Raw genomic sequence first — 57,671 nt, 5'->3', positions numbered from 1 at the left:
AGGACGGACGCCCGCGAGCTGAACTTGTCGACGTCCACGTCGTGTTCCCTGAGCACCCTGAGCACGGCCCGGTGGACCGCCCGGAGTATCGGGGTGGCCGCGCGCAGCGCGTCGTCGGCCATGAAACGGTGCCGCCAGGGCTGATCGGCCCAGGAGTGCCTCAGACCGAAGGGCTCGGGCAGGCCGATCGAGCCGCCGAGCCACTTCAGCAGCGGCGGGTACCAGCCGATGGCGGCCCGCGCGGCGAGCCGCACCACCTCGTCGGCGGTGACCAGCGGAAGCTTGATCGTCCGGGTCTCCCAGAACTTGACGGTCTTCGCGACCTTCTTCACAGGGGCCTCGGGCTTGCCGCGGAACAGGCCGTTGACCGGGCCGAGGGCGTGTCCGGTGACCTCGATGCGCAGGGTCTCCTTCAGCACGGTCACGGTGATCATCATGGTGAGGATCAGGTCGCCGTTCCACAGATGCGGCCACTGCACGCCCAGGTAGTGCCGGTCGCCGCTGTCGAACTGCTGGTTGTTGCAGATGTCCTCGACGGCCTTCGGCTTGACCTGGTACGCCTCGACGTCCGTCCCCTCCGGCCTCGACACCTCCTTGGCGCCCTCGCCGACATGCGTGACGATCCAGTGCTTCACCTGCGGCTTGGGGAAGCCGCCGGTCTTCAGGTGCTGCCGGTCCAGCACGCTCAGCTCGTCGTGGATCGCCCGGACGACCGTCCAGCTGCGGAACTCGTGGATGCCCTTGACCGCGTCGAGGGGGACCAGCTCCTCCGCGAGGTGCCAGGAGCCCCAGCGGGTGCCCATCCCGAGGATGCCCTTCGGACCGGCGTAGAAGACCGAGTTGGACTGCTGCTCGGCGCTGAGCCGGGCCAGGGACTGCCGCAGCTGCTCGGCCGCGGCCTGGTCCGGGCTGGTCGGCACCGCCTCGGGGACCTTCGCGCCGACGCTGCCGCCGGAGAGCAGATCGCCCCAGCGCTCACGCAGGTCCTGCGCGGTGCTCTCGCAGATCCGCTTGGCCAGGAACCAGCCGGCGACGGGGACCACGGCGCAGCCGCGCGCGTACCAGTGCCAGAAGCCGGTGAACGGCGTCCGGATCAGGAAGATCACCGTGGCGACGCCGACGACGGCCACCAGGAGCGTGCCGAGGCCCGAGACCCGCTTGTCGTCGTTCTTCAGCATCAGGGACCGGAGCTGGAAGACGAGCAGCCAGACCAGCAGGCCGGGCAGGAAGAGCAGGCCGCACAGCACCATGAGGGCGGTCAGCTTCGTGTCCCGCTCCCGGCGGATGCGGTTGGCCGCGAGGCAGTGCTCGACGACCACCTGCGGCTCGCAGCCGAAGGACTGGATGAGCGGTTTCCTGTCGACGCCCAGCATGCGGTCGATGACCGCCTGGGCGTACGCCTCACCGAAGTTGGGCCGGAAGATCTTCGCCCACGAACGGTGCTCGGTGACCGTCGACTGGTGCCATTCGTTGTCGGCCTTCTTGATCTCCTCCATCGGCGTGTCCCGGTACGCCGCCGAGGCCAGGGCAAAGGTCGGGGCCTGCTCACCGCCGCCCGGCCTGGGCACCTGTGGCCCGAAGAAGTCCTCGAAGCTCATTCCCGCCCCCACTTGCCGCCGCCCCGCTCCTGCGGCCTTCCCGACTTCCGTACTCCGCACACCTGTTGATCAGGTCATCAGCGTATCCCCAGCCACCGGGATACGGGGGCGGACGGCCGAAGCCGTCCGCCCGATCGGGGTGCGTCCCGCCGTGAACTACACCGTTTCGTCCGCCTGTTCGCGGATCCGCTCGGCGATCTGCGGAGGCATCGGCTCGTGCCGGGCGTAGCTCCGGTCGAAGCGGGCCGTGCCGTGGGAGAGCGAGCGCAGGTCGACGGCGTACCGGCCGATCTCGAACTCGGGCACCTCGGCCCGGATCAGGGTCCGTCCGGCGCCGACCTGTTCCGTGCCGAGCACCCGGCCGCGCCGGCCCGACAGGTCGCTCATCACCGCGCCCACGTAGTCGTCGCCGACCAGCACCGACACCTCGGCCACCGGCTCCAGCAGATGGATCCTGGCGTCGGCCGCGGCCTCCCGCAGCGCGAGTGCGCCCGCCGTCTGGAAGGCGGCGTCGGAGGAGTCCACCGAGTGCGCCTTGCCGTCCAGCAGCGTGATCCGCACGTCCACCAGCGGATGCCCGGCGGCGACGCCCTTGGCGGCCTGCGCCCGTACGCCCTTCTCGACGGACGGGATGAACTGGCGCGGCACGGCGCCGCCGACCACCTTGTCCACGAACTCGATGCCCGAGCCGCCCGGCAGCGGCTCCACCTCGATCTCGCAGATCGCGTACTGCCCGTGCCCGCCGGACTGCTTCACATGCCGGCCGCGCCCGGACGCCTTGTGCGCGAACGTCTCCCGGAGGGAGACCCGGTGCGGGACGACGTCGACCTGGACGCCGTAACGGTTGCGCAGCCGCTCCAGAGCCACGTCCGCGTGGGCCTCGCCCAGGCACCACAGGACCACCTGGTGGGTGTCCTGGTTCTGCTCCAGACGCATCGTCGGATCCTCGGCGACCAGCCGGGAAAGGCCCTGGGAGAGCTTGTCCTCGTCGGGCTTGCTGTGTGCCTGGATGGCGAGCGGCAGCAGCGGGTCGGGCATCCGCCAGGGCTCCATCAGCAGCGGGTCGTCCTTCGCGGAGAGCGTGTCCCCGGTCTCGGCGCGGCCCAGCTTGGCCACGCACACCAGGTCACCGGCGACGGCGTGCGTCACCGGGCGCTGCTGCTTGCCGAAGGGCATGGACAGGGCGCCGACCTTCTCGTCGACGTCATGGTCCTCGTGGCCGCGGTCGGCGAGCCCGTGCCCGGAGACGTGCACCGTCTGGTCGGGGCGCAGGGTGCCGGAGAAGACGCGGACGAGGGAGACGCGGCCGACGTAGGGGTCGGAGGCGGTCTTGACGACCTCGGCGACCAGCGGGCCGTCGGTGTCGCACGGCTTCAGCTCGCGTCGTGTGCCGTCGATGCCGCTGACCTCGGGCAGCGCGTGCTCGAACGGAGTCGGACAGCCGCCGGTGATCAGCTCCAGCAGCTCGACCGTGCCGAGCCCCTGCCGGGCGCCCTCGGCGGCGGGGGCGGCCGCCAGGACGGGGAAGAACGAGCCGCGGGCGACGGCCCGCTCCAGGTCCTCGATCAGGGTCTTGACGTCGATCTGCTCGCCGCCGAGATAGCGGTCCATGAGGGTCTCGTCCTCGCTCTCGGCGATGATCCCCTCGATGAGCCGGTTGCGGGCCTCCTCGATGTCCGGCAGCTGGTCCGCGCCGGGCTCGGACTCCTTGCGCTCCCCGGTCGAGTAGTCGAACAGCTTCTGCGTCAGCAGCCCGACCAGCCCGGTCACCGGCGCGTGCCCGTCGGGTCCCTCCGGGCCGCGCAGCGGCGTGTACAGCGGGAGCACGGCGTCGGGGTCGTCCCCGCCGAAGGCCTCGGCGCAGGTCCGGGTCATGTCCTCGAAGTCCGCGCGCGCGGCCTCCAGGTGCGTGATCACGATCGCGCGGGGCATGCCGACGGCCGCGCACTCCTCCCAGACCATCCGGGTCGCGCCGTCCACCCCGTCCGAGGCCGAGACGACGAAGAGGGCCGCGTCCGCCGCCCGCAGACCGGCCCGCAGCTCCCCGACGAAGTCGGCGTACCCGGGGGTGTCGAGGAGGTTGATCTTGATGCCGTTCCATTCGACGGGCACCAGCGAGAGCTGTACGGAGCGTTGCTGCCGGTGCTCGATCTCGTCGTAGTCCGAGACGGTGCCGCCGTCCTCGACGCGGCCCGCCCGGTTCACCGCCCCCGCGGTCAGCGCGAGGGCCTCCACCAGGGTCGTCTTGCCCGAACCGGAGTGGCCGACCAGCACCACGTTCCGTACAGACGCGGGCTGGTCGGCCTCAAGAGCCCTGCCGGCGGCCCCGGGGTGGTGTGTCTGTGCCTTGTCGCCCATGATCCTGCCTCCCGTGCACGGTGAGGTCACTGTGGGCGCGGACACGCGGGATCCGCGTGTGGTGGCGGCTCCGGCGACGCCCGCGGTTATTCGAGCTTTCCACTCCCGTCACGTTGCGTCCATACGAAGGACAGCGGCGGGCGCCGAACGCGTCACGCACGCCCGGCGCGCGTCGGCGCACGCCGGTTCACGCCACGGGCTGCGGGTGCCCGCCCGCCACGCACGCGCGCGCGTGACTACGATGGGCCAGCCGGAGGCCACCAGGGCCGCGGCGACACCGACCGTCGGGAAGGCCATGCTGAACAAGTACGCGCGTGCATTCTTCACGCGTGTCCTCACACCGTTCGCCGCGTTTCTCATCCGGCGGGGGGTGAGCCCCGACACGGTCACGCTCATCGGCACGGCCGGCGTGGTGGCGGGCGCGCTGGTCTTCTACCCCCGGGGCGAGTTCTTCTGGGGCACGGTCGTCATCACCCTGTTCGTCTTCTCCGACCTGGTCGACGGAAACATGGCCCGCCAGCTGGGCCGCTCCAGCCGCTGGGGCGCGTTCCTGGACTCCACCCTCGACCGGGTCGCCGACGGCGCGATCTTCGGCGGCTTCGCGCTCTGGTACGCGGGCAACGGGAACGACAACGTCCTGTGCGCCGTCTCGATCTTCTGCCTGGCCAGCGGCCAGGTGGTGTCCTACACCAAGGCGCGCGGCGAGTCGATCGGGCTGCCGGTCGCCGTCAACGGGCTGGTGGAGCGCGCCGAGCGCCTGGTGATCTCGCTGGTCGCGGCCGGTCTCGCGGGCCTGCACACGTTCGGTGTGCCGGGCATCCAGTGGCTGCTGCCGATCGCCCTGTGGATCGTCGCCGCCGGCAGCCTGGTCACGCTGATCCAGCGGGTCGTCACCGTCCGCCGCGAGTCCGCCGAGGCGGACGAGGCCGCCCGGCAGAACGCGTCCCGGGGGAGCGAGGCGGCGAAGTGAGCACCGCCGACCGGCTCAGCGACGCGCTGTACGGCCTCGGCTGGAGCACCGTCAAGAAGCTCCCCGAACCGGCCGCGGTCCGGCTCGGCCGCACCATCGCCGACCTCACCTGGAAGCAGCGCGGCAAGGGCGTCCAGCGGCTGGAGAGCAACTACGCGCGCGTGGTGCCCGGCGCCACGCCCGAGCGCCTCGCCGAGCTGTCCCGCGCGGGCATGCGCTCGTACCTGCGCTACTGGATGGAGTCCTTCCGGCTGCCGGCCTGGAGCCGCGAGCGGGTGCGGACCGGGTTCGACCCCAAGGACATCCACCACCTCACCGACGGGCTCGCCTCCGGCCAGGGCGTGGTCCTCGCGCTGCCGCACATGGCCAACTACGACCTGGCCGGCGCCTGGGTCACCACGAAGCTGGAAACGCCGTTCACGACGGTCGCCGAGCGGCTGAAGCCCGAGACGCTCTACGACCGTTTCGTCGCCTACCGCGAGGGCCTCGGCATGGAGGTCCTGCCGCACAGCGGCGGCTCGGCCTTCGGCACCCTGGCCCGGCGGCTGCGCGACGGCGGTCTGGTCTGCCTGGTCGCCGACCGTGACCTGTCCGCCTCCGGCGTCGAGGTCGACTTCTTCGGCGAGCGCACCCGGATGCCCGCGGGCCCGGCCCTGCTCGCCCAGCAGACCGGCGCGCTGCTGCTGCCGGTCACCCTCTGGTACGACGACTCGCCGATCATGAAGGGGCAGGTGCATCCCCCGATAGAGGTACCCGGGTCAGGCACGCGCGCGGAGAAGACGTCCGTGATGACACAGGCGCTGGCCGACGCCTTCGCCACCGGGATCGCCGACCATCCGGAGGACTGGCACATGCTCCAACGCCTGTGGCTCGCCGACCTCGATCCGGCGAAGGGGCCGTCGTGAGAATCGGGATCGTCTGCCCGTACTCCTGGGACGTGCCCGGGGGCGTCCAGTTCCACATCCGCGACCTCGCCGAGTACTTCATCCGGCTCGGCCACGAGGTGTCCGTGCTCGCCCCGGCCGACGACGACACCCCGCTGCCGCCGTACGTCGTCTCGGCCGGCCGCGCGGTCCCGGTGCCGTACAACGGCTCCGTGGCCCGGCTGAACTTCGGCTTCCTGTCGGCCGCGCGCGTACGGCGCTGGCTGCACGAGGGCCACTTCGACGTGGTGCACATCCACGAACCGACCTCGCCCTCGCTCGGGCTGCTGACCTGCTGGGCGGCGCAGGGCCCGATCGTCGCGACCTTCCACACCTCCAACCCCCGCTCGCGCGCGATGATCGCCGCGTACTCCATTCTTCAGGCCGCGCTGGAGAAGATCAGCGCGCGGATCGCGGTCAGCGAGTACGCCCGGCGCACCCTGGTCGAGCACCTCGGCGGGGACGCGGTGGTCATCCCCAACGGCGTCGACGTGGACTTCTTCGCCAAGGCCGAGCCGAAGCCGCAGTGGCAGGGCGACACGATCGGCTTCATCGGCCGCATCGACGAGCCCCGCAAGGGCCTGCCGGTCCTCATGAAAGCCCTGCCGAAGATCCTCGCGGCCCGCCCGCAGACGCGCCTTCTGGTCGCCGGCCGGGGCGACGAGGAAGCGGCCGTGGAGGACCTCCCGGAGGAGGTACGCGCGCGCGTGGAGTTCCTCGGCATGGTCAGCGACGAGGACAAGGCGCGTCTCCTGCGCAGCGTCGACCTGTACGTCGCGCCGAACACCGGAGGCGAGAGCTTCGGCATCATCCTCGTCGAGGCGCTGTCGGCGGGCGCCCCCGTCCTCGCCTCCGACCTGGACGCCTTCGTCCAGGTCCTCGACCAGGGCGAGGCGGGCGAGGTCTTCGCCAACGAGAACGCCGACGCGCTCGCCGAGACGGCCGTACGGCTGCTGTCGGACCCGGCCCGCCTGGCGGAGCTGCGCGAGCGGGGCAGCGCCCACGTCCGGCGCTTCGACTGGTCGACGGTCGGCGCGGACATCCTGTCGGTGTACGAGACGGTGACGGCCGGCGCGGCAGCGGTCGCGGCGGACGAGCGCACGACGGGACTGCGGGCGCGGTTCGGGCTGGCGCGGGACTGACGGCCCCGGCCGGTCGGGGACCGACACCGAGGGCGTCGGTGCGCAGCCGATAGCCTTCCGGCGTGACCGCAACCCTCATCTGGATCCTTGTCGCCCTCGTCGTGATCGGCGTGTATCTCAGCTGGACGGCCGGGCGGCTGGACCGGCTGCACGTGCGGATGGACGCCGCGCGGGCCGCCCTGGACGCCCAGTTGCTGCGGCGGGCCTCCGTGACGCAGGAGCTGGCCACCTCCGGTGTGCTGGACCCGGCCGCCTCGATCGTGCTGTACGAGGCGGCGCACGCATCCCGGCAGGCCGAGGAGGAGCAGCGCGAGGTCGCGGAGAGCGAGCTGAGCCAGGCGCTGCGCGCGGTCTTCGCCGACCCGGCCCAGGTGGAGGCCGTACGCGAGGCCCCGGGCGGCGAGGCGGCGGCCCATGAGCTGGCCGAGGCCGTGCGCCGGGTCCCGATGGCCCGCCGCTTCCACAACGACGCCGTGGGCGCGGCCCGCAGGCTCCGCGAGCACCGCAAGGTCCGCTGGTTCCGGCTCGCCGGCCACGCCCCGTTCCCGCTGGCCTTCGAGATGGACGACGAGCCGCCCGCGGCGCTCGTGGAGCGCGACGCCTGAGCACGCCCGCTGAACCCCCGGTGAACCAAAAGGATCCACCGGCTTCCCATTGGCCCTTGCTGTGGCCTGGTCCATTCGCGTTTCCTCGGTGAGGCAGTAACCCTCTTCCCTTCAGTGAGGTCACCCGTGTCCACCACCGAGAACCAGGCTCCCGAGACCGGCACCGCGCGCGTGAAGCGCGGCATGGCCGAGCAGCTCAAGGGCGGCGTGATCATGGACGTCGTCACGCCGGAGCAGGCGAAGATCGCCGAGGACGCGGGCGCGGTCGCGGTCATGGCCCTGGAGCGGGTCCCGGCCGACATCCGCAAGGACGGCGGCGTGGCCCGCATGTCCGACCCGGACATGATCGAGGGCATCATCGACGCCGTCTCCATCCCGGTCATGGCCAAGTCCCGCATCGGCCACTTCGTCGAGGCCCAGGTCCTCCAGTCCCTCGGTGTCGACTACATCGACGAGTCCGAGGTCCTCACCCCGGCCGACGAGGTCAACCACTCCGACAAGTGGGCCTTCACCACCCCGTTCGTCTGTGGTGCCACCAACCTGGGCGAGGCCCTGCGCCGCATCGCCGAGGGCGCCGCGATGATCCGCTCCAAGGGCGAGGCCGGCACCGGCAACGTCGTCGAGGCCGTTCGCCACCTGCGCCAGATCAAGGGCGAGATCGCCAAGCTGCGCGGTTGCGACAACAACGAGATCTACGCCGCCGCCAAGGAGCTGCGCGCCCCGTTCGAGCTGGTCAAGGAGGTCGCCGAGCTCGGCAAGCTCCCGGTGGTCCTCTTCTCCGCCGGCGGCGTGGCCACCCCGGCCGACGCGGCCCTGATGCGCCAGCTCGGCGCCGAGGGCGTCTTCGTCGGCTCCGGCATCTTCAAGTCCGGCGACCCGGCCAAGCGTGCCGCCGCCATCGTGAAGGCCACGACCTTCTACGACGACCCGAAGATCATCGCGGACGCCTCCCGCAACCTCGGCGAGGCCATGGTCGGCATCAACTGCGACACCCTCCCCGAGGCCGAGCGCTACGCGAACCGCGGCTGGTAAGGCACCGACACACATGAACACCCCCGTCATAGGCGTCCTGGCCCTCCAGGGCGACGTACGGGAGCACCTCATCGCCCTGGCCGCGGCGGACGCCGTGGCCAGGCCGGTGCGGCGCCCCGAGGAACTCGCCGAGGTCGACGCCCTCGTGCTGCCCGGCGGCGAGTCCACCACCATCTCCAAGCTGGCCGTCCTCTTCGGAGTGATGGAGCCCCTTCGCGCGCGCGTGCGGGACGGCATGCCCGTCTACGGCACCTGCGCGGGCATGATCATGCTGGCCGACAAGATCCTCGACCCGCGCTCGGGCCAGGAGACCATCGGCGGCATCGACATGATCGTGCGCCGCAACGCCTTCGGCCGCCAGAACGAGTCCTTCGAGGCCGCGGTCGACGTGCGGGGCGTCGCGGGCGATCCTGTGGAGGGTGTCTTCATCCGCGCCCCCTGGGTGGAGTCGGTGGGCGCCGGTGCCGAGGTGCTCGCCGAGCACGACGGCCACATCGTCGCCGTCCGCCAGGGCAACGTGCTCGCCACGTCGTTCCACCCGGAACTGACCGGCGACCACCGCGTGCACTCCCTGTTCGTGGACATGGTGCGCGCGAACCGCACGGCCGAGTCCTTGTAGGATCTCTGGCGTTCGTTATGTAGAGGGTTACGCGAAGGAGACAGGCAGATGTCCGGCCACTCTAAATGGGCTACGACGAAGCACAAGAAGGCCGTGATCGACGCCAAGCGCGGCAAGCTCTTCGCGAAGCTGATCAAGAACATCGAGGTCGCCGCGCGCATGGGCGGGGTCGACCTCGACGGCAACCCGACGCTCTACGACGCCGTCCAGAAGGCGAAAAAGCAGTCGGTCCCGAACAAGAACATCGACTCCGCGATCAAGCGCGGTGGCGGTCTTGAGGCCGGCGGTGCCGACTACGAGACGATCATGTACGAGGGCTACGGGCCGAACGGCGTCGCGGTGCTCATCGAGTGCCTCACCGACAACCGCAACCGCGCCGCCTCCGACGTCCGCGTCGCCATGACCCGCAACGGCGGCAACATGGCCGACCCGGGCTCGGTGTCGTACCTGTTCAACCGCAAGGGCGTCGTGATCGTCCCCAAGGGCGAGCTGTCCGAGGACGACGTGCTCGGCGCCGTCCTGGACGCGGGCGCCGAGGAGGTCAACGACCTCGGCGAGTCCTTCGAGGTGCTCAGCGAGGCCACCGACCTGGTCGCGGTCCGCACCGCCCTCCAGGACGCCGGGATCGACTACGACTCCGCCGAGGCCAACTTCGTCCCGACCATGCAGGTCGAGCTGGACGAGGACGGCGCCAAGAAGATCTTCAAGCTGATCGACGCGCTGGAGGACAGCGACGACGTGCAGAACGTCTTCGCCAACTTCGACGTCAGCGACGAGGTCATGGAGAAGGTCGACGCGTAAGCGCCGCCGCGGGCCGCACGGGCTTCGCAGGTTTCACGGGCCGACGGGACAACCCGTCGGCCCGTCGCCGTACCGGGCGCTGGTGCGGGGCGTTGTCAGTGGCAACCGATAGCCTGCACAAACAGGCGATCGACGGGAGGGGGCGCGGTGCGGGTACTGGGGGTGGACCCCGGACTGACGCGGTGCGGTGTCGGCGTCGTCGAGGGGGTCGCGGGCCGGCCGCTCACCATGCTCGGCGTCGGCGTCGTGCGGACCGCCGCGGACGCCGAGCTCAGTCACCGGCTGCTCGCCGTCGAAGAGGGCATAGAGCAGTGGCTGGACGAGTACCGGCCCGAGTTCGTCGCCGTCGAGCGCGTCTTCAGCCAGCACAACGTCCGCACCGTGATGGGCACCGCCCAGGCCAGCGCCGTCGCCATGCTGTGCGCCGCCCGCCGCGGCATCCCCGTCGCCCTGCACACCCCGAGCGAGGTCAAGGCGGCCGTCACCGGCAGCGGTCGGGCCGACAAGGCGCAGGTCGGAGCCATGGTCACCCGGCTGCTCCGGCTCGCCGCGCCGCCCAAGCCCGCCGACGCCGCCGACGCCCTCGCGCTCGCCATCTGCCACATCTGGCGCGCCCCCGCCCAGAACCGGCTCCAACAGGCCGTCGCCCGCCACTCCCTCCACGCAACAAGAGCTCAGGCAACAAACGCTCCGGCAACAAACACTCCGGCAGCGAAAGCCCAGGCAACGAAAGGCCGAACGGCATGATCGCCTTCGTCAGCGGCACGGTCGCCGCGCTCGCCCCCGACGCCGCGGTCGTCGAGGTCGGCGGCGTCGGCATGGCCGTCCAGTGCACGCCGAACACCCTGTCCACGCTCCGCACGGGCCAGCCCGCCAAGCTGCACACCTCCCTGGTGGTCCGCGAGGACTCGCTGACCCTGTACGGCTTCGCCGCCGACGACGAGCGCCAGGTCTTCGAGCTGCTCCAGACCGCGAGCGGCGTCGGCCCGCGCCTGGCCCAGGCGATGCTCGCCGTGCACACCCCGGACGCGCTGCGCCGTGCCGTGGCCACCGGTGACGAGAAGGCCCTGACCGCCGTCCCCGGCATCGGCAAGAAGGGCGCGCAGAAGCTGCTGCTGGAGCTGAAGGACCGGCTCGGCGAGCCGGTCGGCGCCCCCGTGGTCGGCGCGCCGGTCACCCAGGGCTGGCGCGACCAGCTGCACGCGGCCCTGATCGGCCTCGGCTACGCCACCCGCGAGGCCGACGAGGCCGTCGCCGCCGTGGCCCCGCAGGCCGAGGCCGCGGGCGGGCCCCCGCAGGTCGGTCTGCTGCTGAAGTCCGCCCTCCAGACCCTGAACCGCGCCCGCTGACCCGCGACGCTGACCCACGACGATCGAGGCACACGGATATGAACTGGGACGACACCACCGACACCCCCGCCGCCGAGCGGCTCGTCGGTGCGTCCGCCGACGGGGAGGACCAGGCCGTCGAGGCCGCCCTGCGCCCGAAGGACCTCGGCGAGTTCATCGGCCAGGAGAAGGTCCGCGAACAGCTCGACCTCGTGCTGCGCGCCGCACGCGCGCGCGGAGCCACCGCCGACCACGTGCTGCTCTCCGGCGCGCCCGGCCTCGGCAAGACCACGCTGTCGATGATCATCGCGGCCGAGATGGGCGCCCCCATCCGCATCACCTCGGGTCCCGCCATCCAGCACGCCGGCGACCTCGCGGCGATCCTCTCCTCCCTCCAGGAGGGAGAGGTCCTCTTCCTCGACGAGATCCACCGCATGTCCCGGCCCGCCGAGGAGATGCTGTACATGGCGATGGAGGACTTCCGCGTCGACGTCATCGTCGGCAAGGGCCCCGGCGCCACCGCCATCCCGCTCGAACTGCCCCCGTTCACCCTGGTCGGCGCCACCACGCGCGCGGGCCTGCTGCCGCCCCCGCTGCGCGACCGCTTCGGTTTCACCGCGCACATGGAGTTCTACGAGCCGCACGAGCTGGAGCGCGTCGTGCACCGCTCGGCCGGCCTGCTCGACGTGGAGATCGAGCCGGACGGCGCCGCCGAGGTCGCCGGGCGCTCCCGCGGCACGCCCCGTATCGCCAACCGCCTGCTGCGCCGCGTCCGCGACTACGCCCAGGTCAAGGCGGACGGCCTGATCACCCGCGAGATCGCCGGGGCCGCCCTCGCCGTGTACGAGGTCGACGCGCGCGGCCTCGACCGGCTGGACCGCGCCGTGCTCGAAGCCCTGCTGAAGCTGTTCGGCGGCGGCCCGGTCGGTCTGTCCACGCTCGCGGTCGCGGTGGGGGAGGAGCGGGAGACCGTCGAAGAGGTCGCCGAACCGTTCCTCGTCCGGGAGGGCCTGCTCGCCCGCACCCCGCGGGGCCGGGTCGCCACGCCCGCCGCCTGGGCGCACCTCGGCCTGACCCCGCCGCGCGGGTCGGCCGGGGGAAGCGGACAACGGGACCTGTTCGGGTCCTGACGGCCCGGTGACGGCGCCGCCGGGGCGCCGGGGGAGCTGTGACCACGCAGTGACGGCGAGCGCATTGTGGCCGGAGCAGGAACCCAGGTGCCATGCTGAGCGTTGTTCCATGCACGCGGACTCGCTTAGACTCCGCCGATGCCGCCCTTGTGGGCGGCGCCGACCACACCCCCGTCAACAGGCCGCTGTCCGTCGCGGTCGCGCGAAGGAAATTCCGTCCCGTGAATGCCTTTACCCTTCTCCCCTTCATCGTGCTCATCGCGGCCATGTTCCTGATGACACGTTCGGCCAAGAAGAAGCAGCAGCAGGCCGCCAGCATGCGGAACGAGATGCAGCCCGGCTCCGGTGTCCGCACGATCGGGGGGATGTACGCGACGGTCAAGGAGGTCCAGGAGGACGCGGTCCTCCTCGACGCCGGTCCCGGTGTCGAGCTCCTCTTCGCCAAGAACGCGATCGGCGCCGTCCTCACCGACGACGAGTACAACCGCATCGTCCACGGCATCGAGCACGACCTGAAGTCCGACGCCGACATCGTCCCGGACGACGCGTCCTCCCTCACCGAGACCGACGAGGCCGACTCGCCCGCTGCCGCCGCCTCCGACGACAAGGCCGTCGACCTCGGTAAGAAGGACGTTGCCGAGGACGGCACCGACGCGGCGGAGGCCGCCGAGGCCAAGGCCGACGACGAGCCGAAGAAGACCGACGGCGACTCCGACGCGAAGTAGTCACGCCCCGGTGGTGCGCCACGCGGCATAATCACGCCGCGCACCACCGGGCGCGTCTGTTTCACGGGAGCCCGACACCATGTCATGGCCGACCGCGCCGACCGGGCGCGGGGCGGCCCGAGAGGGAGTACGAGAAGGTGGCAGCACCTAAGAGGGGCCGGAGCGCGAGCGCCCAGAGCAAGCCAGGGCGCTCGCTGGCCCTCATCCTGATCGCCATCGTGGCGCTCACCGGAGGCATGTTCCTCTCCGGGCACACCACTCCGCGTCTCGGCATCGACCTCGCCGGTGGTACGAGCATCACGCTCAAGGCGAAGGCCGACCAGGGGTCCGCGATCAACAAGGCCAACATGGACACCGCGGTCGACATCATGAACCGCCGCGTCAACGGCCTCGGCGTCTCCGAAGCGGAGGTGCAGACCCAGGGGAACGACAACATCATCGTCAACATCCCCAAGGGCACCAACTCCAAGGAGGCCCAGCAGCAGGTCGGCACCACGGCCAAGCTGTACTTCCGGCCGGTCCTGGCCAGCGAGCCCAGCGCCGCCACCGCGAGCCCCTCGCCGAGCGCCTCCTCCAGCGGCGGCTCCTCGCCGAAGCCGGGCGCGAGCACCCACCCCTCCGCGGGCTCCTCGTCCAAGCAGAAGGCCTCCTCCGGCTCCTCCGCGTCCCCGACGTCCTCCGCGACCTCCCAGGGCCGCGCCGTCACCGACGCGCTGAAGGCCGGCTCCACTCCCTCGCCGAGCACGTCCGCCTCCGGCAGCCCCAAGGCGTCGGCCACTCCCTCGGCCTCAGCGAGCGGTGCCGCCGCGGACGCCGCCAAGCTCCAGGCCCAGTACGCGGCGCTGAACTGCACCAAGCCCGCGGACCGCGCCAACGCCGGCAAGAACGTCAAGCCCGGTGACTCCACCGTGGCCTGCGGCCAGATCCGCGGCACCTGGTACAAGTACGTGCTCGGCCCGGTCGCCGTGGACGGCACCGAGGTGTCGAAGGCGCAGGCCGTGTTCGACACCCAGGGCGCCTCCGGCTGGCAGGTCCAGATGACCTTCACCTCCGGCGGTGCCAAGAAGTTCGCCGACGTCACCGGCACGCTGGCGAAGAACCAGTCCCCGCAGAACGAGTTCGCCATCGTGCTCGACGGCGACGTCGTCTCCAGCCCGTTCGTGCAGAACGCCATCACCGGCGGCCAGGCGGAGATCTCCGGCAGCTTCACCCAGCAGGAGGCCCAGAGCCTCTCCAACATGCTGTCGTACGGCGCCCTGCCGCTGTCGTTCCAGGAGCAGTCGGTCACGACCGTCACCGCCGCCCTCGGCGGTGAGCAGCTGCACGCCGGTCTGCTCGCCGGCGCGATCGGTCTCGCGCTGGTCGTGATCTATCTGGTGGTCTACTACCGCGGTCTGTCGCTCGTCGCGATGGCCTCGCTGCTGGTCTCCGGCATCCTGACCTACGTGATCATGTCGTTGCTGGGCCCGGCCATCGGCTTCGCGCTGAACCTGCCGGCCGTCTGCGGTGCCATCGTCGCCATCGGTATCACCGCCGACTCGTTCATCGTCTACTTCGAACGCATCCGGGACGAGATCCGCGAGGGCCGCTCGCTGCGCCCCGCCGTCGAGCGGGCCTGGCCGCGCGCCCGGCGCACCGTCCTCGTCTCCGACTTCGTGTCGTTCCTCGCCGCCGCCGTCCTGTTCATCGTCACCGTCGGCAAGGTGCAGGGCTTCGCGTTCACACTCGGCCTGACCACCGTGCTCGACGTCGTCGTCGTCTTCCTTTTCACCAAGCCGCTGATGACGCTCCTCGCCCGCCGCCCGTTCTTCTCGAACGGCCACAAGTGGTCCGGTCTCGACCCGAAGAGCCTGGGTGCCAAGGCGCCGCTGCGCCGCACCCGCCGTCCCGCCGGTCCCGCCGCCGGCCCTGTCGACCCGAAGGAGGCCTGAGCGATGTCGAAACTCGGCAACCTCGGCGCTCGACTGCACCGCGGCGAGATCTCGTACGACTTCGTCGGCAAGCGCAAGCTCTGGTACGGCGTCTCCATCCTGATCACCATCACGGCCATCCTCGGCCTGGCGGTGCGCGGGCTGAACATGGGCATCGAGTTCAAGGGCGGTGCGGTCTTCACCACGCCGACCGGGATGAGTGCCTCGGTCACCCAGGCGGAGACGTACGCCAAGGACGCCTCCGGTCATGAGGCGATCGTGCAGAAGCTCGGCAACGGCAGCCTGCGCATCCAGATCGCCGGCATCGACACCGGCCAGTCCGACAAGATCAAGCAGGACCTGGCCAAGGACCTGAACCTCAACCCGGAGAAGCTCGCCGCCGACCTGGTCGGTCCGAGCTGGGGCCAGCAGATCGCGGACAAGGCCTGGGAGGGCCTGGCGATCTTCATGGTGCTCGTCGTGATCTACCTGGCCATCGCCTTCGAGTGGCGCATGGCCGTCGCGGCCCTCGTCGCGCTGATCCACGACATCACCATCACGACCGGGATCTACGCCCTGGTCGGCTTCGAGGTCACGCCCGGTACGGTCATCGGTCTGCTCACCATCCTCGGTTACTCGCTCTACGACACGGTCGTCGTCTTCGACAGCCTCAAGGAGCAGACGAAGGACATCACCAAGCAGACGCGCTTCACCTACAGCGACATCGCCAACCAGTCGATCAACGGCACCCTGGTCCGCTCCATCAACACCACGGTCGTCGCCCTGCTGCCGGTCGCCGGCCTGCTGTTCATCGGCGGCGGCTTCCTCGGCGCGGGCACGCTGAACGACATCTCGCTGTCGCTGTTCGTCGGCCTCGCGGCCGGTGCCTACTCCTCGATCTTCATCGCCACGCCGCTCGTCGCCGACCTCAAGGAGCGCGAGCCCGCGATGAAGGCCCTCAGGAAGCGGGTCCTGGCCAAGCGCGCCCAGGCCGCCACCGAGGAGGACCTCGCGGCCGACCGGGCCACCGCGGTGGACGACGACGATGACACCGCCCCCGCCGTCGTGGGCCCCCGCAACCAGCCCGCGTCCCGCACCCGCGGCCGCGGCCGACCCTCCGGGAAGCGACGATGACCGACATTCAGGAGCTGCTGCTCAGCCGTATCCGCGACGTCGCCGACTACCCCGAGCCCGGCGTGATGTTCAAGGACATCACCCCGCTCCTCGCGGACCCGGCCGCCTTCACGGCGCTCACGGACGCGCTCGCCGAGATCGCGGCCAACACCGGCGCGACCAAGATCGTCGGCCTGGAGGCCCGGGGCTTCATCCTCGGTGCCCCGGTCGCCGTCCGCGCGGGCCTAGGCTTCGTCCCGGTCCGCAAGGCGGGCAAGCTGCCCGGCGCGACCCTGCGCCAGGCCTACGACCTGGAGTACGGCTCGGCCGAGATCGAGGTGCACGCCGAGGACCTGACCTCCGGCGACCGCGTCCTGATCGTGGACGACGTCCTCGCGACCGGTGGTACGGCCGAGGCCGCGATCCACCTCATCCAGCGCGCCGGCGCCCAGGTCTCGGGCCTGGCGGTCCTCATGGAGCTGGGCTTCCTCGACGCCCGCGCCCGCCTGGCACCGGCCCTCGCGGAGGCCCCGCTGGAGGCACTGCTCCAGGTCTGACAGCCCCTGCCCGTTCGTCGTACGGCCGTCCCGGCACCGCTCCGGGGCGGCCGTACGCATGCGGCGGACGCCCGCGACGACCGCTTCCCGGCCACCTTCCGCACGCCCCCGGCACACCCGCGATCCACCTCCCGGAATCCGGCGGCGGCCGCCGGTGTTTGCCTGGTAGACGGTCCTCTCGGCGGCCTGAAGGCGATGACCAGCCGCAGGATCGCTACCATGGGGTCTCCGGAGCCTGACCGGGGGACCCGGATCGCGCACGAGGAGCCCTCTTGCCAGACGAGGCCCAGCCACTGACCGCCGCCAAGCCCGAGCCCGCCTCGGCGCCCGCGGCCAAGCCCGCGCCGAACGCGTCCGACGCGAAGAACGACACCCGCGGGCCGATCGAGCACGCCCAGTCCGCGCCCGTCGAGAAGGCTGCCGAGGCCACCCGTCCCAAGCCGGCCCCGCCCGAGCGCCCGGTGCAGCCGCCCGTGGTGCGCCAGCCCGCCGTCCAGAGCGCGCGCACCGGCTCCTCCAACCGCGTCCGCGCCCGCCTGGCCCGCCTCGGCGTGCAGCGCGCCAACCCGTACAACCCGGTCCTGGAGCCGCTGCTGCGGATAGTGCGCAGCAACGACCCCAAGATCGAGAACGCCACGCTCCGCCAGATCGAGCGCGCCTACCAGGTCGCCGAGCGCTGGCACCGCGGCCAGAAGCGCAAGAGCGGCGACCCGTACATCACGCATCCCCTCGCCGTGACCACGATCCTCGCCGAGCTGGGCATGGACCCGGCCACGCTGATGGCCGGCCTGCTGCACGACACCGTCGAGGACACCGAGTACGGCCTGGAGGACCTGCGCCGCGACTTCGGCGACGTGGTCACGCTGCTCGTCGACGGCGTCACCAAGCTGGACAAGGTCAAGTTCGGCGAGGCCGCGCAGGCCGAGACCGTGCGCAAGATGGTCGTGGCGATGGCCAAGGACCCGCGCGTCCTGGTCATCAAGCTCGCCGACCGCCTGCACAACATGCGCACCATGCGCTACCTCAAGCGCGAGAAGCAGGAGAAGAAGGCGCGCGAGACGCTGGAGATCTACGCTCCGCTCGCCCACCGCCTCGGCATGAACACCATCAAGTGGGAGCTGGAGGACCTCGCGTTCGCGATCCTCTACCCCAAGATGTACGACGAGATCGTGCGTCTGGTGGCCGAGCGGGCGCCGAAGCGCGACGAATACCTCGCGATAGTGACCGACGAGGTCCAGGCCGACCTGCGCGCCGCCCGCATCAAGGCGACCGTCACCGGCCGCCCGAAGCACTACTACAGCGTCTACCAGAAGATGATCGTCCGCGGCCGTGACTTCGCGGAGATCTACGACCTGGTGGGCATCCGTGTCCTGGTCGACACGGTCCGCGACTGCTACGCGGCCCTCGGCACCGTGCACGCGCGATGGAACCCGGTCCCCGGCCGGTTCAAGGACTACATCGCGATGCCCAAGTTCAACATGTACCAGTCGCTGCACACGACGGTCATCGGACCCAACGGCAAGCCGGTCGAGCTGCAGATCCGCACCTTCGACATGCACCGCCGCGCCGAGTACGGCATCGCCGCGCACTGGAAGTACAAGCAGGAGGCCGTGGCCGGCGCCTCCAAGGTGCGCACCGACGTGCCCAAGGCCTCCGGCAAGGACAAGGACGCCATCAACGACATGGCGTGGCTGCGGCAGTTGCTCGACTGGCAGAAGGAGACCGAGGACCCGGGCGAGTTCCTGGAGTCCCTGCGCTTCGACCTGTCGCGCAACGAGGTCTTCGTCTTCACCCCCAAGGGCGACGTCATAGCGCTCCCGGCCGGGGCCACCCCGGTCGACTTCGCGTACGCCGTCCACACCGAGGTCGGCCACCGCACCATAGGAGCGCGGGTCAACGGCAGGCTCGTACCGCTCGAATCCACCCTGGACAACGGCGACTTGGTGGAGGTCTTCACCTCCAAGGCGCCCGGCGCCGGGCCGTCCCGGGACTGGCTGGGCTTCGTCAAGTCGCCCCGCGCCCGCAACAAGATCCGCGCCTGGTTCTCCAAGGAGCGCCGGGACGAGGCGATCGAGCAGGGCAAGGACGCGATCGTCCGGGCGATGCGCAAGCAGAACCTGCCGATCCAGCGCATCCTCACCGGCGACTCCCTCGTCACGCTCGCGCACGAGATGCGCTACTCCGACATCTCCGCGCTGTACGCGGCGATCGGCGAGGGACACGTCTCCGCGCAGAACATCGTGCAGAAGCTCGTCCAGGCCCTCGGCGGCGAGGAGGCGGCCACCGAGGAGATCGACGAGGCGGTCCCGCCGTCCCGCAGCCGGGGCCGCAAGCGCCGCTCCAGCGCCGACCCGGGTGTCGTCGTCAAGGGCGTCGACGACGTGTGGGTCAAGCTGGCCCGCTGCTGCACGCCCGTGCCCGGCGACCCGATCATCGGCTTCGTCACGCGCGGCAGCGGCGTATCGGTTCACCGCAGCGACTGCGTCAACGTCGAGTCGCTCTCGCGCGAACCGGAGCGCATCCTCGACGTCGAGTGGGCGCCCACCCAGTCCTCGGTCTTCCTGGTCGCCATACAGGTCGAGGCGCTGGACCGCTCCCGGCTGCTGTCGGACGTCACACGCGTCCTGTCCGACCAGCACGTCAACATCCTCTCCGCGGCCGTCCAGACCTCCCGCGACCGGGTGGCCACCTCCCGGTTCACCTTCGAGATGGGCGACCCGAAGCACCTCGGCCATGTCCTGAAGGCCGTACGGGGCGTGGAGGGCGTGTACGACGTGTACCGCGTGACGTCGGGACGCAGCCGGTCGTAGCCGACAGGCCGTAGTCACACTCACGGACTCACGGACTCATGGACAGCTGAAAGGGCCCCGTACGCGCGTACGGGGCCCTTTCACGTAAGCAGCGGGGGGATTCAGCCGCCGAACTCCTGGAGGCCCTTCAGGGCCTGGTCCAGGAGCGCCTGGCGGCCCTCCAGCTCACGCTCCAGCTTGTCGGCCTTGGAGCCGTTGCCCTGGGCGCGGGCCTGCTCGATCTGCGCCTTCAGCTTGTCCACGGCGGCCTGGAGCTGACCGGTCAGACCCTCGGCACGCGCGCGTGCCTCCGGGTTGGTCCGGCGCCACTCGGTCTCCTCGGCGTCCTGGATCGCCCGCTCGACGGCGTGCATCCGGCCCTCGACCTTCGGCCGCGCGTCCCGCGGGACATGGCCGATGGCCTCCCAGCGCTCGTTGATCGAGCGGAACGCGGCCCGCACGGACTTCAGGTCGCCGATCGGCAGGAGCTTCTCGGCCTCCCCGGCCAGCTCCTCCTTCAGCTTCAGGTTCTCGGACTGCTCCGCGTCCCGCTCGGCGAACACCGAGCTGCGCGCGGCGAAGAAGACGTCCTGGGCGCCGCGGAAGCGGTTCCACAGGTCGTCCTCGTGCTCGCGCTGGGCGCGGCCCGCGGCCTTCCACTCCGCCATCAGCTCGCGGTAGCGGGCCGCCGTCGGACCCCAGTCCGTCGACCCCGACAGCGACTCGGCCTCGGCGACCAGCCGCTCCTTGATCTGGCGGGCCTCCTCGCGCTGCGCGTCCAGCTGCGCGAAGTGCGCCTTGCGCCGCTTGGAGAACGCCGACCGCGCGTGCGAGAAGCGGTGCCACAGTTCGTCGTCGGACTTGCGGTCCAGGCGCGGCAGACCCTTCCAGGTGTCCACCAGGGACCGCAGCCGCTCACCGGCGGCCCGCCACTGGTCGGACTGCGCCAGCTGCTCCGCCTCGACGACCAGGTCCTCCTTGGCCTTGCGGGCCTCGTCGGACTGCTTGGCCCGCTGCTGCTTGCGCTCCTCGCGGCGCGACTCGACGGTCTTCACGAGCTTGTCCAGCCGCTCGCGCAGGGCGGCCAGGTCGCCGACCGCGTGGTGCGCGTCCACCTGCTCGCGCAGGTGGTCGATCGCGGTCTGGGCGTCCTTCGCCGACAGGTCGGTGGTCTGCACTCGCTTCTCGAGGAGGCCGATCTCGACAACCAGGCCCTCGTACTTGCGCTCGAAGTAGGCAAGCGCCTCCTCAGGGGAGCCTGCCGCCCAGGAACCGACGACCTGCTCACCGTCGGCCGTACGCACGTACACGGTCCCCGTCTCGTCGACGCGGCCCCACGGGTCGCTGCTCACAGCGCCTCCTCCACATGATGCCTGGCGGGGGGTTTCGGGCCCCGGGCATCGTCCACAGTTTCGTCACGGCCAACATAGGCGACCGGCGGGCGGCCTGTCCGCATCCAGCGCGACCGAAATTCCGCAGCTGGCCGTCTTGGTCTTCAGGAATGTGTCAGGACTTCGACACCGTCGCCTTGTTGATCACAACGGTCGCGTTCGGCGCGGTGTTGCCCGAGGTCGGGTCGGCCGCCTGCGCGCCGGCCGCGGCGATCTTCTGCAGCACCTTCATGCCCGCGTCCGAGACGGTGCCGAAGGGCGTGTAGCTGGGCGGCAGCGGGCTGTCCTTGTAGACCAGGAAGAACTGGCTGCCGCCGGTGTGCTTCTGGCCGGTGTTGGCCATCGCCACCGTGCCCGCCGGGTACTTGTTGCCCTTCAGGCTGTTGTCCTTCAGGTTCTCGTCCGGGAGCGTGTAGCCCGGCCCGCCCATGCCGGTGCCCTGCGGGTCGCCGCACTGGAGCACGAAGATGCCGTCCGTCGTCAGACGGTGGCACTTGGTGTGGTCGAAGTAGCCCTGGCCCGCCAGGAAGTCGAACGAGTTCACCGTGTGCGGGGCCGCCGCCGTCTTCAGCGCGATGTCGATGTCACCGCACGTCGTCGCGAGCTTCATGCTGTAGTTCGCCGACGTGTCGATCGTCATCGCCGGCTCCTTCTTCCAGCTCAGCTTCTTCGCCGAGCCGGCCGCGGGCTTCGCGCACGGGTCCGGGGCCTTGCTGGTCGGCGTGGCGCTGGGCGTGACGCCGGCGGCGGTGTCCTTCTTGTCGTCGCCCTTCATCACGCCCGTCGTGTAGAGCGCGACGCTGCCGATCACGATCACGCCCAGTACCGACGCGATCACGGAGTTGCGCGTACGAGCCTTGCGGCGCGCCTGGGTGCGCCGCTGCTGCTGCCGCAAGAACTTCTCCCGGGCGAGCTGACGCCGCCGCTGCTCCTGGCTGACCACCGGGTTCTCTCCTCATGCGTGTCGTGTGTCGACCGGTACGCGTGCGGCTGTGTGCTTCTCGTGGGCCGACCGCCGCGTGTAGCCCCGTACGGTATATGGGTTCGCTGAGGAAACGGCAGCGCCGGTAGGCTCTGACTGCGGCTGACGCCGCCGGCAAGCCTTCCGCGAGCCGTCCGCAAGCCGTACCCCATCGACACAACGAAGGACGATCGTGCTCATTGCCGGGTTCCCCGCCGGGGCCTGGGGGACGAACTGTTACCTCGTCGCCCCCGCCCCCGGTGAGGAGTGCGTGATCATCGACCCGGGCCACCAGGCCGCCGAAGGCGTCGAGGAAGCACTGAAGAAGCATCGGCTCAAGCCCGTCGCCGTCGTCCTCACCCACGGCCACATCGATCACGTGGCCTCGGTCGTCCCGGTCTGCGGGGCCCACGACGTACCCGCCTGGATCCACCCCGAGGACCGGTTCATGATGAGCGACCCCGAGAAGGCGCTCGGCCGGTCGATCGGCATGCCGCTGATGGGCGAGCTGACCGTGGGGGAGCCGGACGACGTCCGCGAGCTGACCGACGGCACCAGCCTCGACCTGGCGGGAATGGAGTTCTCCGTCGCGCACGCGCCGGGCCATACCAAGGGGTCGGTGACCTTCCGGATGCCCGAGACCGCCGACATCCCGTCGGTGTTCTTCTCCGGGGATCTGCTGTTCGCCGGCTCCGTCGGACGCACCGACCTGCCGGGCGGATCCATGGCGGACATGGTCGAGTCGCTGGCCCGTGTGTGCCTGCCGCTCGACGACTCCACCGTGGTGCTGTCCGGCCACGGCCCCCAGACGACCATCGGCCAGGAGCGCGCCACCAACCCCTATCTGCGGCAGGTGGCGGTCGGCCAGGGAGCGGACGTGAACACCGCTCCCCGACGAGGAATGTGACGAGAGAGCCTTCCGTGAGTACCTTCCAGGCCCCCAAGGGCACCTACGACCTGATTCCGCCGGACTCCGCCACGTACCTCGCGGTGCGCGAGGCGATCGCCGCTCCGCTGCGCAACTCGGGTTACGGCTACATCGAGACACCCGGCTTCGAGAACGTCGAGCTCTTCGCGCGCGGTGTCGGCGAGTCCACCGACATCGTCACCAAGGAGATGTACGCCTTCGAGACCAAGGGCGGAGACAAGCTCGCCCTGCGCCCGGAGGGCACGGCCTCCGTGCTGCGCGCGGCCCTCGAAGCCAACCTGCACAAGTCGGGCAACCTCCCGGTCAAGCTCTGGTACTCCGGCTCGTACTACCGCTACGAGCGTCCGCAGAAGGGCCGTTACCGGCACTTCTCCCAGGTCGGCGCCGAGGCGCTCGGCGTGGAGGACCCGGCGGTCGACGCCGAGCTGATCATCCTGGCCGACCAGGCGTACCGCTCGCTGGGCCTGAGCAACTTCCGCATCCTGCTGAACAGCCTGGGCGACCAGGAGTGCCGGCCGGTGTACCGGACCGCGCTCCAGGACTTCCTGCGCGGCCTGGACCTCGACGAGGACACCCTGCGCCGCGCGGAGATCAACCCGCTGCGCGTCCTCGACGACAAGCGCGAGTCGGTCCAGAAGCAGCTCACGGGCGCCCCGCTGCTGCGCGACTACCTGTGCGACGCCTGCAAGGCGTACCACGAGGAGGTCCGCGAACTGCTGACCGACGCGGGCGTGGCCTTCGAGGACGACCCGAAGCTGGTGCGCGGTCTGGACTACTACACCCGCACCACGTTCGAGTTCGTGCACGACGGTCTGGGCTCCCAGTCCGCGGTGGGCGGCGGCGGCCGCTACGACGGTCTCTCCGAGATGATCGGCGGCCCCGCGCTGCCCTCGGTCGGCTGGGCCCTGGGTGTCGACCGCACGGTCCTCGCCCTGCAGGCGGAGGGCGTGCAGCTGGCCCTGCCGTCCACCACGTCGGTCTACGCCGTCCCGCTCGGCGAGGAGGCCCGCCGGCTGCTGTTCGCGAAGGTCACCGAGCTGCGCAAGGCCGGGGTCGCGGCGGACTTCTCGTACGGCGGCAAGGGCCTGAAGGGCGCCATGAAGAACGCCAACCGCAGTGGCGCCCGCTACGCCCTCGTGGCCGGCGAGCGCGACCTCGCCGAGGGCGTCGTCCAGCTCAAGGACATGGAGTCCGGCGAGCAGACGGCGATCGCGGTGGACGGGATCCTGGCCGAACTGCAGTCCCGGCTGGGCTAGTCGAACGGTGAGAGGGGCGCCGGAGGTCTCTCCGGCGCCCCTCTCGCTTTCACCGCTCCAGCAGGCCGTGACGCATCGCGCCGGTCACCCCCGACTTGCCGAAGATCTGACGGCGAGGCGGTCGGCGAGGAGGCGGATCAGGTCCCAGAACCGGCGGCGGGCGGCCGGGTCGAAGCCGGTGGTCGGCACGTCCGGGCGGCGCCGCTGACCGCCGGAGAGCGCCTTGACCCGGCTGCCGGGCTTGTCTTCCAGGCCGACCGGGCCGACGACCTGCTCCGGGTCGCGCGGGCGCGGGGAGGAGCGGGTGACGTGCCGCACCGTCTCGCGGACCGTCAACTCCACGGGCGCCGATTCGTCCTGCCGGACGATTCCCACCCGGGATCTCCACGCGCGCGTGCCCGTCGCCGGGACCGTGCCGAGAACGGACACCTCGCCGGCGTCCCGGGACCGGTTGCCCTGGAGGATCTCCACCGCGGTGGCCCGAGCAGACCGACCACCTCACCGCGCAGGATTCCCAGGTCGAGCCCGTCGACGGCGGTCCTGCCCCCGTACCGCTTGCACAGCCCCCCGGACGTCCACCGCTCGTTCGTTCGCGTGTGCTGTCATGCCCCCGGGCCTCGGCCGGAACCGAACGGTCCGTGACCACCGCGCGTACCTCCTTATGTCCTTCGAACGGTGGGCACACATGCGCGTGCGGCACAATGACCCGTGCCCGAAGTTGGTCCAAGTCTCAAGCGACGGAATCGGCGGATGAGCAAGACGACAGTCAAAGACGTCTCCACAGATCCCGGGTCCGAGCGTCCCGCCGACGCCCCCCGCACGGTGGGCGGCAGCCGCGCCTTCGCCCTGCTGCTGGTGATCACCGGCGCGGCCGGTCTGCTGGCGGCCTGGGTCATCACGCTCGACAAGAACAAGCTCCTCGAAGCGAAGATCGCGGGGAAGACGTTCACGCCGGGCTGCAGTGTCAACCCGATCGTGTCCTGCGGCAGCGTCATGGAGAGCAAGCAGGCGGCCGCCTTCGGCTTCCCGAACCCCTGGCTGGGCCTGGTCTGCTACGGCATCGTCGTCTGCGTCGGCATGAGCCTGCTGGGCCGTGCCCGCTTCCCGCGCTGGTACTGGCTGACCTTCAACGTCGGCACGCTCTTCGGTGTCTGCTTCGTCACCTGGCTCCAGTTCCAGTCCCTGTACCGGATCAACGCCCTGTGCCTGTGGTGCTCGCTGGCCTGGGTCGCCACGATCACCATGTTCTGGTACGTGACCTCGTTCAACGTCCGCAACGGCTTCCTGCCGGCGCCGGGCCGGCTGAAGCGGTTCCTCGGCGAGTTCACCTGGGTGATCCCGGTGACCCACTGCGGCATCATCGCCATGCTGATCCTGACCCGCTGGGGCAGCCAGCTCTGGGCCTGACCCGGACCGACCCGCGGCCGGAGCCGGGTTGTCAGTGCGGTGATTTAGGGTTTTGGACGTGGAACCCGACCTCTTCACCGCAGCGGCGGAAGAACGCCAGGAGAAGGACCCGGCAGGCAGCCCCCTGGCGGTGCGGATGCGCCCGCGCACCCTCGACGAGGTGGTGGGCCAGCAGCATCTGCTGAAACCCGGCTCCCCGCTGCGCCGGCTGGTCGGCGAGGGGTCCGGCGGCCCCGCCGGGCCCTCCTCGGTGATCCTCTGGGGCCCGCCGGGCACGGGCAAGACGACGCTGGCGTACGTCGTCTCCAAGGCGACGAACAAACGCTTCGTGGAACTCTCCGCGATCACCGCGGGGGTCAAGGAGGTCCGCGCGGTCATCGACGGGGCCCGCCGCGCCACCGGCGGCTTCGGCAAGGAGACCGTCCTCTTCCTGGACGAGATCCACCGCTTCAGCAAGGCCCAGCAGGACTCCCTGCTCCCGGCCGTCGAGAACCGCTGGGTGACGCTGATCGCGGCCACGACGGAGAATCCCTACTTCTCGGTGATCTCCCCGCTGCTCTCCCGCTCCCTCCTGCTCACGCTCGAACCGCTCACCGACGACGACATCCGGGGGCTGCTGGGGCGCGCCCTGAGCGACGAGCGCGGTCTGAAGGACGCCGTCGCCCTGCCCGACGACACCGCGGAGCACCTGCTGCGCATCGCCGGCGGCGACGCCCGCCGGGCCCTGACCGCCCTGGAGGCCGCCGCCGGCGCCGCTCTCGACCAGGGCGAGGGCGAGATCAGCCTGGAGACGCTGGAGCAGACCGTCGACCGGGCCGCGGTCAAGTACGACCGCGACGGCGACCAGCACTACGACGTCGCCAGCGCCCTCATCAAGTCCATCCGCGGCTCCGACGTCGACGCGGCCCTGCACTACCTGGCCCGCATGATCGAGGCCGGCGAGGACCCCCGCTTCATCGCCCGCCGCCTGATGATCTCCGCGAGCGAGGACATCGGCCTGGCCGACCCGAACGCCCTGCCCCTCGCGGTCGCCGCCGCCCAGGCCGTCGCCATGATCGGCTTCCCCGAGGCCGCCCTCACCCTCAGCCACACCACCATCGCGCTCGCCCTCGCCCCGAAGTCCAACGCGGCGACCACCGCGATCGGCGCCGCGATGGAGGACGTCCGGGCGGGCCTGGCCGGCCCGGTCCCGCCCCACCTGCGCGACGGGCACTACAAGGGAGCGGCCAAGCTCGGCCACGCGCAGGGATACGTGTACCCGCACGACCTGCCCGAGGGCATCGCCGAGCAGCAGTACGCCCCGGACGCCCTGAAGGACCGCACGTACTACACCCCGACCCGGCACGGGACCGAGGCCAGATACGCCGACGCGGTCGAGTGGACCAGGAAACACCTCGGTCGCAAGCGCTCCTGAGCACCCTGTAGACTGCCCCGAAGTGCTGAGTCCCGCGCTGTCAGAGCGGGACAGTCAGCCGGAGATCCGGTCCCTCGCGGACTGACTCCAGGAGCGTCGCGCACCGTCGATCGGTGTCGCGGGCAGCCCACCACCACTCGGAGTCCCGGGACGGTCGGTGGGCCACTCGCGTGCTGCACGTATGTGCCCAGACCAGGGAAGCGGCTGCCCGGCAGGTCCCTCGGGACCCGGCGGGTTTTCCCGGCTGCGGATGCGACCTCCCTAACCCTGACGAGCCGAACACTACGAAAGAGATTGAGACAGTGGCGAACCAGTCCCGCCCCAAGGTCAAGAAGTCGCGTGCCCTCGGCATCGCGCTGACCCCGAAGGCCGTCAAGTACTTCGAGGCCCGCCCCTACCCGCCGGGTGAGCACGGCCGTGGCCGCAAGCAGAACTCGGACTACAAGGTCCGTCTGCTGGAGAAGCAGCGTCTGCGCGCGCAGTACGACATCTCCGAGCGCCAGCTGGTCCGCGCCTACGAGCGTGCGTCCAAGGTCCAGGGCAAGACCGGTGAGGCCCTGATCGTGGAGCTCGAGCGCCGTCTCGACGCCCTGGTCCTGCGTTCGGGCATCGCCCGCACCATCTACCAGGCCCGTCAGATGGTCGTCCACGGCCACATCCAGGTCAACGGCCAGAAGGTCGACAAGCCGTCCTTCCGTGTCCGTCCGGACGACGTCGTGCAGGTCCGCGACCGCTCCAAGGAGAAGACGCTCTTCACGATCGCCCGTGAGGGTGGCTTCGCCCCCGAGGGCGAGACCCCGCGCTACCTCCAGGTGAACCTCAAGGCCCTGGCGTTCCGCCTGGACCGTGAGCCGAACCGCAAGGAGATCCCGGTGATCTGCGACGAGCAGCTCGTCGTCGAGTACTACGCCCGCTGATCCCAGCCCCGGCGTACGTTCTCAGCCCGCCGTCTCCCTGCCCGGTCCTGCCGGGCGGGCGAGGCGGCGGGTCTGCGTTTCCCGTCGTCCGAACGGTTCCGGCCGGTGGGGGCCGACCGCGCGGTTCCGCGCGTCCCCCGCGGGGCGCTCGTGCCCCAGCGCACGCGCCACCGCCGAGGCGCGGTCGAGCCGGGCCCCTTCCCGCACGCACTCCTCGTACCGCGCGTCCCCCAGCGCCTGCCGGGCCAGCGCCGCACAGCGCTCGTGCGGGGCGTCGAAGTACGCCGAGCCGAACAGCGGCAGCCCCACCGACGGCCACAGCCGGGCCGCCGCTCCCTGGAGCACGGCCGCCTCGGCCGCGTCGCCCTCGGTCACCGTCACCAGCGCCAGCAGCTCCAGCGTCAGCACCTCGGCGAGCAGATCACGGAACGCGTGGGCATGGCCCAGGCAGTCCGCCAGCAGCACCCGCGCGCGGGCCGGCTCGCCGTCCAGCCAGGCGGCGTACGCCAGCACGTACAGCGCGTACGAGCGCGCCCAGCGCTCCCCGTGGTCCTCGCACACCTGCCGTACGTCCTCGCACAACCGCACCGCGTCCGGCAGATCGCCCTGGAAGGCCCGGGTCATCGCCAGCTCGACCTGGGCCATCAGGACGTTGCTGTTCAGCTCGCCGATCTCCTGATAGCGCTCCAGCGCCGACCGCAGCAGCGTTTCTGCGCGCGCCATGTCGTCGCTGACCAGGGCCAGACATCCGGCGCGGTGCTCGGCGTACGCCACCGCCGTCGCATCCGCGGCCCGCTCCGCCTGCTCCCGGCACTCCCGCAGCGCCGCCAGCGCCGGCACGGTGTCGCCCTGGAGGATCGCCACGTAGCCGAGCACCCACAGCGCCTTCAGCCGGGACTGCTCGTACTCCGACTCCAGCTCCACGCCGCGCTCCAGCCAGCGGCGCCCCTCCGCGAGCCGCCCGCACCCGACCCAGCAGAACCACAGCGACCCCGCCAGGCACTGGCCGAGGTGCGCCTCGTCCGGCTCGGTCAGACAGAACTCCAGCGCCGCCCGCAGATTCGGCAGCTCCGCCTCGACCCGCTCGGCGATCTCGTGCTGCCGGGGCGAGAACCAGTCCAGCTCGCACCAGGTCGCGAGGCCCAGGTACCAGTCCCGGTGCAGCCTGCGCAGCCTGCCCGCGTCCCCGGCCGCCTCCAGCCAGTCGGCGCCGTAGGCCCGGACGGTGTCCAGCATCCGGTAGCGGGGGCCGGCCGGGGTGTCCTCGCGGGTCACCACGGACTGGACCAGCAGCGCCGACAGCACGTCGAGCACGTCCTCGGCGGGCAGCCCGTCCCCGCTGCACACGTACTCGGCCGCGTCCAGGTCGAAGGTCTGCGCGAACACCGACAGCCGCGCCCACAGCAGCCGTTCGGCCGGGGTGCACAGCTCGTGGCTCCAGCCGATCGCCGTGCGCAGCGTCTGATGCCGGGCGGGCGGCCCGCCGGGCACCGGGTGGGCGCCATCGCCGCGGGCGTCCGCGACCAGCAGCCGGAACCGGTCGTCCAGCCGCTGCACCAACTGCGCGGGGGACAGGGCTCGCACCCGCCCGGCCGCCAGCTCCAGCGCGAGCGGGATCCCCTCCAGCCGGCGGCACAGCTCGCGCACCTCGGGACCGTCGGACACCGTCAGCCCCTGCTCCCGGGCCCGGTCCGTGAACAGCTGCACCGCCTCGTCCGCGCCGAGCGGCGCCAGCGGGAACAGCCGCTCGCCCGCCAGCCCCAGCGGACGCCGGCCCGCGGCCAGCACCCTCAGCCGCGGCAGCTTGCGCAGCAGTTCCGCGGTCAGTTCGGCACAGGCTGCCGCCAGATGCTCGTACCCGTCCAGCACCAGCAGCACCGGGCGGCCGGCGAGGTGCTCCAGCAGCGTCTGGCGGGGCAGCCGGGCGGTGTGGTCGGTCAGCCCGAGCGCCTCCACCACCGCGTACTCCACGAACTGCGGATCCCGTACCGCCGCCAGCTCGACGCGCCCGGCCACGGCACCCGATGCGGCGCCCCATCCGGCGGCGGCCCGCGCGGCCAGCCGGGACTTGCCGACCCCGCCGGCCCCGGTCACGGTCACCAGCCGCGCCTCGCCGAGCGCCGCCGCCAGCCCGGCGAGTTCGGCCGTGCGCCCGACGAAAGTGGTCAGTTCCAGGGGCGGATCACCGTCGGGGAAGGGGTCTGGGCGCTGAGGACCTCGCATGGGACACGGAGCGTACTGAAGTGTGTTCATTCCGTACAATCGCTTCCCGCAACTCCGTCCGCACCACCCGGTAATCCGGTACGGAGCCCCGGCCCCGGCGCGATAGGCTCGGGACGCTGGTTTTCGATGTTTTCGATGTTGAGGCACGTTTCAGGGAGCGGGTGCGCACAGTGTCCGGTGGAGAGGTGGCCGGGATCCTGGTGGCCGTCTTCTGGGCGATCCTGGTCTCCTTCCTCGCGGTGGCACTCGCGAGGCTGGCCCAGACGCTCAAGGCGACCACCAAGCTCGTGGCGGACGTGACCGAACAGGCCGTCCCGCTGCTCGCCGACGCCTCCCAGGCGGTGCGCTCCGCGCAGACCCAGATCGACCGCGTCGACGCGATCGCCACGGACGTCCAGGAGGTCACGTCGAACGCCTCCGCGCTGTCGACCACCGTCGCCTCCACCTTCGGCGGCCCGCTGGTCAAGGTCGCGGCCTTCGGCTACGGCGTGCGCCGGGCGCTGGGCGGCCGCAAGGAGGACGTGCCCGCCAAGGCGCCCCGGCGTACCGTGATCGTGGGCCGCACGGTCCCCGCCGCGCGACGCAAGCGGAAGTAAGGACTGAGACCGAGCGATGTTCCGTCGTACGTTCTGGTTCACCACCGGCGTCGCCGCCGGTGTGTGGGCCACCACCAAGGTCAACCGCAAGCTGAAGCAGCTGACCCCGGAGAGCCTCGCCGCCACCGCGGCCAACAAGGCCCTGGAGACCGGTCATCGGCTGAAGGACCGCGCGGTGGGCTTCGCGCTCGACGTCCGCGACAACATGGCCGTGCGGGAGGCCGAGCTGGAGGAGGCCCTCGGGATCCACGAGGACCCCGAACTCCCGGCCCCCCGGCGCCTCACCGCCATCGAGGCGAGCCCGGGCATCAACCGCACCCCACCGAAGTACATCGAAGCCCCTATGTACTCGTACAACCGGAATGAGGACCACTGATGGAGTCGGCTGAGATCCGCCGCCGCTGGCTGAGCTTCTTCGAGGAGCGCGGGCACACCGTCGTGCCTTCGGCGTCGCTCATCGCGGACGACCCGACTCTGCTCCTCGTCCCCGCCGGCATGGTGCCCTTCAAGCCCTACTTCCTGGGCGAGGTCAAGCCGCCGTTCGACCGCGCCACCAGCGTGCAGAAGTGCGTGCGCACGCCGGACATCGAAGAGGTCGGCAAGACCACGCGCCACGGCACGTTCTTCCAGATGTGCGGCAACTTCTCCTTCGGCGACTACTTCAAGGAAGGCGCCATCACCTACGCCTGGGAGCTGCTCACCAGCCCCCAGGACAAGGGTGGTTACGGCCTGGAGCCGGAGAAGCTCTGGATCACCGTGTACAAGGACGACGACGAGGCCGAGCGCATCTGGCACGAGGTCGTCGGTGTGCCGAAGGAGCGCATCCAGCGCCTCGGCATGAAGGACAACTACTGGTCCATGGGCGTCCCCGGCCCCTGCGGCCCCTGCTCCGAGATCAACTACGACCGCGGCCCCGAGTTCGGCGCCGAGGGCGGTCCCGCCGTCAACGACGAGCGGTACGTGGAGATCTGGAACCTCGTCTTCATGCAGTTCGAGCGCGGCGAGGGCATCGGCAAGGACAACTTCGAGATCCTCGGCGAACTGCCGAGCAAGAACATCGACACGGGCCTCGGCCTGGAGCGCCTCGCCATGATTCTGCAGGGCGTGCAGAACATGTACGAGATCGACACCTCCATGGCCGTCATCGACAAGGCCACCGAGCTGACCGGCGTCCGCTACGGCGACGCCCACGCCTCGGACGTCTCCCTGCGCGTGGTCACCGACCACATGCGCACGTCGGTGATGCTCATCGGCGACGGCGTCACCCCCGGCAACGAGGGCCGCGGCTACGTCCTGCGCCGCATCATGCGCCGTGCCATCCGCAACATGCGCCTGCTCGGTGCCACCGGTCCGGTCGTCCAGGACCTGATCGACACCGTGATCCACATGATGGGCCAGCAGTACCCCGAGCTGATCACCGACCGCGAGCGCATCGAGAAGGTCGCCCTCGCCGAGGAGAACGCCTTCCTCAAGACGCTGAAGGCCGGCACCAACATCCTCGACACCGCCGTCACCGAGACCAAGCAGTCCGGTGGCACGGTCCTCTCCGGCGACAAGGCCTTCCTGCTCCACGACACCTGGGGCTTCCCGATCGACCTCACCCTCGAAATGGCCGCCGAGCAGGGGCTGTCCGTGGACGAGGACGGCTTCCGCCGCCTGATGAAGGAGCAGCGGGAGCGCGCCAAGGCCGACGCCCAGGCCAAGAAGACCGGGCACGCCGGCGCCGGTGCCTACCGGGAGATCGCCGACAAGGTCGGCGAGACCGACTTCATCGGCTACTCCGACACCGAGGGCGAGTCCACGATCGTCGGCATCCTGGTCGACGGCGCCTCCTCGCCGGCCGCCACCGAGGGCGACGAGGTCGAGATCGTCCTCGACCGCACCCCGTTCTACGCCGAGGGCGGCGGCCAGATCGGCGACACGGGCCGGATCAAGGTCGACTCCGGTGCCGTCATCGAGGTCCGCGACTGCCAGAAGCCGGTCCCGGGGGTGTACGTCCACAAGGGCGTCGTCCAGGTCGGCGAGGTCACCGTGGGCGCCAAGGCCCACGCCTCGATCGACAACCGCCGCCGCAAGGCCATCGCCCGCGCCCACTCCGCCACCCACCTGACCCACCAGGCGCTGCGCGACGCCCTCGGCCCCACGGCCGCCCAGGCCGGTTCCGAGAACCAGCCCGGCCGCTTCCGCTTCGACTTCGGCTCCCCGTCCGCCGTTCCCACGGCCGTGATGACCGACGTCGAGCAGAAGATCAACGAGGTGCTGGCCCGCGATCTCGACGTGCACGCCGAGATCATGGGCATCGACGAGGCCAAGAAGCAGGGCGCCATCGCCGAGTTCGGCGAGAAGTACGGCGAGCGCGTCCGCGTCGTGACCATCGGCGACTTCTCCAAGGAGCTGTGCGGCGGCACGCACGTGCACAACACCGCCCAGCTGGGCCTGGTGAAGCTGCTCGGCGAGTCGTCCATCGGTTCCGGTGTCCGCCGTATCGAGGCCCTCGTCGGTGTGGACGCCTACAACTTCCTCGCCCGGGAGCACACGGTCGTCGCCCAGCTCCAGGAGCTGATCAAGGGCCGTCCGGAGGAGCTTCCGGAGAAGGTCTCCGCCATGCTCGGCAAGTTGAAGGACGCCGAGAAGGAGATCGAGAAGTTCCGCGCCGAGAAGGTGCTCCAGGCCGCCGCCGGTCTCGCCGAGTCGGCCAAGGACGTGCGCGGTGTGGCCGTCGTCACCGGTCAGGTCCCGGACGGCACCACGCCGGACGACCTGCGCAAGCTGGTCCTCGACGTGCGCGGCCGCATCCAGGGCGGCCGGGCCGCGGTTGTGGCCCTTTTCACGGTCACGGGCGGCAAGCCGCTGACCGTCATCGCCACCAACGAGGCCGCCCGCGAGCGTGGTCTCAAGGCCGGTGACCTGGTCCGCACCGCCGCCAAGACCCTCGGCGGCGGCGGTGGCGGCAAGCCGGACGTCGCCCAGGGCGGCGGCCAGAACCCGGCCGCCGTGGGCGAGGCCGTCGACGCCGTCGAGCGCCTCGTCGCCGATACCGCCAAGTAACGGGCACGCAAGGAAACGGTCAGAAATGCGCAGAGGACGTCGACTCTCGATCGACGTCGGGGATGCCCGGATCGGGGTCGCCTCGTGCGACCCCGATGGGATCCTCGCCACACCGGTGGAGACGGTCCCCGGCCGCGACGTCCCCGCCGCCCACCGTCGGCTGCGGCAGCTGGTGGAGGAGTACGAACCGATCGAGGTCGTCGTCGGCCTTCCTCGCTCCCTCAAGGGAAGCGAGGGCCCGGCCGCGGTCAAGGTCCGGGCCTTCGCCCAGGAGTTGGCCAAGGGCATCAAGCCGGTGCCGGTCCGCCTGGTGGACGAGCGGATGACGACCGTGACGGCCAGTCAGGGACTGCGTGCTTCGGGGGTGAAATCGAAGAAGGGCCGCTCGGTCATCGACCAGGCCGCCGCTGTGATCATCCTCCAGCAAGCCCTCGAATCCGAACGGGTGTCAGGTAAAGCACCGGGCGAGGGCGTCGAAGTGGTCATCTGATCGCGATACGGTAACGTTCCGCGCGATGTGCCGGTGTTCGAACAGCCGGGACACAAGAAGAGGCGGAACGGAAGCCGGCCCACCGGCCACGTGACCGCTCGGCCTCGCGGCTCTAGGGGATCGATGACTGAGTATGGCCGGGGCCAAGGCTCCGAACCGTGGCATCCGCAGGACCCGTTGTACGGGGACGGCGGATGGGGAGGGCAGCAGCCGCACGACGGCTCGCAGCCCTACGGCGGCCAGCCGCAGCACTACCCCCAGCAGCCGCAGCAGCACGGCGGCTGGAGCCAGGGGCAGCAGCCCGGATACGGCCATGAGCAGTACCCGTACTACGACGAGCAGGGTCAGCAGCAGTACGCCGGTCACGCCCAGCAGCAGTACCAGCAACAGGGCGGCTGGGACGCGACCGGCACCCACGGTCAGGTCCCGTACGCACCCGACCCCGGCGACCCCTACGGCCGGCAGCCCGGTGGCTACGGCGGGCAACAGCCCGATTTCTACGGCACCGACGACGCCTACCCGCCGCCGGAGCCGCCCGGCCGCAGGCGCCCCGAGCCGGATCCGGAGCTCGATCCCGACGCCGTGCCCGAGGAGGAGACCCACCCCTTCTTCACGGGCGCCGACGATGACGACGACGATGACGATGCGCACGAACTCGCCGACCGGTCGGAGCGGCGCGGCAAGGGCAAGGGCAAGGGCAAGAAGCCTGCCAAGAAGAAGAAACGGCGCACCGGCTGCGCCTGCATGGTGGTCGTCCTGGTCTTCGGCGGCGGCCTCGGCGGAGTCGGATATTTCGGCTACAAGTTCTACCAGAACCGTTTCGGCACGGCCCCGGACTACGCGGGCAGCGGCAACGGCGAACAGATCACGGTCGTCATCCCCAAGGGCGCCGGCGGCTGGACGATCGGTGACAAGCTGAAGGAGGCGGGTGTCGTCGAGAGCGCGGCCGCGTTCGTCTCCGCGATGCAGGCGAACCCGGACGGCAAGACGCTCCAGGACGGCGTCTACACGCTGCAGAAGCACATGTCCGCCGCGAGCGCGGTGCAACTGATGCTCAGCCCGAAGAGCCGCAGCAACCTCATCATCGCCGAGGGCCTGCGCAACACGGCGGTGTACGACCTCATCGACACGCGCCTCGGCGTGGCGGCGGGCACCACGGCGGGCATCGCCAAGAAGGACTACAAGCAGCTGGGTCTGCCCGCCTGGGCACTGAACCACCCGAACCTCAAGGACCCGCTGGAGGGCTTCCTCTATCCCTCCAGCTACGCGGTGACCAAGGGCCAGAAACCCGAGGACGTCCTCAAGAGCATGGTGTCCCAGGCCAGCTCCAAGTACCAGGAACTGGGCCTGGCGGACAAGGCCAAGTCGCTGGGCCTCGACAGCCCCTGGCAGTTGCTCACCGTGGCGAGCCTGGCGCAGGCCGAGGGCACGAGCCACGACGACTTCCGCAAGATGGCCGAAGTCGTCTACAACCGCCTCCAGCCCGACAACCCGCAGACCTACGGGCGGCTGGAGTTCGACTCCACGTACAACTACGTGAAGAACCAGAGCAAGATCGACCTGAGCGTCACCGAGCTGCGCAAGTACGACAACCCGTACAACACGTACTTCACGAAGGGCCTGCCGCCGGGCCCCATCGACAACCCCGGCGAGGAGGCCATCCAGGGGGCGCTCAACCCGACGCACGACGGTTGGTACTACTTCATCTCGATGGACGGCAAGACCAGCCAGTTCACCAAGACGCTCGCCGAGCACGAGAAGTTGGTCAACGAGTGGAACGCGTCCAGGAACAAGGGCTGAGAACAATCCATGGCAGTGAAGACGACTGACGCCCGCCGGGCGGCCGTTCTCGGCAAGCCCATCGGTCACTCCCTCTCCCCGGTGCTGCACCGGGCGGCGTACGACGAGCTCGGGCTCACCGAGTGGTCGTACGAGCGCTTCGAGGTCGACGAGGCCGCACTGCCCGGCTTCTTCGACACGCTCGGGCCGGAGTGGGCGGGCCTGTCCCTGACCATGCCGCTCAAGCGGGCGGTCATCCCGCTGCTGGACGAGATCAGCGAGACGGCCGCCTCGGTCGACGCGGTCAACACCGTTGTCTTCACCGAGGACGGCCGCCGCCGCGGCGACAACACCGATGTCCCGGGCATCGTGGCCGCCCTGCGCGAGCACGGCATCGCACAGGTCGACTCCGCCGCGATCCTCGGCGCCGGCGCCACAGCCTCCTCCGCCCTCGCCGCCCTCGCCCGGATCTGCACCGGCGAGATCACCGTCTACGTCCGCAGCGAGGACCGCGCCGCCGAGATGCGGCAGTGGGGCCAGCGGCTCGACGTGGACGTCCGTACGGCGGACTGGGCCGACGCCGGGCAGGCGCTGCACGCCCCGCTGGTCGTCGCCACCACGCCCGCCGGCACCACCGACGCTCTGGCCGCCGCCGTCCCCGAGCGCCCCGCGACCCTCTTCGACGTGCTCTACGACCCCTGGCCCACCGAGCTGGCGGCCCGCTGGTCCATGTTCGGCGGCGCCGTGGTCAGCGGCCTCGACCTGCTGGTCCACCAGGCCGTCCTCCAGGTCGAGCAGATGACCGGCCGCTCCCCGGCGCCGCTGGAGGCCATGCGGCACGCCGGTGAGAAGGCGCTCGCCGCGCACTGAGCGCCCGCCCGCGCGTCCGCTTGCTGGACCGGCGGCCGGACAACCGCGCCGGACGTGGGAGGATCAGAGGTGGCGTACCGGGGTCGCGCACCCGGTGACGCCGTCGCCGTACGCGAGGACGCGCGTACGCAGGGCAGTACCGGGCGCGAGCACTGAGGAGCAGACCGTTGAGCAGGCTGCGTTGGCTGACCGCGGGGGAGTCCCACGGTCCCGCACTTGTCGCGACGCTGGAGGGTCTTCCCGCCGGCGTGCCGATCACCACGGAGATGGTGGCGGACCACCTCGCGCGGCGGCGGCTCGGTTATGGCCGCGGTGCGCGCATGAAGTTCGAGCGGGACGAGGTCACCTTCCTGGGCGGCGTCCGGCACGGTCTGACCCTCGGCTCCCCGGTCGCGATCATGGTGGGCAACACCGAGTGGCCCAAGTGGGAGCAGGTCATGGCGGCCGACCCGGTCGACCCCGAGATCCTCGCCGGGCTCGCCCGCAACGCGCCGCTGACCCGGCCCCGCCCCGGCCACGCCGACCTGGCGGGCATGCAGAAGTACGGCTTCGACGAGGCCCGTCCGATCCTGGAGCGCGCCTCCGCCCGCGAGACGGCCGCCCGGGTGGCGCTCGGCGCGGTCGCCCGGTCGTACCTGAAGGAGACGACGGGCATCGAGATCGTCTCGCACGTGGTCGAGCTGGCCTCCGCCAAGGCCCCGCAGGGCGTCTACCCGACCCCGGCCGACGTCGAGAAGCTGGACGCCGACCCGGTGCGCTGCCTGGACGCGGACGCCTCCAAGGCGATGGTCGCGGAGATCGACCAGGCCCACAAGGACGGCGACACGCTCGGCGGCGTGGTCGAGATCCTGGCCTACGGCGTGCCGGTGGGCCTCGGCTCGCACGTGCACTGGGACCGCAAGCTGGACGCCCGGCTGGCCGGCGCCCTCATGGGCATCCAGGCGATCAAGGGCGTCGAGATCGGCGACGGCTTCGAGCTGGCGCGGGTGCCGGGCTCGCGGGCGCACGACGAGATCGTCAGGACCGACGAGGGCATCCGGCGGGTCTCCGGCCGCTCCGGCGGTACCGAGGGCGGCCTGAGCACCGGCGAGCTGCTGCGCGTGCGCGCCGCGATGAAGCCGATCGCGACCGTGCCGCGCGCCCTGAAGACGGTCGACGTGACCACCGGCGAGGCCACCCAGGCGCACCACCAGCGCTCCGACGTCTCCGCCGTGCCGGCCGCCGGCATCGTCGCCGAGGCCATGGTCGCGCTGGTGCTGGCCGACGCGGTCGCGGAGAAGTTCGGCGGCGACAGCGTGGCCGAGACCAGCCGCAACGTCCGGTCGTACCTCGACAACCTCCACATCCGGTGAGCACCGTGCCTGCGATCGTGCTGGTCGGCCCGATGGGCGTCGGCAAGTCCACCGTCGGGCAGCTGCTCGCCGAGCGCCTCGGCCTCGGCTACCGGGACACCGACGACGACATCGTCGCCGCCGAGGGCCGCGCCATCGCCGAGATCTTCGTCGACGAGGGCGAGCCCGCCTTCCGGGCGATCGAGAAGCGGGCGGTCGCCACCGCGCTGGCCGAGCACGAGGGCGTCCTCGCGCTCGGCGGCGGCGCCGTCCTCGACGCGGACACGCGCGCGCTGCTCACCGGGCAGCGCGTGGTCTACCTGTCGATGGACGTGGAAGAGGCGGTCAAGCGCACCGGCCTGAACGCCGCCCGCCCGCTGCTCGCGGTCAACCCGCGCAAGCAGTGGCGCGAGCTGATGGAGGCCCGGCGGCACCTGTACGCGGAGGTCGCCTCCGCCGTCGTCGCCACGGACGGCCGCACCCCCGAAGAGGTCACGCAAGCAGCCCTGGACGCACTGGAGTTGAAGAAGGCATGAGCGAGGCAGTCACCCGGATCCAGGTCGCCGGCACGGCGGGCACCGAGCCGTACGAGGTACTGGTCGGCCGCCAACTGCTCGGCGAGCTGGGCGGGTTGGTCGGCCCGAACGCCAAGCGGGTCGCGGTGATCCATCCGGAGGCGCTGGCCGAGACCGGTGACGCGCTCCGCGCCGACCTGGCCGAGCAGGGCTACGAGGCCATCGCCGTCCAGGTGCCGAACGCGGAGGAGGCGAAGACCGCCGAGGTCGCCGCCTACTGCTGGAAGGCGCTCGGCCAGTCCCATTTCACCCGCACCGACGTGATCGTCGGCGTGGGCGGCGGCGCGACGACGGACCTCGCCGGATTCGTCGCCGCCACCTGGCTGCGCGGGGTGCGCTGGATCGCGATCCCCACCACCGTGCTCGCGATGGTGGACGCCGCGGTCGGGGGCAAGACCGGCATCAACACCGCCGAGGGCAAGAACCTCGTCGGCGCCTTCCACCCGCCGGCCGGCGTCCTGTGCGACCTCGCCGCGCTGGACTCCCTCACGGTCAACGACTACGTCTCCGGGCTCGCGGAGGTCATCAAGGCCGGTTTCATCGCCGACCCGGTGATCCTGGACCTGATCGAGTCCGACCCCGAGGGCGCCCGCAGCCCGGCGGGCCCGCACACCCCCGAGCTGATCGAGCGCGCGATCCGGGTGAAGGCCGAGGTCGTCTCCTCCGACCTGAAGGAGTCGGGCCTCAGGGAGATCCTCAACTACGGCCACACGCTCGGCCACGCCATCGAGAAGAACGAGCGCTACACGTGGCGGCACGGCGCCGCGGTCGCCGTCGGCATGCACTTCGCCGCCGAACTGGGCCGTCTGGCGGGCCGGTTGGACGACGCGACGGCGGACCGCCACCGTACGATCCTCGAAGCCGTCGGCCTCCCGCTGCACTACCGCTACGACCAGTGGCCCAAGCTGCTGGAGACGATGAAGGTCGACAAGAAGTCCCGCGGCGACCGCTTGCGCTTCATCGTCCTCGACGGCCTGGCCAAGCCGACGGTGATGGAGGGCCCCGACCCGGCCGTCCTGCTCGCCGCCTACGGCGAGGTCGGACAGTAAGTACCCGACTGTTCCGTCCGTCCGTTTCCTGACCTCGACTTCCTTTGCGGAATGGGCACTTCGGGCCGCCCCCGGCCGTTTCACCAAACGACGGCCGGGGACGGTACCGTTCGGTGAAACAGCGGGGCCCACCCCCGCGACCAGCACCGATGGTCCGTCGCTCGCCCGTCGCGAGGGAGCGGCGATCGAGCCGAGGACGACGAGACGGAGTGGCAACGGATGCAGCACGCAGTGGGATCTCCGCTGCCGCCCCACCAGCCGGGGCAGGTGCCGCACGCCGGCTGGGCGTCGGCCGCACACCCCCACCCGGGCCCGCACCCGGGAGCCGTCCCCGTGCCAGCGCCGCCGGGCTTCCCGGCCCCCACCGGCGCCGTCCCGCCCACGCCCCCGCAGCCTCCCGCGCCCGTGCCCCCGGTCGTGCACCCCCCGGCCCCGCAGCACACCTCCGCGCCGCCCGCCCCCGAGACCACCGGCCATGTGCCGCTGCCGCCCGGCGGACCGGTCGGCGTGCCCGCGGCACCCCCGGCACAGGCCCCGGTGCCCGACCCGACGACCACCACCCTGGCCGTCCTGCTGATCGGCCCGGCCGGCGCGGGCAAGACCAGCGTCGCCAAGTTCTGGGCGGACCACCGCCGGGTGCCCACCGCGCACATCAGCCTGGACGACGTCCGCGAATGGGTCCGCTCGGGCTTCGCCGACCCCCAGTCCGGCTGGAACGACAACTCCGAGGCCCAGTACCGCCTCGCCCGCCGCACCTGCGGCTTCGCCGCCCGCAACTTCCTCGCCAACGGCATCTCCTGCATCCTGGACGACGCGGTGTTCCCGGACCGCCCGGTCGTGGGCCTCGGCGGCTGGAAGCGGCACGTCGGCCCCGGCCTGCTCCCGGTCGTCCTCCTGCCGGGCCTGGACATCGTCCTGGAGCGCAACGCCGAGCGCTCCGGCAACCGCCGCCTCACCGACGAGGAGGTGGCCCGCATCCACGGCCGCATGGCCGGCTGGTACGGCTCGGGCCTGCCGATCATCGACAACTCCCAGCTGGACGTCCCGGGCACGGCCCGTGTGCTGGACGAGGTCCTGGCGCGAGCCATCGCGAGTCCGCCGAGCTGGTAGCTCCCCCTGGCCTGCCCGCACCCCACTCGGCCGTTCTCAAATCGGCACAACCGCCGCAAAACTTCTACGCTCGTCTCATGTCAGAGGTGTACGCGACCCGCCGATCCCGGCTGAGAGACCACTTCACCGCGGCCGGCACCGCGGCAGCGCTCGTCACCCGTCCGGCGAACGTGCGCTACCTCGCCGCCGCGGCCCCGCGGGGCTCCGCGCTGCTGCTCGGCAGACGCGAGGACCTCCTCGTCTGCGCCGGCCCGCCCGACGACCGCGTGGGCGACGGCCGCCCGGACGAGAACCTGCGCCTGCACGTCCTTGCGCCGGACGGCGCCGGAGCCGGCGGCGACGCGGCGGTCGGGGCGGCGGACCTCGCCGTGGGCCAGGACGCCGACTCCCTGGCCGTGGAGGAGCACCACCTCACGGTGGCCCGGCACCGGGCCGTCTCCGCCGCCGCCCCCGCACTGCGCCTCACCGACCTCGGCGGAGCCGTCGAGCAGCTCAGGGTGGTCAAGGACGAGGAGGAGATCTCCTGTCTGCGCATCGGCGCCGAGATCGCCGACCAGGCCCTCGGCGAGCTGCTGGAGTCGATCCTGGTCGGCCGCACCGAACGGCACCTCGCGCTGGAACTGGAGCGCCGGCTGGTCGACCACGGGGCCGACGGCCCGGCCTTCCCCACCTCGGTGGCCACCGGCCCCCACTCCGGCCGGCGCGGGCACCGTCCCACCGACCGGCGCGTGGAGGAGGGTGATTTCCTCACCGTGTGCCTGGGCGCGGCCTACCGCGGCTACCGCTGCGAGATCGGCCGTACGTTCGTGATCGGCACGTCGCCCGCCGACTGGCAGGTAGAGCTGTACGACCTGGTCTTCTCCGCCCAGCGCGCCGGGCGCGAGGCCCTGGCGCCCGGCGCCGCCTGCCGCGACGTGGACCGTGCGGCACGCCATGTGCTGGACTCGGCCGGCTATGCGGAGGCCCTGTCTCCGCTCACCGGACACGGCGTCGGACTCGAAATCGACGAGGACCCGCAGTTGGCGCCCGCGGCCATGGGTAAACTGGACGCTTGCGTGCCGGTCACCGTCGAACCGGGGGTCCACCTCCCGGGCCGGGGCGGTGTCCGGATCGATGACACGCTCGTCGTGCGCCCCGAGGCGGACGGCGGACCCGAGCTACTCACCATCACGACCAAGGAGCTGCTCGCGCTCTAGCGCGTGCTCCTGGGTCGTACGTCAGTCCAGGAGATTCCGCAACCGTGGCTTCCACGAACGACCTCAAGAACGGTTTGGTGCTCAAGCTCGAAGGCGGCCAGCTCTGGTCCGTCGTCGAGTTCCAGCACGTCAAGCCCGGCAAGGGCCCGGCCTTCGTGCGCACCAAGCTGAAGAACGTGCTGTCCGGCAAGGTCGTCGACAAGACCTTCAACGCCGGCGTCAAGGTCGAGACCGCCACTGTCGACAAGCGCGACATGCAGTTCTCGTACATGGACGGCGAGTACTTCGTCTTCATGGACATGCAGACCTACGACCAGCTCATGATCGACCGGAAGGCCGTCGGCGACGCCGCCAACTTCCTGATCGAGGGCTTCGAGGCCACCGTCGCCACGCACGAGGGCGAGGTGCTCTTCGTCGAGCTGCCGGCCGCCGTCGAGCTGGTCATCGAGCACACCGAGCCGGGCGTCCAGGGCGACCGCTCCACCGGCGGCTCCAAGCCCGCCAAGCTGGAGACCGGCTACGAGATCCAGGTCCCGCTCTTCATCACCACCGGTGAGAAGATCAAGGTCGACACCCGCACGGGCGACTACCTCGGCCGGGTGAACAGCTAACCGTGGCTGCCCGCAACACGGCCCGCAAGCGCGCCTTCCAGATCCTCTTCGAGGGCGACCAGCGCGGCGCCGACGTTCTGACGGTCCTCGCCGACTGGGTCCGGCTGTCCCGGTCCGACACCCGGCAGCCGCCGGTCAGCGAGTACACGATGCAGCTGGTCGAGGGCTACGCCCAGCATGCGCGGCGCATCGACGAGCTGATCGCCCAGTACGCGGTCGGCTGGACGCTCGACCGGATGCCGGTCGTGGACCGCAACATCCTGCGGCTGGGCGCGTACGAGCTGATCTGGGTCGACGGGACCCCGGACGCCGTGGTCCTGGACGAGATGGTGCAGCTGGCGAAGGAGTTCTCCACGGACGACTCGCCCGCGTTCGTGAACGGCCTGCTGGGCCGTCTGAAGGAGCTCAAGCCGTCTCTGCGCCGGGACGAGGCGTAGAGCCCGTTACGACACGCCGGAGGGCCCACAGCGCGCCGCTGTGGGCCCTCCGGCGTTCCTGTCGCGCCCGCACACGGGAAACGCCGTCGGGGCAGCCGGAACCGTACGGTTCCGGCCACCCCGACGGCACGTTTCTGCGCAGGTGTGAAGCGGCTCAGGCTTCTTCGTGCGTGGCCACCGCGCGGCGCGCGTCCGCGTCCAGCACACCCCAGCTGATCAGCTGCTCGGTCAGGACCGAGGGGGACTGGTCGTAGATGACGGCGAGTGTGCGCAGGTCGTCCTGGCGGATCGAGAGCACCTTGCCGTTGTAGTCACCGCGCTGGGACTGGATCGTCGCCGCGTAGCGCTGGAGCGGGCCCGCCTTCTCGGCCGGCACGGTGGCCAGCCGCTCAAGGTCGAGGACCAGCTTCGGCGGGGGCTCCGCGGCGCCGCCCGGCGTCGTGCCCGGCAGGAGCTCCTGGACCGGGACACCGTAGAAATCGGCCAGCTCGGCAAGCCGCTGCACGGTCACCGCACGGTCGCCACGCTCGTAGGACCCGACCACCACGGCCTTCCAGCGACCCTGGGACTTCTCCTCGACACCGTGGAGGGAAAGGCCCTGCTGGGTGCGGATGGCCCGGAGCTTGGCCCCGAGCTGTTTGGCGTATTCGCTGGACATATAGCTCCCCGGACACTGTGTCGACGCGGCCGACTGGGTTGTCCACCGCGCGGCTGGTAACTCACTGTGAGGTTACGCAGCGTGACTCTTGCGCGTCAAGCCGAATGGTCCACACCGACGCTTCCGTGCCAGCGGCAGCCGGTTGGGCCGAGCGGGTGAAGGAGGGGGTGATCGGGGCCCACCTCATGACCTGCTACGGTAGATGGCGCAAATCCGACGTCCTTTAAGGTCCGTCCCGTGAGGCGGAGAAGGAGGTCCGTTTCCTATGGACAAGCACGACTCGCCCGCCACCGCGCAGGCAACCGATGCGCGGCCCGTCCTTGAGGGCCCCGACATCGCGCGGGTGCTGACCCGCATCGCCCACGAGATCGTCGAGCGCGCCAAGGGCGCCGACGACGTGGTGCTCCTCGGCATCCCCACCCGCGGCGTCTTCCTCGCCCAGCGGCTCGCCGTCAAGCTGGCGCAGATCACCGAGCGCACGATCCCGGTCGGCTCGCTCGACATCACCATGTACCGCGACGACCTGCGCATGCACCCGCCGCGCGCGCTGGCCCGTACCGAGATCCCCGGTGACGGACTCGACGGCAAGCTGGTCGTCCTCGTCGACGACGTGCTCTTCTCCGGCCGTACGATCCGCGCCGCCCTCGACGCCCTGAACGACATCGGGCGCCCCCGCGCGGTGCAGCTCGCGGTCCTGGTCGACCGGGGCCACCGCGAACTGCCGATCCGCGCCGACTACGTCGGCAAGAACCTCCCCACGTCGCTGCGGGAGACGGTCAAGGTCCAGCTCGCCGAGGAGGACGGTCGCGACACCGTGCTGCTCGGTGTGAAGCCGGCCGACCAGTAGCAAGTCAGGCGCGCACGCCCGCTTCGGCGTACTCGCGTACGCAGCCGATTGCCCCAATTCTCCCGTTTGAACTGCCTTACGGAGCCTGACAGATGCAGCGTCATCTCATCTCGGCCGCCGACCTCACCCGCGACGACGCCGTCCTGATCCTCGACACCGCCGAGGAGATGGCCCGGGTCGCCGACCGGCCGATCAAGAAACTGCCGACCCTGCGCGGCCGCACGGTCTGCAACCTCTTCTTCGAGGACTCGACCCGGACCCGGATCTCCTTCGAGGCCGCCGAGAAGCGCCTCTCCGCAGACGTGATCAACTTCGCCGCCAAGGGATCGAGCGTCTCCAAGGGAGAGTCCCTCAAGGACACCGCGCAGACGCTGGAGGCGATGGGCGTGGACGCCGTCGTCATCCGGCACAGCGCCTCCGGCGCCCCGTACCGCCTCGCCAACTCCGGCTGGATCGACGCACCCGTCATCAACGCCGGCGACGGCACCCACCAGCACCCCACCCAGGCCCTGCTGGACGCCTTCACCATGCGCCGGCGGCTGATCGGCCGTGACGCCGGCCTCGGCAAGGACCTCACGGGCAGGCGCATCACCGTCGTCGGCGACGTCCTGCACAGCCGCGTGGCCCGCTCCAACGTCGACCTGCTGCACACCCTCGGCGCCGAGGTCACCCTGGTCGCCCCGCCCACCCTGGTGCCCGTCGGCGTCGAGACCTGGCCCTGCGAGGTGTCGTACGACCTCGACGCCGTCCTGCCGAAGTCCGACGCGGTGATGATGCTCCGCGTCCAGCGCGAGCGGATGAACGCCGCCTTCTTCCCGACCGAGCGCGAGTACTCGCGGCGCTACGGCCTCGACGGCGAGCGCATGGCGAAGATGCCCGAGCACGCCATCGTGATGCACCCCGGCCCGATGGTGCGCGGCATGGAGATCACCGCCGAGGTCGCCGACTCCGAGCGCTGCACCGTCGTCGAGCAGGTCGCCAACGGCGTCTCCATCCGGATGGCCGTCCTGTACCTGCTGCTCGGCGGCAACGAGCCCGCCGTCACCCACACCCGCCCCACCGGCTCCGAGGAGAAGTAAGACCCATGAGCAAGATCCTGATCCGTGGTGCGAAGGTGCTCGGCGGCGAGCCGCAGGACGTGCTGATCGAAGGTGAGGTCATCGAGGCGGTCGGCACCGGCCTGTCCGCCGAGGGCGCGGAGGTCGTGGAGGCCGGCGGCAAGGTGCTGCTGCCGGGCCTGGTCGACCTGCACACCCACCTGCGCGAGCCCGGCCGTGAGGACTCCGAGACCGTGCTGACCGGCACGCGCGCGGCCGCCTCCGGCGGCTACACGGCCGTGTTCGCCATGGCCAACACCTTCCCGGTCGCCGACACCGCCGGTGTCGTCGAGCAGGTCTACCGGCTCGGCCGGGAGCACGGCTACTGCGACGTGCAGCCCATCGGCGCCGTCACCGTCGGCCTGGAGGGCAGGAAGCTCGCCGAACTGGGCGCCATGCACGAGTCGGCCGCCGGGGTCACCGTCTTCTCCGACGACGGCAAGTGCGTGGACGACGCCGTGATCATGCGCCGCGCCCTGGAGTACGTGAAGGCCTTCGGCGGTGTCGTCGCCCAGCACGCGCAGGAGCCGCGGCTGACCGAGGGCGCCCAGATGAACGAGGGCGTCGTCTCCGCCGAGCTGGGGCTCGGGGGCTGGCCGGCGGTGGCCGAGGAATCGATCATCGCCCGGGACGTCCTGCTCGCCGAGCACGTCGGCTCCCGCGTCCACATCTGCCACCTGTCGACCGCCGGCAGCGTCGAGATCGTCCGCTGGGCCAAGTCCCGCGGCATCGACGTCACCGCCGAGGTCACCCCGCACCACCTGCTCCTCACCGACGAGCTGGTGCGCACGTACAACCCCGTCTACAAGGTCAACCCGCCGCTGCGCACCGAGCGCGACGTGCACGCCCTGCGCGAGGCCCTGGCCGACGGCACGATCGACATCGTCGCCACCGACCACGCCCCCCACCCGCACGAGGACAAGGACTGCGAGTGGGCCGCGGCCGCCATGGGGATGGTGGGCCTGGAGACCGCGTTGTCAGTGGTCCAGGAGACCATGGTCGACACGGGCCTGCTGGACTGGGCCGGCGTCGCCGACCGGATGTCCGTCAAGCCCGCGCAGATCGGACAGGCCACCGGGCACGGCCGTCCCGTCTCGGCCGGTGAGCCCGCCAACCTCACCCTCGTCGACACGGAATACCGTGGTCAGGTGGACCCCGCGGGCTTCGCCTCGCGCAGCCGCAACACCCCCTACCAGGGGCGTGAGCTGCCGGGCCGTGTGACGCACACGTGGCTGCGGGGCAAGGCCACGCTCGTCGACGGGAAGCTCACGTGACACCTCTCATCCTGCTGGCCGAGGCCAGGAAGTCGGCCGACGTCACCGACTGGCCGGCCCGCATCGGCTGGCTCGTCGGACTCCTCCTGTTCATCGCGCTCGTCTACTGGCTGATGCGCGAGGGCTGGAAGTGGCGCGGCACGCTCCAGAGCGACCTTCCGGAGCCGCCCAGCGCGCCGGAGGAGACCGGCCCGGTGAAACTTGAGCTGAGCGGCCGCTACCACGGCTCCACCACCGCGGGGCAGTGGCTGGACCGCATCGTGGCCCACGGCCTGGGCACCCGCAGCCGGGCCGAGCTGACCCTGACCGAGGCGGGCCTGGAGGTCGAGCGTCCCGGAGCGAACGACTTCTTCATCCCCGCCGCCGCACTGCGCGGGGCCCGGCTGGAGGCGGCCATCGCCGGCAAGGTCCTCCCCGAGGGCGGCCTGCTGGTGGTGACCTGGGCGCTCGGCGACAAGCTGATCGACTCCGGCTTCCGCTCCGAGCAGGCGGCCGAGCACACCGAGTGGGTCGACACCCTGAACCACATGATCAACGACACGGAAGGCGCACGATGACGACCTCCACCAGGGGAGCCGCCAAGGTTCCCGCCGTACTCGTCCTGGAGGACGGCCGGATCTTCCGCGGCCGCGCCTACGGGGCCGTGGGGGAGACCTTCGGCGAGGCCGTGTTCTCCACCGGCATGACCGGCTACCAGGAAACCCTGACCGACCCGTCGTACGACCGCCAGATCGTGGTCGCGACCGCCCCGCAGATCGGCAACACGGGCTGGAACGACGAGGACGACGAGTCGAGCCGCATCTGGGTCTCCGGCTACGTCGTGCGCGACCCCGCGCGCGTGCCGTCCAACTGGCGGGCCAAGCGCTCGCTGGACGACGAGCTGGTCGCGCAGGGCGTGGTCGGCATCTCCGGGATCGACACCCGCGCCCTCACCCGCCACCTGCGCGAGCGCGGCTCCATGCGCGCCGGCGTCTTCTCCGGCGAGGCGATCGCCCCCGAGGCCGAGCTGCTGGAGCGCGTGCAGGCCCAGCCCCGCATGAAGGGCCTGAGCCTGTACGAGGAGGTCGCCACCAAGGAGGCCTACGTCGTCCCCGCGATCGGTGCGAAGAGGTTCACCGTCGCCGCGATCGACCTCGGCATCAAGGGCATGACCCCGCACCGCATGGCCGAGCGCGGCATCGAGGTCCACGTCCTGCCCGCCACCGCCACGCCCGACGACATCTACGCCGTCGAGCCGGACGGCGTGTTCTTCTCCAACGGCCCCGGCGACCCGGCCACGGCCGACGGCCCGGTGGCCCTGATGACCGCCGTCCTGGAGCGGAAGACGCCGCTGTTCGGCATCTGCTTCGGCAACCAGATCCTCGGCCGCGCCCTCGGCTTCGGCACCTACAAGCTGAAGTACGGCCACCGTGGCATCAACCAGCCGGTCCAGGACCGCACGACCGGCAAGGTCGAGGTCACCGCGCACAACCACGGCTTCGCCGTGGACGCGCCGCTCGACCAGGTCAGCGAGACGAAGTTCGGCCGCGCCGAGGTCTCGCACGTCTGCCTGAACGACGACGTCGTGGAGGGGCTCCAGCTGCTCGACCAGCCGGCCTTCTCCGTCCAGTACCACCCCGAAGCGGCAGCGGGCCCGCACGACGCCGCCTACCTGTTCGACCGCTTCGTTTCCCTGATGGAGGGCCAGCGTGCCTAAGCGCACCGATATCCAGTCCGTCCTGGTCATCGGCTCCGGCCCGATCGTCATCGGCCAGGCCGCCGAGTTCGACTACTCCGGCACCCAGGCGTGCCGCGTGCTCAGGGCCGAGGGCCTGCGCGTCATCCTCGTCAACTCCAACCCGGCGACGATCATGACCGACCCGGAGATCGCCGACGCGACGTACGTCGAGCCGATCACCCCGGAGTTCGTCGAGAAGATCATCGCCAAGGAGCGCCCCGACGCCCTGCTGCCCACCCTGGGCGGCCAGACGGCCCTGAACACCGCGATCTCGCTGCACGAGAACGGTGTCCTCACCAAGTACGGCGTCGAGCTGATCGGCGCCAAGCCCGAGGCCATCCACAAGGGCGAGGACCGCGACCTGTTCAAGGACGTCGTGGAAGAGGTCCGGCGCAAGACCGGCCACGGCGAGTCCGCCCGCTCGGTCATCTGCCACTCCATGGAGGACGTCCTCCAGGGCGTCGAGACCCTCGGCGGCTACCCGGTCGTCGTCCGCCCGTCCTTCACCATGGGCGGCGCCGGTTCCGGCTTCGCGCACGACGAGGAGGAGCTGCGCCGCATCGCCGGCCAGGGCCTCACGCTCTCCCCGACCACCGAGGTGCTCCTGGAGGAGTCCATCCTCGGCTGGAAGGAGTACGAGCTGGAGCTGATGCGCGACAAGCACGACAACGTCGTGGTCGTCTGCTCCATCGAGAACTTCGACCCGATGGGCGTGCACACCGGTGACTCGATCACCGTCGCGCCCGCGATGACGCTGACCGACCGCGAGTACCAGATCCTGCGGGACATCGGCATCGCCGTGATCCGCGAGGTCGGCGTCGACACCGGCGGCTGCAACATCCAGTTCGCGGTGAACCCCGAGGACGGTCGCGTGATCGTCATCGAGATGAACCCGCGCGTGTCCCGCTCGTCCGCCCTCGCCTCCAAGGCCACCGGATTCCCGATCGCGAAGATCGCCGCCAAGCTGGCCGTCGGCTACACGCTGGACGAGATCCCGAACGACATCACGCAGGAGACCCCGGCCTCCTTCGAGCCCACGCTCGACTACGTCGTCGTCAAGGCGCCGCGCTTCGCGTTCGAGAAGTTCCCGCAGGCCGACTCCACGCTGACCACCACCATGAAGTCGGTCGGCGAGGCCATGGCCATCGGCCGCAACTTCACCGAGGCCTTCCAGAAGGCGCTGCGCTCGCTGGAGAAGAAGGGCAGCCAGTTCACCTTCGTCGGCGAGCCCGGCGACAAGCACGGCCTCCTCGAACAGGCCGTACGGCCCACCGACGGCCGCATCAACACGGTCATGCGGGCCATCCGCGCGGGCGCCACCCCCGAGGAGGTCTTCGCGTACACGAAGATCGACCCCTGGTTCGTGGACCAGCTCTTCCTGATCAAGGAGGTCGCGGACGAGCTCGCCGAGGCCCCCGAGCTGACCGCCGGGCTGTTCGCCGAGGCCAAGCGGCACGGCTTCTCCGACCAGCAGATCGCCGAGATCCGCGGCCTGCGCGAGGACGTCGTCCGCGAGGTGCGGCACGCCCTCGGCATCCGCCCGGTCTACAAGACGGTCGACACCTGCGCCGCCGAGTTCGCGGCGAAGACGCCGTACTTCTACTCCTCCTACGACGAGGAGAACGAGGTCGCGCCCCGCGAGAAGCCGGCCGTCATCATCCTGGGCTCCGGCCCGAACCGCATCGGCCAGGGCATCGAGTTCGACTACTCCTGCGTCCACGCCTCCTTCGCGCTGAGCGACGCGGGCTACGAGACGGTGATGGTCAACTGCAACCCGGAGACCGTCTCCACGGACTACGACACCTCCGACCGCCTGTACTTCGAGCCGCTGACGCTGGAAGACGTGCTGGAGATCGTCCACGCCGAGCAGCAGGCCGGCCCGGTGGCGGGCGTGATCGTGCAGCTGGGCGGCCAGACCCCGCTGGGCCTCGCCCAGGCCCTGAAGGACAACGGCGTACCGGTCGTCGGCACCTCGCCGGAGGCCATCCACGCCGCCGAGGACCGCGGCGCCTTCGGCCGCGTCCTCGCCGAGGCGGGCCTGCCCGCCCCGAAGCACGGCACGGCCACCACCTTCGAGGGCGCCAAGGCCATCGCCGACGAGATCGGCTACCCGGTGCTCGTCCGGCCCTCGTACGTCCTGGGCGGCCGGGGCATGGAGATCGTCTACGACGAGACCCGCCTCGCGTCCTACATCGCCGAGTCGACCGAGATCAGCCCATCCCGGCCGGTGCTCGTCGACCGCTTCCTGGACGACGCGATCGAGATCGACGTCGACGCCCTCTACGACGGCGAGGAGCTGTACCTCGGCGGCGTCATGGAGCACATCGAGGAGGCCGGCATCCACTCCGGCGACTCGGCCTGTGCCCTGCCCCCCATCACCCTGGGCGGCTACGACATCAAGCGCCTGCGGGCCTCGACGGAGGCCATCGCCAAGGGCGTCGGCGTGCGCGGCCTGATCAACATCCAGTTCGCGATGGCGGGTGACATCCTCTACGTCCTGGAGGCCAACCCGCGCGCCTCGCGCACCGTGCCCTTCACCTCGAAGGCGACCGCGGTGCCGCTGGCCAAGGCCGCCGCCCGGATCTCGCTGGGCGCGACGATCGCGGAGCTGCGCGCCGAGCGCCTGCTCCCGGCGACCGGCGACGGCGGCGAACTGCCGCTGGACGCGCCGATCTCCGTCAAGGAGGCCGTCATGCCGTGGTCGCGCTTCCGCGACATCCAGGGCCGCGGCGTCGACACCGTCCTCGGCCCGGAGATGCGCTCCACGGGTGAGGTCATGGGCATCGACTCGGTCTTCGGCACGGCGTACGCCAAGTCCCAGGCCGGCGCGTACGGCCCGCTGCCCACCAAGGGCCGCGCGTTCATCTCGGTCGCCAACCGCGACAAGCGCTCGATGATCTTCCCGGCGCGCGAACTGGTCGCGCACGGCTTCGAGTTGCTCGCCACCTCCGGCACCGCCGAGGTCCTCAAGCGCAACGGCATCAACGCCACGGTCGTGCGCAAGCAGTCCGAGGGCACCGGCCCGAACGGCGAGAAGACCATCGTCCAGCTCATCCACGACGGCGAGGTCGACCTCATCGTCAACACCCCTTACGGCACCGGCGGCCGCCTCGACGGCTACGACATCCGTACGGCGGCGGTGGCCCGTTCGGTGCCGTGCCTGACGACCGTCCAGGCCCTCGCCGCCGCCGTCCAGGGCATCGACGCCCTCAACCACGGTGACGTGGGCGTCCGTTCGCTCCAGGAACACGCGGAACACCTGACCGCGGCCCGCGACTAGCAGCCCTGAGGGGGACACCGGAAACGGTGTCCCCCTCTGTACGAGGACCCCCCTGAGGACCCCGAGGACTTTCCCGAGATGTACAAGCTCTTCTTCCGTCTGGTGTTCCGGCGGATGGACGCCGAGAAGGCCCACCACATGGCCTTCCGCTGGATCCGTCTGGCCGTGCACGTCCCCGTGCTGCGCACCTTCGTCGCGGCCGCCCTCGCCCCCCGCCACAAGGAACTGCGCACCGAGGCCCTCGGGCTGCGCATGCACGGCCCCTTCGGGCTCGCCGCGGGCTTCGACAAGAACGCCGTCGCGATCGACGGCATGGCGATGCTGGGCTTCGACCATGTCGAGATCGGCACGGTGACGGGGGAGCCGCAGCCCGGCAACCCCAAGAAGCGGCTGTTCCGCCTCGTCGCGGACCGCGCGCTGATCAACCGCATGGGCTTCAACAACGACGGCTCCCTGACCGTGGCGGCCCGCCTCGCGACCCGCGAGCCGGTCTTCAGGACCGTCGTGGGCGTCAACATCGGCAAGACCAAGGTCGTCCCGGAGGCGGAGGCCGTCGGCGACTACGTGAAGTCCGCCGAGCGGCTCGCGCCGTACGCCGACTACCTGGTCGTCAACGTCTCCTCGCCGAACACACCCGGCCTGCGCAACCTCCAGGCCACCGAGTCGCTGCGCCCGCTGCTGACCGCCGTGCGCGCGGCCGCCGACCGCACGGTCGCGAACCGCCGCGTCCCGCTGCTGGTGAAGATCGCCCCGGACCTCGCCGACGAGGACGTCGACGCCGTCGCCGACCTGGCCGTGGAGCTGGGCCTGGACGGCATCATCGCCACCAACACCACCATCGCGCGCGAGGGCCTCGGCCTGCGCTCCGCACCCTCGCTCGTGCAGGAGACCGGCGGCCTGTCCGGCGCCCCGCTCAAGGAGCGCTCCCTGGAGGTCCTGCGCCGCCTGTACGCGCGCGTGGGCGACCGGATCACCCTGGTGGGCGTCGGCGGCGTCGAGACCGCCGAGGACGCCTGGCAGCGCATCCTGGCCGGCGCCACGCTGGTCCAGGGCTACAGCGCCTTCATCTACGAGGGTCCCTTCTGGGCCCGCACGATCCACAAGGGCCTCGCCGCGCGCCTGCGCACCAGCCCCTACGCCACCCTCGCCGACGCGGTCGGCGCCGACGTGAGGAAGCCCGCATGACCTCGATGGAGCCCTTCGGCGCCCGGCTGCGCCGCGTCATGGACGAGCGCGGCCCACTGTGCGTCGGCATCGACCCGCACGCCTCGCTGCTCGCCGGGTGGGATCTGAACGACGACGTGGCCGGTCTGGAGCGGTTCAGCCGCACGGTCGTCGAGGCCGTGGCCGACCGGGTCGCCGTGATGAAGCCGCAGAGCGCCTTCTTCGAGCGCTTCGGCTCGCGCGGCGTCGCCGTCCTGGAAACGGTCGTCCGGGAGGCGCGCGCGGCCGGCACGCTCGTCGTGATGGACGCCAAGCGCGGCGACATCGGTTCCACCATGGCCGGGTACGCGGAGGCGTACCTGCACCAGGACGCCCCGCTGTTCTCCGACGCCCTGACGGTCTCGCCGTACCTCGGCTACGGCTCGCTCAGCCCGGCCGTGGCCCTCGCCCGCGAGAGCGGCGCCGGCCTGTTCGTGCTGGCGCTGACCTCGAACCCGGAGGGCCCCGAGGTGCAGCACGCGGTGCGCGCCGACGGCCGCAGCGTGGGGGCGACCATGCTGGCCCACCTGGCCGCCGAGAACGCCGGGGAGGAGCCCCTGGGCTCCTTCGGCGCCGTCGTCGGCGCGACGGTCGGCGACCTGTCGTCGTACGACCTCGCGATCAACGGCCCGCTGCTGGCGCCCGGCGTCGGCGCGCAGGGGGCGACGGCGGCCGACCTGCCGAAGGTCTTCGGCTCGGCGCTGCGCAACGTCGTGCCGAACGTGAGCCGGGGTGTTCTGCGTCACGGTCCCGACACGGCGGCGGTGCGCGCGGCCGCGGAGCGTTTCGCCGAGGAGATTCAGGCCGTCGTCGCAGGTTCCTGAGCCCTCCGATGTATGTCCGGGCAGGCGGCAGGTCGGCGACTTGAGTGTGAATACATCCTCAAATCGGGGGCATTATGTCTGAAATGTCCGTCCTGGCGGAGGCTGACCAGGACTTTTCCGCTGTTCTCGCTGACTCTGGCGGACTTGCCCGCTAGTCTCCGAGCAGTGGGGGCACCTCCCGCGCCCTCAAGACAGTGGGGGAGAACGGGCAGCGTGTTGCTCGTGGCTCCCCAGGTGTGGGGCGACTAGGTTCCTCACCGGTCCGTATCCGACAGTTCGACATCCGAGGTGACGTAGGCGTGGCTCTTCCGCCCCTTACCCCTGAACAGCGCGCAGCCGCGCTCGAAAAGGCCGCCGCGGCTCGCCGGGAGCGGGCCGAGGTCAAGAATCGACTCAAGCACTCCGGCGCCTCCCTGCACGAGGTCATCAAGCAGGGCCAGGAGAACGACGTCATCGGCAAGATGAAGGTCTCCGCGCTGCTCGAGTCGCTGCCCGGCGTGGGCAAGGTCCGCGCCAAGCAGATCATGGAGCGTCTGGGCATCTCCGAGAGCCGCCGCGTGCGGGGTCTCGGTTCCAACCAGATCGCCTCCCTGGAGCGTGAGTTCGGCAGCACCGGCTCCTGAGTCCTGCTCCCCGGTCCACGGGGAGCAGACCGGGCGTCCCGGGCACCCCGGGATTGCTGGAATAATCGCTGCATGAGTGAACGTCCGCGGCTGACCGTGCTCTCCGGCCCCTCGGGGGTCGGCAAGAGCACGGTCGTCGCCCATATGCGCAAGGAACACCCCGAGGTCTGGCTCTCGGTGTCGGCCACCACCCGCAAGCCCCGCCCCGGCGAGCGGCACGGAGTCCACTACTTCTTCGTCACCGACGAGGAGATGGACAAGCTGATCGCCAACGGTGAGCTGCTGGAGTGGGCCGAGTTCGCCGGGAACCGCTACGGCACGCCGCGCGCGGCCGTGCTGGAGCGCCTGGAGAACGGCGAGCCCGTTCTGCTGGAGATCGACCTCCAGGGCGCCCGACAGGTCCGGGAGTCGATGTCCGACGCCCGACTGGTGTTCCTGGCTCCTCCCTCCTGGGAGGAGCTCGTGCGCAGGCTGACCGGCCGGGGTACCGAGTCGCCCGAGGTCATCGAGCGCCGCCTGGAGGCGGCCAGGACCGAGTTGGCGGCCGAGCCGGAGTTCGACATGACCTTGGTCAACACCTCCGTCGAGGACGTGGCGCGCGAGCTGCTAGCCTTGATGGACGTTGTGTGATCGTTCTCGATCTTTTTCCCTCTTTCGGAAGGTAGAGCGTGTCCTCTTCCATCACCGCGCCCGAGGGCATCATCAACCCGCCGATCGACGAGTTGCTTGAGGCCACTGACTCGAAGTACAGCCTCGTGATCTACGCCGCCAAGCGCGCCCGTCAGATCAACGCGTACTACTCCCAGCTCGGCGAGGGCCTGCTGGAGTACGTCGGCCCGCTCGTCGACACCCACGTGCACGAGAAGCCGCTCTCGATCGCCCTGCGTGAGATCAACGCGGGTCTGCTGACGTCCGAGGCCATCGAGGGCCCCGCGCAGTAGTACTTTCAGATCGCAGTTGACTTATCCACAGGCCCGGCAGGCATGCTGCCGGGCCTGTGGTGTGTGATGGTCCCGTAGGTTCCGAGCCGGGGAGAGACGGTGGACAAGCCGAAGGTCGTTCTGGGGGTCAGTGGCGGAATCGCCGCGTACAAGGCCTGTGAGCTGCTGCGCAGACTGACGGAGTCGGGTCACGACGTACGCGTCGTCCCCACCGGCTCGGCGCTGCACTTCGTCGGCGCCGCCACCTGGTCCGCGCTGTCGGGCAACCCCGTCTCGACGGAGGTCTGGGACGACGTCCACGAGGTCCCGCACGTCCGCATCGGCCAGGGCGCCGACCTCGTCGTCGTCGCGCCCGCCACGGCCGACACGCTGGCCAAGGCCGCCCACGGCCTCGCCGACGACCTGCTGACCAACACGCTCCTGACCGCCCGCTGTCCGGTCGTCTTCGCGCCCGCCATGCACACCGAGATGTGGGAGCACCCGGCCACCCAGGAGAACGTGGCCACGCTGCGCCGCCGCGGCGCCGTCGTCATCGAGCCCGCCGTCGGCCGGCTCACCGGGGTCGACACCGGCAAGGGCCGGCTGCCCGACCCGGCCGAGATCTTCGAGGTCTGCCGCCGGGTGCTGGCCCGGGGCGCCACCGAGCCCGACCTGAAAGGCCGCCACGTGGTCGTGTCGGCCGGCGGCACCCGCGAGCCCCTCGACCCGGTCCGCTTCCTCGGCAACCGCTCCTCCGGCAAGCAGGGCTACGCCCTCGCCCGCACCGCCGCCGCCCGCGGCGCCCGGGTCACGCTGATCGCGGCCAACACCGGCCTGCCCGACCCGGCGGGCGTGGACGTCGTCCCGGTCGGTACGGCGGTCCAGCTGCGCGAGGCCGTCGTGAAGGCGGCGGCGGACGCCGACGCGGTCGTCATGGCCGCCGCCGTCGCGGACTTCCGCCCGGCCGTCTACGCCGCCGGGAAGATCAAGAAGAAGGACGGCCAGGAGCCCGAGCCGATCGTCCTCCTGCGGAATCCGGACATTCTTGCGGAGATTTCCGCCGATCGTGCCCGGCCGGGGCAGGTGGTCGTCGGCTTCGCCGCCGAGACCGACGACGTCCTCGCGAACGGCCGCACCAAACTCGCCCGCAAGGGCTGTGACCTGCTCGTCGTCAATGAGGTGGGGGAGCGCAGGACGTTCGGCTCCGAGGAGAACGAAGCCGTCGTGCTGGGCGCCGACGGCAGCGAGACCGCCGTGCCGCACGGGCCCAAGGAAGCCCTGGCCGACACCGTGTGGGACCTGGTCGCCGAGCGCCTGCGCTGAGCCCCGGCGCGCCCCCGCGGACGCCCGCTGGGGGCGTGCGCGAGCACTTCTCGATCACCTCTCGATTCGCGTGTGGCGACCCTGGCCAACGCCACCGGGCATTGGGCAGAATGCCCGTGCCGCAGGTCACAGCACTCCCGAGAGGTGAGACTGTGGCCCATCGGGCGAGTGCGACCGATAAACTGTTCCAGGTCGGCATCAGGCGCAGCCCTCGTGCCGACAGAAAATGATCAGCCAGCAGCCGCTGCAACCACAGGGAGCGTTGTGTCCCGTCGCCTGTTCACCTCGGAGTCCGTGACCGAGGGCCACCCCGACAAGATCGCTGACCAGATCAGCGACACCATTCTCGACGCGCTTCTGCGCGAGGACCCGACCTCCCGGGTCGCCGTCGAGACGCTGATCACCACCGGCCTGGTGCACGTGGCCGGCGAGGTCACGACCAAGGCGTACGCGGACATCGCGACCCTGGTCCGCAACAAGATCCTGGAGATCGGCTACGACTCCTCCAAGAAGGGCTTCGACGGCGCCTCCTGCGGCGTGTCGGTGTCCATCGGCGCGCAGTCCCCGGACATCGCGCAGGGCGTCGACACGGCGTACGAGAACCGCGTCGAGGGCGATGAGGACGAGCTGGACAAGCAGGGCGCGGGCGACCAGGGCCTGATGTTCGGCTACGCGTCCGACGAGACGCCGACGCTGATGCCGCTGCCGGTCTTCCT

At 70.9% G+C, this 57,671-nt stretch carries 52 protein-coding genes and 1 pseudogene (1 of these 53 running past the window's edge); 46 read left to right on the top strand and 7 right to left on the bottom strand.

Going from position 1 to position 57,671, the window contains the following annotated elements:
* Both ACFC8N_RS20290 and ACFC8N_RS20285 read right to left on the bottom strand, forming a co-directional pair.
* A protein-coding gene (locus tag ACFC8N_RS20290; RefSeq protein WP_376288937.1) for a hypothetical protein crosses the window boundary here: on the bottom strand, positions 1 to 1,598 show its 5' portion. 55 nt of this gene lie to the left of the window's left edge; 1,598 of the gene's 1,653 nt are visible here — the first part of the coding sequence; its start codon is at positions 1,596 to 1,598; its stop codon lies off the left edge, out of view.
* 156 nt (positions 1,599 to 1,754) lie between these two features.
* On the bottom strand, positions 1,755 to 3,956 hold the full coding sequence (locus ACFC8N_RS20285) for an elongation factor G-like protein EF-G2 (RefSeq protein WP_376288936.1): 2,202 nt from the start codon (positions 3,954 to 3,956) through the stop codon (positions 1,755 to 1,757).
* Between the two features lie 241 nt (positions 3,957 to 4,197).
* On the opposite strand from ACFC8N_RS20285, the gene pgsA reads away from it, so the two are divergent.
* The 15 genes from pgsA (at position 4,198) to relA (ending at position 19,621) form a co-directional block, all read left to right on the top strand.
* Positions 4,198 to 4,926, top strand: coding sequence for a phosphatidylinositol phosphate synthase (gene pgsA / locus ACFC8N_RS20280; RefSeq protein ID WP_356022673.1), 729 nt, complete (start codon positions 4,198 to 4,200; stop codon positions 4,924 to 4,926).
* Complete coding sequence (locus ACFC8N_RS20275) at positions 4,923 to 5,831, top strand: phosphatidylinositol mannoside acyltransferase (protein ID WP_376288935.1); 909 nt, start codon at positions 4,923 to 4,925, stop codon at positions 5,829 to 5,831. Before pgsA ends, ACFC8N_RS20275 begins: the two co-directional genes overlap by 4 nt.
* The gene (locus tag ACFC8N_RS20270; RefSeq protein ID WP_362822778.1) at positions 5,828 to 6,991 is read left to right on the top strand and encodes a glycosyltransferase family 4 protein; all 1,164 of its coding nucleotides are present in this window, start codon (positions 5,828 to 5,830) and stop codon (positions 6,989 to 6,991) included. The genes ACFC8N_RS20275 and ACFC8N_RS20270 overlap by 4 nt, the downstream gene beginning before the upstream one ends.
* Before the next feature lie 62 nt (positions 6,992 to 7,053).
* Positions 7,054 to 7,596: a hypothetical protein gene (locus ACFC8N_RS20265; protein ID WP_356022006.1), complete on the top strand. Its 543-nt coding sequence runs from the start codon at positions 7,054 to 7,056 to the stop codon at positions 7,594 to 7,596.
* A 126-nt stretch (positions 7,597 to 7,722) separates the two neighbouring features.
* A complete protein-coding gene (pdxS, locus tag ACFC8N_RS20260; protein WP_071378264.1) occupies positions 7,723 to 8,628 on the top strand; it encodes a pyridoxal 5'-phosphate synthase lyase subunit PdxS in 906 nt (301 codons plus the stop codon).
* A 13-nt stretch (positions 8,629 to 8,641) separates the two neighbouring features.
* Positions 8,642 to 9,247: a pyridoxal 5'-phosphate synthase glutaminase subunit PdxT gene (gene pdxT, locus ACFC8N_RS20255; RefSeq protein WP_356022004.1), complete on the top strand. Its 606-nt coding sequence runs from the start codon at positions 8,642 to 8,644 to the stop codon at positions 9,245 to 9,247.
* Between the two features lie 48 nt (positions 9,248 to 9,295).
* Positions 9,296 to 10,048, top strand: coding sequence for a YebC/PmpR family DNA-binding transcriptional regulator (locus ACFC8N_RS20250; RefSeq protein ID WP_356022002.1), 753 nt, complete (start codon positions 9,296 to 9,298; stop codon positions 10,046 to 10,048).
* A gap of 147 nt (positions 10,049 to 10,195) precedes the next feature.
* Positions 10,196 to 10,795, top strand: coding sequence for a crossover junction endodeoxyribonuclease RuvC (gene ruvC, locus ACFC8N_RS20245; protein WP_376288934.1), 600 nt, complete (start codon positions 10,196 to 10,198; stop codon positions 10,793 to 10,795).
* Entirely contained in the window at positions 10,792 to 11,397 is a 606-nt protein-coding gene (gene ruvA / locus ACFC8N_RS20240) for a Holliday junction branch migration protein RuvA (protein WP_376288933.1), read from the top strand. Before ruvC ends, ruvA begins: the two co-directional genes overlap by 4 nt.
* 38 nt (positions 11,398 to 11,435) lie before the next feature.
* Entirely contained in the window at positions 11,436 to 12,506 is a 1,071-nt protein-coding gene (gene ruvB / locus ACFC8N_RS20235; RefSeq protein WP_362822775.1) for a Holliday junction branch migration DNA helicase RuvB, read from the top strand.
* 221 nt (positions 12,507 to 12,727) lie between these two features.
* Positions 12,728 to 13,231, top strand: a complete 504-nt coding sequence (yajC, locus tag ACFC8N_RS20230) for a preprotein translocase subunit YajC (RefSeq protein ID WP_356021994.1) — start codon at positions 12,728 to 12,730, stop codon at positions 13,229 to 13,231.
* 137 nt (positions 13,232 to 13,368) lie between these two features.
* On the top strand, positions 13,369 to 15,162 hold the full coding sequence (secD, locus tag ACFC8N_RS20225) for a protein translocase subunit SecD (RefSeq protein WP_356021992.1): 1,794 nt from the start codon (positions 13,369 to 13,371) through the stop codon (positions 15,160 to 15,162).
* 3 nt (positions 15,163 to 15,165) lie between these two features.
* Positions 15,166 to 16,275 (top strand): protein translocase subunit SecF, encoded by a 1,110-nt coding sequence (secF, locus tag ACFC8N_RS20220; protein ID WP_356021990.1) that lies wholly within the window; start codon positions 15,166 to 15,168, stop codon positions 16,273 to 16,275.
* A complete protein-coding gene (locus ACFC8N_RS20215; RefSeq protein WP_356021988.1) occupies positions 16,272 to 16,811 on the top strand; it encodes an adenine phosphoribosyltransferase in 540 nt (179 codons plus the stop codon). The genes secF and ACFC8N_RS20215 overlap by 4 nt, the downstream gene beginning before the upstream one ends.
* 272 nt (positions 16,812 to 17,083) lie before the next feature.
* Positions 17,084 to 19,621, top strand: a complete 2,538-nt coding sequence (gene relA, locus ACFC8N_RS20210) for a GTP pyrophosphokinase (RefSeq protein WP_356021986.1) — start codon at positions 17,084 to 17,086, stop codon at positions 19,619 to 19,621.
* Between the two features lie 101 nt (positions 19,622 to 19,722).
* On the opposite strand, the gene ACFC8N_RS20205 is transcribed toward relA, so the two are convergent.
* Together ACFC8N_RS20205 and ACFC8N_RS20200 are read right to left on the bottom strand one after the other, a co-directional pair.
* Positions 19,723 to 20,952 (bottom strand): DUF349 domain-containing protein, encoded by a 1,230-nt coding sequence (locus ACFC8N_RS20205; RefSeq protein ID WP_356021984.1) that lies wholly within the window; start codon positions 20,950 to 20,952, stop codon positions 19,723 to 19,725.
* A 154-nt stretch (positions 20,953 to 21,106) separates the two neighbouring features.
* Positions 21,107 to 21,934 (bottom strand): peptidylprolyl isomerase, encoded by an 828-nt coding sequence (locus tag ACFC8N_RS20200; RefSeq protein ID WP_356021982.1) that lies wholly within the window; start codon positions 21,932 to 21,934, stop codon positions 21,107 to 21,109.
* Between the two features lie 211 nt (positions 21,935 to 22,145).
* Here ACFC8N_RS20200 and ACFC8N_RS20195 point away from each other — a divergent pair, with 211 nt between their 5' ends.
* Together ACFC8N_RS20195 and hisS are read left to right on the top strand one after the other, a co-directional pair.
* Positions 22,146 to 22,859 (top strand): MBL fold metallo-hydrolase, encoded by a 714-nt coding sequence (locus ACFC8N_RS20195; RefSeq protein WP_356021980.1) that lies wholly within the window; start codon positions 22,146 to 22,148, stop codon positions 22,857 to 22,859.
* 14 nt (positions 22,860 to 22,873) lie between these two features.
* The gene (gene hisS, locus ACFC8N_RS20190) at positions 22,874 to 24,136 is read left to right on the top strand and encodes a histidine--tRNA ligase (RefSeq protein ID WP_356021978.1); all 1,263 of its coding nucleotides are present in this window, start codon (positions 22,874 to 22,876) and stop codon (positions 24,134 to 24,136) included.
* Positions 24,137 to 24,256: 120 nt separating this feature from the next.
* Here the strand turns inward: hisS and ACFC8N_RS20185 are convergent.
* Positions 24,257 to 24,742, bottom strand: a pseudogene (locus tag ACFC8N_RS20185) (ATP-binding cassette domain-containing protein); the annotation flags it as partial.
* A gap of 144 nt (positions 24,743 to 24,886) precedes the next feature.
* Here ACFC8N_RS20185 and ACFC8N_RS20180 point away from each other — a divergent pair.
* The 3 genes from ACFC8N_RS20180 to rpsD all read left to right on the top strand — a co-directional run bounded on the left by ACFC8N_RS20180 (position 24,887) and on the right by rpsD (position 27,874).
* Positions 24,887 to 25,543 (top strand): vitamin K epoxide reductase family protein, encoded by a 657-nt coding sequence (locus ACFC8N_RS20180; protein ID WP_356036852.1) that lies wholly within the window; start codon positions 24,887 to 24,889, stop codon positions 25,541 to 25,543.
* A 58-nt stretch (positions 25,544 to 25,601) separates the two neighbouring features.
* A complete protein-coding gene (locus tag ACFC8N_RS20175; protein WP_356036849.1) occupies positions 25,602 to 26,957 on the top strand; it encodes a replication-associated recombination protein A in 1,356 nt (451 codons plus the stop codon).
* Between the two features lie 302 nt (positions 26,958 to 27,259).
* Entirely contained in the window at positions 27,260 to 27,874 is a 615-nt protein-coding gene (gene rpsD, locus ACFC8N_RS20170) for a 30S ribosomal protein S4 (protein ID WP_031161776.1), read from the top strand.
* A gap of 21 nt (positions 27,875 to 27,895) precedes the next feature.
* On the opposite strand, the gene ACFC8N_RS20165 is transcribed toward rpsD, so the two are convergent.
* Complete coding sequence (locus ACFC8N_RS20165) at positions 27,896 to 30,097, bottom strand: regulator (RefSeq protein ID WP_362822772.1); 2,202 nt, start codon at positions 30,095 to 30,097, stop codon at positions 27,896 to 27,898.
* Between the two features lie 161 nt (positions 30,098 to 30,258).
* Between ACFC8N_RS20165 and ACFC8N_RS20160 the strand changes: the two genes are divergently transcribed.
* From ACFC8N_RS20160 to nusB, 13 genes are all read left to right on the top strand, one after another.
* Positions 30,259 to 30,693, top strand: coding sequence for a DUF948 domain-containing protein (locus ACFC8N_RS20160; protein ID WP_356036844.1), 435 nt, complete (start codon positions 30,259 to 30,261; stop codon positions 30,691 to 30,693).
* Positions 30,694 to 30,709: 16 nt separating this feature from the next.
* Entirely contained in the window at positions 30,710 to 31,069 is a 360-nt protein-coding gene (locus ACFC8N_RS20155; protein WP_376288932.1) for a hypothetical protein, read from the top strand.
* Entirely contained in the window at positions 31,069 to 33,741 is a 2,673-nt protein-coding gene (alaS, locus tag ACFC8N_RS20150; protein WP_356036839.1) for an alanine--tRNA ligase, read from the top strand. Before ACFC8N_RS20155 ends, alaS begins: the two co-directional genes overlap by 1 nt.
* 25 nt (positions 33,742 to 33,766) lie before the next feature.
* Positions 33,767 to 34,231, top strand: coding sequence for a Holliday junction resolvase RuvX (gene ruvX / locus ACFC8N_RS20145; protein WP_356036836.1), 465 nt, complete (start codon positions 33,767 to 33,769; stop codon positions 34,229 to 34,231).
* A 123-nt stretch (positions 34,232 to 34,354) separates the two neighbouring features.
* Complete coding sequence (gene mltG, locus ACFC8N_RS20140; protein WP_356036833.1) at positions 34,355 to 36,031, top strand: endolytic transglycosylase MltG; 1,677 nt, start codon at positions 34,355 to 34,357, stop codon at positions 36,029 to 36,031.
* Positions 36,032 to 36,040: 9 nt separating this feature from the next.
* Positions 36,041 to 36,880 carry a shikimate dehydrogenase gene (locus tag ACFC8N_RS20135; protein WP_356036830.1) on the top strand — a complete coding sequence of 280 codons (840 nt, stop codon included), beginning with the start codon at positions 36,041 to 36,043 and terminating at the stop codon, positions 36,878 to 36,880.
* Between the two features lie 167 nt (positions 36,881 to 37,047).
* Positions 37,048 to 38,232 carry a chorismate synthase gene (aroC, locus tag ACFC8N_RS20130; protein ID WP_356036828.1) on the top strand — a complete coding sequence of 395 codons (1,185 nt, stop codon included), beginning with the start codon at positions 37,048 to 37,050 and terminating at the stop codon, positions 38,230 to 38,232.
* A gap of 32 nt (positions 38,233 to 38,264) precedes the next feature.
* Entirely contained in the window at positions 38,265 to 38,747 is a 483-nt protein-coding gene (locus ACFC8N_RS20125; protein ID WP_356036855.1) for a shikimate kinase, read from the top strand.
* Positions 38,744 to 39,835, top strand: a complete 1,092-nt coding sequence (aroB, locus tag ACFC8N_RS20120) for a 3-dehydroquinate synthase (protein ID WP_376288931.1) — start codon at positions 38,744 to 38,746, stop codon at positions 39,833 to 39,835. The genes ACFC8N_RS20125 and aroB overlap by 4 nt, the downstream gene beginning before the upstream one ends.
* Before the next feature lie 219 nt (positions 39,836 to 40,054).
* On the top strand, positions 40,055 to 40,945 hold the full coding sequence (locus tag ACFC8N_RS20115; RefSeq protein WP_356036824.1) for a Pro-rich N-terminal domain-containing protein: 891 nt from the start codon (positions 40,055 to 40,057) through the stop codon (positions 40,943 to 40,945).
* A 77-nt stretch (positions 40,946 to 41,022) separates the two neighbouring features.
* Complete coding sequence (locus ACFC8N_RS20110; protein WP_362822768.1) at positions 41,023 to 42,141, top strand: aminopeptidase P family protein; 1,119 nt, start codon at positions 41,023 to 41,025, stop codon at positions 42,139 to 42,141.
* A gap of 44 nt (positions 42,142 to 42,185) precedes the next feature.
* Entirely contained in the window at positions 42,186 to 42,752 is a 567-nt protein-coding gene (efp, locus tag ACFC8N_RS20105; RefSeq protein ID WP_071378290.1) for an elongation factor P, read from the top strand.
* Positions 42,753 to 42,754: 2 nt separating this feature from the next.
* Positions 42,755 to 43,189, top strand: coding sequence for a transcription antitermination factor NusB (nusB, locus tag ACFC8N_RS20100; RefSeq protein WP_356036818.1), 435 nt, complete (start codon positions 42,755 to 42,757; stop codon positions 43,187 to 43,189).
* A gap of 154 nt (positions 43,190 to 43,343) precedes the next feature.
* On the opposite strand, the gene bldD is transcribed toward nusB, so the two are convergent.
* Positions 43,344 to 43,847 (bottom strand): transcriptional regulator BldD, encoded by a 504-nt coding sequence (bldD, locus tag ACFC8N_RS20095; RefSeq protein WP_014671524.1) that lies wholly within the window; start codon positions 43,845 to 43,847, stop codon positions 43,344 to 43,346.
* Between the two features lie 265 nt (positions 43,848 to 44,112).
* Between bldD and pyrR the strand changes: the two genes are divergently transcribed.
* The 13 genes from pyrR to ACFC8N_RS20030 all read left to right on the top strand — a co-directional run.
* A complete protein-coding gene (pyrR, locus tag ACFC8N_RS20090) occupies positions 44,113 to 44,694 on the top strand; it encodes a bifunctional pyr operon transcriptional regulator/uracil phosphoribosyltransferase PyrR (protein ID WP_356036815.1) in 582 nt (193 codons plus the stop codon).
* A 92-nt stretch (positions 44,695 to 44,786) separates the two neighbouring features.
* Positions 44,787 to 45,773 (top strand): aspartate carbamoyltransferase catalytic subunit, encoded by a 987-nt coding sequence (locus tag ACFC8N_RS20085; protein ID WP_376288930.1) that lies wholly within the window; start codon positions 44,787 to 44,789, stop codon positions 45,771 to 45,773.
* Between the two features lie 5 nt (positions 45,774 to 45,778).
* Positions 45,779 to 47,065: a dihydroorotase gene (locus ACFC8N_RS20080; protein WP_356036809.1), complete on the top strand. Its 1,287-nt coding sequence runs from the start codon at positions 45,779 to 45,781 to the stop codon at positions 47,063 to 47,065.
* Positions 47,062 to 47,622, top strand: coding sequence for a hypothetical protein (locus tag ACFC8N_RS20075; RefSeq protein WP_356036806.1), 561 nt, complete (start codon positions 47,062 to 47,064; stop codon positions 47,620 to 47,622). Before ACFC8N_RS20080 ends, ACFC8N_RS20075 begins: the two co-directional genes overlap by 4 nt.
* Positions 47,619 to 48,761 carry a glutamine-hydrolyzing carbamoyl-phosphate synthase small subunit gene (carA, locus tag ACFC8N_RS20070; protein ID WP_356036804.1) on the top strand — a complete coding sequence of 381 codons (1,143 nt, stop codon included), beginning with the start codon at positions 47,619 to 47,621 and terminating at the stop codon, positions 48,759 to 48,761. Before ACFC8N_RS20075 ends, carA begins: the two co-directional genes overlap by 4 nt.
* On the top strand, positions 48,754 to 52,062 hold the full coding sequence (gene carB, locus ACFC8N_RS20065) for a carbamoyl-phosphate synthase large subunit (protein ID WP_356036801.1): 3,309 nt from the start codon (positions 48,754 to 48,756) through the stop codon (positions 52,060 to 52,062). Before carA ends, carB begins: the two co-directional genes overlap by 8 nt.
* 78 nt (positions 52,063 to 52,140) lie before the next feature.
* On the top strand, positions 52,141 to 53,247 hold the full coding sequence (locus ACFC8N_RS20060; RefSeq protein ID WP_376288929.1) for a quinone-dependent dihydroorotate dehydrogenase: 1,107 nt from the start codon (positions 52,141 to 52,143) through the stop codon (positions 53,245 to 53,247).
* On the top strand, positions 53,244 to 54,089 hold the full coding sequence (gene pyrF, locus ACFC8N_RS20055) for an orotidine-5'-phosphate decarboxylase (protein ID WP_356036796.1): 846 nt from the start codon (positions 53,244 to 53,246) through the stop codon (positions 54,087 to 54,089). The genes ACFC8N_RS20060 and pyrF overlap by 4 nt, the downstream gene beginning before the upstream one ends.
* A gap of 299 nt (positions 54,090 to 54,388) precedes the next feature.
* Entirely contained in the window at positions 54,389 to 54,712 is a 324-nt protein-coding gene (locus tag ACFC8N_RS20050; RefSeq protein WP_003977346.1) for an integration host factor, read from the top strand.
* Between the two features lie 72 nt (positions 54,713 to 54,784).
* Positions 54,785 to 55,342: a guanylate kinase gene (gene gmk, locus ACFC8N_RS20045; RefSeq protein WP_356036793.1), complete on the top strand. Its 558-nt coding sequence runs from the start codon at positions 54,785 to 54,787 to the stop codon at positions 55,340 to 55,342.
* A 38-nt stretch (positions 55,343 to 55,380) separates the two neighbouring features.
* Positions 55,381 to 55,653: a DNA-directed RNA polymerase subunit omega gene (rpoZ, locus tag ACFC8N_RS20040; protein ID WP_005319902.1), complete on the top strand. Its 273-nt coding sequence runs from the start codon at positions 55,381 to 55,383 to the stop codon at positions 55,651 to 55,653.
* A 99-nt stretch (positions 55,654 to 55,752) separates the two neighbouring features.
* Complete coding sequence (coaBC, locus tag ACFC8N_RS20035; protein WP_356036790.1) at positions 55,753 to 56,955, top strand: bifunctional phosphopantothenoylcysteine decarboxylase/phosphopantothenate--cysteine ligase CoaBC; 1,203 nt, start codon at positions 55,753 to 55,755, stop codon at positions 56,953 to 56,955.
* A gap of 264 nt (positions 56,956 to 57,219) precedes the next feature.
* On the top strand, positions 57,220 to 57,671 hold a 452-nt coding region (locus tag ACFC8N_RS20030; RefSeq protein WP_376288928.1), incomplete at its 3' end, for an S-adenosylmethionine synthetase N-terminal domain-containing protein.

The sequence above is a fragment of the Streptomyces sp. NPDC055966 genome (assembly GCF_042269865.1).
In the GTDB taxonomy this organism is placed as follows: domain Bacteria; phylum Actinomycetota; class Actinomycetes; order Streptomycetales; family Streptomycetaceae; genus Streptomyces.
This window is presented reverse-complemented; position numbering and strand designations above follow the sequence as displayed.

Coding starts and splice junctions, on each gene's coding strand:
- ACFC8N_RS20165 (WP_362822772.1), bottom strand. CDS start 30,097: ATGCGAGGTCCTCAGCGCCCAGACCCCTTCCCCGACGGTGATCCGCCC.
- ruvA (WP_376288933.1), top strand. CDS start 10,792: ATGATCGCCTTCGTCAGCGGCACGGTCGCCGCGCTCGCCCCCGACGCC.
- ACFC8N_RS20115 (WP_356036824.1), top strand. CDS start 40,055: ATGCAGCACGCAGTGGGATCTCCGCTGCCGCCCCACCAGCCGGGGCAG.
- alaS (WP_356036839.1), top strand. CDS start 31,069: ATGGAGTCGGCTGAGATCCGCCGCCGCTGGCTGAGCTTCTTCGAGGAG.
- ACFC8N_RS20285 (WP_376288936.1), bottom strand. CDS start 3,956: ATGGGCGACAAGGCACAGACACACCACCCCGGGGCCGCCGGCAGGGCT.
- carA (WP_356036804.1), top strand. CDS start 47,619: ATGACGACCTCCACCAGGGGAGCCGCCAAGGTTCCCGCCGTACTCGTC.
- ACFC8N_RS20085 (WP_376288930.1), top strand. CDS start 44,787: ATGCAGCGTCATCTCATCTCGGCCGCCGACCTCACCCGCGACGACGCC.
- secF (WP_356021990.1), top strand. CDS start 15,166: ATGTCGAAACTCGGCAACCTCGGCGCTCGACTGCACCGCGGCGAGATC.
- ACFC8N_RS20180 (WP_356036852.1), top strand. CDS start 24,887: ATGAGCAAGACGACAGTCAAAGACGTCTCCACAGATCCCGGGTCCGAG.
- mltG (WP_356036833.1), top strand. CDS start 34,355: ATGACTGAGTATGGCCGGGGCCAAGGCTCCGAACCGTGGCATCCGCAG.
- ACFC8N_RS20215 (WP_356021988.1), top strand. CDS start 16,272: ATGACCGACATTCAGGAGCTGCTGCTCAGCCGTATCCGCGACGTCGCC.
- pdxT (WP_356022004.1), top strand. CDS start 8,642: ATGAACACCCCCGTCATAGGCGTCCTGGCCCTCCAGGGCGACGTACGG.
- ruvB (WP_362822775.1), top strand. CDS start 11,436: ATGAACTGGGACGACACCACCGACACCCCCGCCGCCGAGCGGCTCGTC.
- ACFC8N_RS20060 (WP_376288929.1), top strand. CDS start 52,141: ATGTACAAGCTCTTCTTCCGTCTGGTGTTCCGGCGGATGGACGCCGAG.
- pyrF (WP_356036796.1), top strand. CDS start 53,244: ATGACCTCGATGGAGCCCTTCGGCGCCCGGCTGCGCCGCGTCATGGAC.
- pyrR (WP_356036815.1), top strand. CDS start 44,113: ATGGACAAGCACGACTCGCCCGCCACCGCGCAGGCAACCGATGCGCGG.
- ACFC8N_RS20250 (WP_356022002.1), top strand. CDS start 9,296: ATGTCCGGCCACTCTAAATGGGCTACGACGAAGCACAAGAAGGCCGTG.
- ACFC8N_RS20110 (WP_362822768.1), top strand. CDS start 41,023: ATGTCAGAGGTGTACGCGACCCGCCGATCCCGGCTGAGAGACCACTTC.
- ACFC8N_RS20125 (WP_356036855.1), top strand. CDS start 38,265: ATGGGCGTCGGCAAGTCCACCGTCGGGCAGCTGCTCGCCGAGCGCCTC.
- ruvX (WP_356036836.1), top strand. CDS start 33,767: ATGCGCAGAGGACGTCGACTCTCGATCGACGTCGGGGATGCCCGGATC.
- gmk (WP_356036793.1), top strand. CDS start 54,785: ATGAGTGAACGTCCGCGGCTGACCGTGCTCTCCGGCCCCTCGGGGGTC.
- pgsA (WP_356022673.1), top strand. CDS start 4,198: ATGGGCCAGCCGGAGGCCACCAGGGCCGCGGCGACACCGACCGTCGGG.
- ACFC8N_RS20155 (WP_376288932.1), top strand. CDS start 30,710: ATGTTCCGTCGTACGTTCTGGTTCACCACCGGCGTCGCCGCCGGTGTG.
- ACFC8N_RS20080 (WP_356036809.1), top strand. CDS start 45,779: ATGAGCAAGATCCTGATCCGTGGTGCGAAGGTGCTCGGCGGCGAGCCG.
- aroB (WP_376288931.1), top strand. CDS start 38,744: ATGAGCGAGGCAGTCACCCGGATCCAGGTCGCCGGCACGGCGGGCACC.
- bldD (WP_014671524.1), bottom strand. CDS start 43,847: ATGTCCAGCGAATACGCCAAACAGCTCGGGGCCAAGCTCCGGGCCATC.
- ACFC8N_RS20135 (WP_356036830.1), top strand. CDS start 36,041: ATGGCAGTGAAGACGACTGACGCCCGCCGGGCGGCCGTTCTCGGCAAG.